The organism is Pseudomonas sp. 2(2015) (assembly GCF_000955865.1).
In the GTDB taxonomy this organism is placed as follows: Bacteria; Pseudomonadota; Gammaproteobacteria; order Pseudomonadales; family Pseudomonadaceae; genus Aquipseudomonas.
In genome coordinates, this window is the sequence record NZ_JYOF01000003.1 from 1,079,175 (window position 1) to 1,133,570 (window position 54,396).

At 64.2% G+C, this 54,396-nt stretch carries 58 protein-coding genes and 1 riboswitch (2 of these 59 running past the window's edge); of the genes, 20 read left to right on the top strand and 38 right to left on the bottom strand.

The window, feature by feature from the left end; genetic code table 11:
- Positions 1 to 339, top strand: partial view of an OmpP1/FadL family transporter gene (locus UB48_RS07850; protein WP_045195518.1) — the 3' portion only. 921 nt of this gene lie to the left of the window's left edge; the window shows 339 of its 1,260 coding nt (coding positions 922-1,260); the start codon falls outside the window, past its left edge; its stop codon occupies positions 337 to 339.
- 42 nt (positions 340 to 381) lie between these two features.
- On the opposite strand, the gene UB48_RS07855 is transcribed toward UB48_RS07850, so the two are convergent.
- On the bottom strand, positions 382 to 1,314 hold the full coding sequence (locus tag UB48_RS07855) for a LysR family transcriptional regulator (protein WP_045195520.1): 933 nt from the start codon (positions 1,312 to 1,314) through the stop codon (positions 382 to 384).
- A 114-nt stretch (positions 1,315 to 1,428) separates the two neighbouring features.
- On the opposite strand from UB48_RS07855, the gene UB48_RS07860 reads away from it, so the two are divergent.
- Positions 1,429 to 1,692 (top strand): DUF2798 domain-containing protein, encoded by a 264-nt coding sequence (locus UB48_RS07860; RefSeq protein ID WP_045195522.1) that lies wholly within the window; start codon positions 1,429 to 1,431, stop codon positions 1,690 to 1,692.
- A gap of 6 nt (positions 1,693 to 1,698) precedes the next feature.
- On the opposite strand, the gene UB48_RS07865 is transcribed toward UB48_RS07860, so the two are convergent.
- The 14 genes from UB48_RS07865 to cobO form a co-directional block, all read right to left on the bottom strand.
- The gene (locus UB48_RS07865; RefSeq protein WP_045195524.1) at positions 1,699 to 2,250 is read right to left on the bottom strand and encodes a glutathione peroxidase; all 552 of its coding nucleotides are present in this window, start codon (positions 2,248 to 2,250) and stop codon (positions 1,699 to 1,701) included.
- A gap of 42 nt (positions 2,251 to 2,292) precedes the next feature.
- On the bottom strand, positions 2,293 to 2,415 hold the full coding sequence (locus tag UB48_RS28165; RefSeq protein WP_256326709.1) for a hypothetical protein: 123 nt from the start codon (positions 2,413 to 2,415) through the stop codon (positions 2,293 to 2,295).
- Positions 2,412 to 3,614: an MFS transporter gene (locus tag UB48_RS07870; RefSeq protein WP_045195526.1), complete on the bottom strand. Its 1,203-nt coding sequence runs from the start codon at positions 3,612 to 3,614 to the stop codon at positions 2,412 to 2,414. The genes UB48_RS28165 and UB48_RS07870 overlap by 4 nt, the downstream gene beginning before the upstream one ends.
- A gap of 62 nt (positions 3,615 to 3,676) precedes the next feature.
- A complete protein-coding gene (locus UB48_RS07875) occupies positions 3,677 to 4,081 on the bottom strand; it encodes a MarR family winged helix-turn-helix transcriptional regulator (protein ID WP_045195528.1) in 405 nt (134 codons plus the stop codon).
- A gap of 50 nt (positions 4,082 to 4,131) precedes the next feature.
- Positions 4,132 to 4,860 (bottom strand): adenosylcobinamide-GDP ribazoletransferase, encoded by a 729-nt coding sequence (locus UB48_RS07880; RefSeq protein ID WP_045195530.1) that lies wholly within the window; start codon positions 4,858 to 4,860, stop codon positions 4,132 to 4,134.
- 1 nt (position 4,861) lies between these two features.
- Positions 4,862 to 5,431 carry an alpha-ribazole phosphatase family protein gene (gene cobC, locus UB48_RS07885; RefSeq protein WP_045195532.1) on the bottom strand — a complete coding sequence of 190 codons (570 nt, stop codon included), beginning with the start codon at positions 5,429 to 5,431 and terminating at the stop codon, positions 4,862 to 4,864.
- A complete protein-coding gene (gene cobT / locus UB48_RS07890) occupies positions 5,428 to 6,483 on the bottom strand; it encodes a nicotinate-nucleotide--dimethylbenzimidazole phosphoribosyltransferase (protein WP_045195534.1) in 1,056 nt (351 codons plus the stop codon). Before cobT ends, cobC begins: the two co-directional genes overlap by 4 nt.
- On the bottom strand, positions 6,480 to 7,001 hold the full coding sequence (gene cobU, locus UB48_RS07895; protein ID WP_045195536.1) for a bifunctional adenosylcobinamide kinase/adenosylcobinamide-phosphate guanylyltransferase: 522 nt from the start codon (positions 6,999 to 7,001) through the stop codon (positions 6,480 to 6,482). The genes cobT and cobU overlap by 4 nt, the downstream gene beginning before the upstream one ends.
- Position 7,002: 1 nt before the next feature.
- Positions 7,003 to 8,457: a cobyric acid synthase gene (locus UB48_RS07900; protein ID WP_045195538.1), complete on the bottom strand. Its 1,455-nt coding sequence runs from the start codon at positions 8,455 to 8,457 to the stop codon at positions 7,003 to 7,005.
- Positions 8,454 to 9,446, bottom strand: a complete 993-nt coding sequence (cobD, locus tag UB48_RS07905) for a threonine-phosphate decarboxylase CobD (protein WP_045195539.1) — start codon at positions 9,444 to 9,446, stop codon at positions 8,454 to 8,456. The genes UB48_RS07900 and cobD overlap by 4 nt, the downstream gene beginning before the upstream one ends.
- The gene (gene cbiB / locus UB48_RS07910) at positions 9,439 to 10,347 is read right to left on the bottom strand and encodes an adenosylcobinamide-phosphate synthase CbiB (RefSeq protein WP_045195541.1); all 909 of its coding nucleotides are present in this window, start codon (positions 10,345 to 10,347) and stop codon (positions 9,439 to 9,441) included. The genes cobD and cbiB overlap by 8 nt, the downstream gene beginning before the upstream one ends.
- Positions 10,347 to 11,000 (bottom strand): 5,6-dimethylbenzimidazole synthase, encoded by a 654-nt coding sequence (gene bluB, locus UB48_RS07915; RefSeq protein ID WP_176794226.1) that lies wholly within the window; start codon positions 10,998 to 11,000, stop codon positions 10,347 to 10,349. Before bluB ends, cbiB begins: the two co-directional genes overlap by 1 nt.
- Positions 10,991 to 12,286 (bottom strand): cobyrinate a,c-diamide synthase, encoded by a 1,296-nt coding sequence (locus UB48_RS07920; RefSeq protein ID WP_045195546.1) that lies wholly within the window; start codon positions 12,284 to 12,286, stop codon positions 10,991 to 10,993. The genes bluB and UB48_RS07920 overlap by 10 nt, the downstream gene beginning before the upstream one ends.
- On the bottom strand, positions 12,283 to 12,894 hold the full coding sequence (gene cobO / locus UB48_RS07925; protein ID WP_010220352.1) for a cob(I)yrinic acid a,c-diamide adenosyltransferase: 612 nt from the start codon (positions 12,892 to 12,894) through the stop codon (positions 12,283 to 12,285). Before cobO ends, UB48_RS07920 begins: the two co-directional genes overlap by 4 nt.
- Before the next feature lie 162 nt (positions 12,895 to 13,056).
- Positions 13,057 to 13,281: riboswitch (cobalamin riboswitch) on the bottom strand.
- A 147-nt stretch (positions 13,282 to 13,428) separates the two neighbouring features.
- Between cobO and UB48_RS07930 the strand changes: the two genes are divergently transcribed.
- Complete coding sequence (locus UB48_RS07930; RefSeq protein WP_045195550.1) at positions 13,429 to 14,007, top strand: hypothetical protein; 579 nt, start codon at positions 13,429 to 13,431, stop codon at positions 14,005 to 14,007.
- A gap of 68 nt (positions 14,008 to 14,075) precedes the next feature.
- Complete coding sequence (locus tag UB48_RS07935; protein WP_045195552.1) at positions 14,076 to 15,392, top strand: sorbosone dehydrogenase family protein; 1,317 nt, start codon at positions 14,076 to 14,078, stop codon at positions 15,390 to 15,392.
- An 11-nt stretch (positions 15,393 to 15,403) separates the two neighbouring features.
- On the opposite strand, the gene UB48_RS07940 is transcribed toward UB48_RS07935, so the two are convergent.
- The 6 genes from UB48_RS07940 to UB48_RS07965 form a co-directional block, all read right to left on the bottom strand.
- A complete protein-coding gene (locus tag UB48_RS07940; RefSeq protein ID WP_045195554.1) occupies positions 15,404 to 16,051 on the bottom strand; it encodes an O-methyltransferase in 648 nt (215 codons plus the stop codon).
- A gap of 17 nt (positions 16,052 to 16,068) precedes the next feature.
- Entirely contained in the window at positions 16,069 to 16,602 is a 534-nt protein-coding gene (locus tag UB48_RS07945) for a C40 family peptidase (protein ID WP_045195556.1), read from the bottom strand.
- 134 nt (positions 16,603 to 16,736) lie between these two features.
- Positions 16,737 to 17,372 (bottom strand): C40 family peptidase, encoded by a 636-nt coding sequence (locus tag UB48_RS07950; RefSeq protein WP_045195558.1) that lies wholly within the window; start codon positions 17,370 to 17,372, stop codon positions 16,737 to 16,739.
- A 115-nt stretch (positions 17,373 to 17,487) separates the two neighbouring features.
- The gene (gene hda / locus UB48_RS07955; RefSeq protein ID WP_010220358.1) at positions 17,488 to 18,192 is read right to left on the bottom strand and encodes a DnaA regulatory inactivator Hda; all 705 of its coding nucleotides are present in this window, start codon (positions 18,190 to 18,192) and stop codon (positions 17,488 to 17,490) included.
- Between the two features lie 157 nt (positions 18,193 to 18,349).
- Complete coding sequence (locus UB48_RS07960) at positions 18,350 to 19,423, bottom strand: AI-2E family transporter (protein ID WP_045195560.1); 1,074 nt, start codon at positions 19,421 to 19,423, stop codon at positions 18,350 to 18,352.
- Positions 19,424 to 19,448: 25 nt separating this feature from the next.
- A complete protein-coding gene (locus UB48_RS07965; RefSeq protein WP_045195562.1) occupies positions 19,449 to 20,498 on the bottom strand; it encodes a DUF2066 domain-containing protein in 1,050 nt (349 codons plus the stop codon).
- A gap of 346 nt (positions 20,499 to 20,844) precedes the next feature.
- On the opposite strand from UB48_RS07965, the gene purM reads away from it, so the two are divergent.
- The 4 genes from purM (at position 20,845) to UB48_RS07985 (ending at position 23,701) form a co-directional block, all read left to right on the top strand.
- Positions 20,845 to 21,903, top strand: coding sequence for a phosphoribosylformylglycinamidine cyclo-ligase (purM, locus tag UB48_RS07970; protein WP_045195563.1), 1,059 nt, complete (start codon positions 20,845 to 20,847; stop codon positions 21,901 to 21,903).
- Positions 21,903 to 22,556 carry a phosphoribosylglycinamide formyltransferase gene (gene purN, locus UB48_RS07975; protein ID WP_045195565.1) on the top strand — a complete coding sequence of 218 codons (654 nt, stop codon included), beginning with the start codon at positions 21,903 to 21,905 and terminating at the stop codon, positions 22,554 to 22,556. Before purM ends, purN begins: the two co-directional genes overlap by 1 nt.
- Positions 22,557 to 22,564: 8 nt before the next feature.
- A complete protein-coding gene (locus tag UB48_RS07980; protein ID WP_045195566.1) occupies positions 22,565 to 23,275 on the top strand; it encodes a DUF3108 domain-containing protein in 711 nt (236 codons plus the stop codon).
- A 243-nt stretch (positions 23,276 to 23,518) separates the two neighbouring features.
- A complete protein-coding gene (locus tag UB48_RS07985) occupies positions 23,519 to 23,701 on the top strand; it encodes a hypothetical protein (protein WP_038993913.1) in 183 nt (60 codons plus the stop codon).
- A 46-nt stretch (positions 23,702 to 23,747) separates the two neighbouring features.
- Here the strand turns inward: UB48_RS07985 and UB48_RS07990 are convergent, their stop codons facing one another.
- The 7 genes from UB48_RS07990 to UB48_RS08020 form a co-directional block, all read right to left on the bottom strand.
- A complete protein-coding gene (locus UB48_RS07990) occupies positions 23,748 to 24,287 on the bottom strand; it encodes a DUF2058 domain-containing protein (RefSeq protein WP_045195569.1) in 540 nt (179 codons plus the stop codon).
- 23 nt (positions 24,288 to 24,310) lie between these two features.
- Complete coding sequence (gene mazG / locus UB48_RS07995; RefSeq protein WP_045195571.1) at positions 24,311 to 25,141, bottom strand: nucleoside triphosphate pyrophosphohydrolase; 831 nt, start codon at positions 25,139 to 25,141, stop codon at positions 24,311 to 24,313.
- Positions 25,142 to 25,242: 101 nt separating this feature from the next.
- Positions 25,243 to 27,483, bottom strand: a complete 2,241-nt coding sequence (gene relA, locus UB48_RS08000; protein WP_045195574.1) for a GTP diphosphokinase — start codon at positions 27,481 to 27,483, stop codon at positions 25,243 to 25,245.
- Between the two features lie 99 nt (positions 27,484 to 27,582).
- Positions 27,583 to 28,941, bottom strand: coding sequence for a 23S rRNA (uracil(1939)-C(5))-methyltransferase RlmD (rlmD, locus tag UB48_RS08005; RefSeq protein WP_045195575.1), 1,359 nt, complete (start codon positions 28,939 to 28,941; stop codon positions 27,583 to 27,585).
- Entirely contained in the window at positions 28,941 to 29,843 is a 903-nt protein-coding gene (gene cysM, locus UB48_RS08010; protein WP_045195576.1) for a cysteine synthase CysM, read from the bottom strand. Before cysM ends, rlmD begins: the two co-directional genes overlap by 1 nt.
- A 187-nt stretch (positions 29,844 to 30,030) precedes the next feature.
- The gene (locus UB48_RS08015) at positions 30,031 to 31,371 is read right to left on the bottom strand and encodes a sensor histidine kinase (RefSeq protein ID WP_177329145.1); all 1,341 of its coding nucleotides are present in this window, start codon (positions 31,369 to 31,371) and stop codon (positions 30,031 to 30,033) included.
- 1 nt (position 31,372) lies between these two features.
- A complete protein-coding gene (locus UB48_RS08020) occupies positions 31,373 to 32,089 on the bottom strand; it encodes a response regulator transcription factor (protein WP_045195578.1) in 717 nt (238 codons plus the stop codon).
- Positions 32,090 to 32,302: 213 nt separating this feature from the next.
- Here UB48_RS08020 and UB48_RS08025 point away from each other — a divergent pair, with 213 nt between their 5' ends.
- The 4 genes from UB48_RS08025 (at position 32,303) to UB48_RS08040 (ending at position 36,992) form a co-directional block, all read left to right on the top strand.
- Positions 32,303 to 35,056 (top strand): response regulator, encoded by a 2,754-nt coding sequence (locus UB48_RS08025; protein ID WP_045195580.1) that lies wholly within the window; start codon positions 32,303 to 32,305, stop codon positions 35,054 to 35,056.
- Positions 35,057 to 35,132: 76 nt separating this feature from the next.
- A complete protein-coding gene (locus UB48_RS08030) occupies positions 35,133 to 36,122 on the top strand; it encodes a 2-hydroxyacid dehydrogenase (RefSeq protein ID WP_045195582.1) in 990 nt (329 codons plus the stop codon).
- A 31-nt stretch (positions 36,123 to 36,153) separates the two neighbouring features.
- Positions 36,154 to 36,591, top strand: a complete 438-nt coding sequence (locus tag UB48_RS08035; protein WP_045195583.1) for a hypothetical protein — start codon at positions 36,154 to 36,156, stop codon at positions 36,589 to 36,591.
- Positions 36,570 to 36,992 (top strand): META domain-containing protein, encoded by a 423-nt coding sequence (locus UB48_RS08040; protein WP_123567106.1) that lies wholly within the window; start codon positions 36,570 to 36,572, stop codon positions 36,990 to 36,992. The genes UB48_RS08035 and UB48_RS08040 overlap by 22 nt, the downstream gene beginning before the upstream one ends.
- Before the next feature lie 88 nt (positions 36,993 to 37,080).
- Here the strand turns inward: UB48_RS08040 and UB48_RS08045 are convergent, their stop codons facing one another.
- Entirely contained in the window at positions 37,081 to 37,545 is a 465-nt protein-coding gene (locus UB48_RS08045) for a TlpA disulfide reductase family protein (RefSeq protein WP_045195587.1), read from the bottom strand.
- A gap of 86 nt (positions 37,546 to 37,631) precedes the next feature.
- On the opposite strand from UB48_RS08045, the gene arsC reads away from it, so the two are divergent.
- Genes arsC through UB48_RS08060 form a run of 3 tightly spaced genes read left to right on the top strand, consistent with a single transcriptional unit; the run spans position 37,632 to position 38,996 of the window.
- On the top strand, positions 37,632 to 37,985 hold the full coding sequence (arsC, locus tag UB48_RS08050) for an arsenate reductase (glutaredoxin) (protein WP_045195588.1): 354 nt from the start codon (positions 37,632 to 37,634) through the stop codon (positions 37,983 to 37,985).
- Positions 37,982 to 38,587 (top strand): NAD(P)H:quinone oxidoreductase, encoded by a 606-nt coding sequence (gene wrbA, locus UB48_RS08055; protein WP_045195589.1) that lies wholly within the window; start codon positions 37,982 to 37,984, stop codon positions 38,585 to 38,587. Before arsC ends, wrbA begins: the two co-directional genes overlap by 4 nt.
- Positions 38,580 to 38,996, top strand: coding sequence for a DUF2069 domain-containing protein (locus tag UB48_RS08060; protein WP_045195592.1), 417 nt, complete (start codon positions 38,580 to 38,582; stop codon positions 38,994 to 38,996). The genes wrbA and UB48_RS08060 overlap by 8 nt, the downstream gene beginning before the upstream one ends.
- A gap of 81 nt (positions 38,997 to 39,077) precedes the next feature.
- Here UB48_RS08060 and UB48_RS08065 read toward each other — a convergent pair whose 3' ends face one another.
- Both UB48_RS08065 and ttcA read right to left on the bottom strand, forming a co-directional pair.
- Positions 39,078 to 39,749, bottom strand: coding sequence for a DNA-3-methyladenine glycosylase I (locus UB48_RS08065; RefSeq protein ID WP_045195594.1), 672 nt, complete (start codon positions 39,747 to 39,749; stop codon positions 39,078 to 39,080).
- A 5-nt stretch (positions 39,750 to 39,754) separates the two neighbouring features.
- On the bottom strand, positions 39,755 to 40,579 hold the full coding sequence (ttcA, locus tag UB48_RS08070; protein WP_038993896.1) for a tRNA 2-thiocytidine(32) synthetase TtcA: 825 nt from the start codon (positions 40,577 to 40,579) through the stop codon (positions 39,755 to 39,757).
- A gap of 267 nt (positions 40,580 to 40,846) precedes the next feature.
- On the opposite strand from ttcA, the gene UB48_RS08075 reads away from it, so the two are divergent.
- On the top strand, positions 40,847 to 41,446 hold the full coding sequence (locus UB48_RS08075; protein WP_045195596.1) for a Yip1 family protein: 600 nt from the start codon (positions 40,847 to 40,849) through the stop codon (positions 41,444 to 41,446).
- Between the two features lie 137 nt (positions 41,447 to 41,583).
- A complete protein-coding gene (locus UB48_RS08080; RefSeq protein ID WP_045195598.1) occupies positions 41,584 to 42,078 on the top strand; it encodes a SprT family zinc-dependent metalloprotease in 495 nt (164 codons plus the stop codon).
- A gap of 123 nt (positions 42,079 to 42,201) precedes the next feature.
- Here UB48_RS08080 and UB48_RS08085 read toward each other — a convergent pair whose 3' ends face one another.
- From UB48_RS08085 to UB48_RS08100, 4 genes are all read right to left on the bottom strand, one after another.
- On the bottom strand, positions 42,202 to 43,524 hold the full coding sequence (locus tag UB48_RS08085; RefSeq protein ID WP_045195599.1) for a dicarboxylate/amino acid:cation symporter: 1,323 nt from the start codon (positions 43,522 to 43,524) through the stop codon (positions 42,202 to 42,204).
- Positions 43,525 to 43,795: 271 nt separating this feature from the next.
- Positions 43,796 to 45,151: an ATP-binding protein gene (locus tag UB48_RS08090; RefSeq protein WP_045195601.1), complete on the bottom strand. Its 1,356-nt coding sequence runs from the start codon at positions 45,149 to 45,151 to the stop codon at positions 43,796 to 43,798.
- Positions 45,148 to 45,825 carry a response regulator gene (locus UB48_RS08095; protein ID WP_045195602.1) on the bottom strand — a complete coding sequence of 226 codons (678 nt, stop codon included), beginning with the start codon at positions 45,823 to 45,825 and terminating at the stop codon, positions 45,148 to 45,150. The genes UB48_RS08090 and UB48_RS08095 overlap by 4 nt, the downstream gene beginning before the upstream one ends.
- Before the next feature lie 114 nt (positions 45,826 to 45,939).
- Positions 45,940 to 46,542, bottom strand: a complete 603-nt coding sequence (locus tag UB48_RS08100) for an outer membrane protein (protein ID WP_045195603.1) — start codon at positions 46,540 to 46,542, stop codon at positions 45,940 to 45,942.
- 142 nt (positions 46,543 to 46,684) lie between these two features.
- On the opposite strand from UB48_RS08100, the gene UB48_RS08105 reads away from it, so the two are divergent.
- Positions 46,685 to 47,482 carry a dienelactone hydrolase family protein gene (locus UB48_RS08105; protein ID WP_045195604.1) on the top strand — a complete coding sequence of 266 codons (798 nt, stop codon included), beginning with the start codon at positions 46,685 to 46,687 and terminating at the stop codon, positions 47,480 to 47,482.
- A gap of 117 nt (positions 47,483 to 47,599) precedes the next feature.
- Complete coding sequence (locus UB48_RS08110; RefSeq protein ID WP_045195606.1) at positions 47,600 to 48,301, top strand: 4'-phosphopantetheinyl transferase; 702 nt, start codon at positions 47,600 to 47,602, stop codon at positions 48,299 to 48,301.
- Between the two features lie 3 nt (positions 48,302 to 48,304).
- Here UB48_RS08110 and fhuF read toward each other — a convergent pair whose 3' ends face one another.
- The 3 genes from fhuF to UB48_RS08125 are packed head-to-tail and all read right to left on the bottom strand — an operon-like array spanning position 48,305 to position 51,173.
- A complete protein-coding gene (gene fhuF / locus UB48_RS08115) occupies positions 48,305 to 48,841 on the bottom strand; it encodes a siderophore-iron reductase FhuF (protein ID WP_052676498.1) in 537 nt (178 codons plus the stop codon).
- A complete protein-coding gene (locus UB48_RS08120) occupies positions 48,838 to 50,454 on the bottom strand; it encodes an ATP-binding protein (RefSeq protein WP_045195608.1) in 1,617 nt (538 codons plus the stop codon). Before UB48_RS08120 ends, fhuF begins: the two co-directional genes overlap by 4 nt.
- On the bottom strand, positions 50,451 to 51,173 hold the full coding sequence (locus UB48_RS08125; RefSeq protein ID WP_045195610.1) for a response regulator transcription factor: 723 nt from the start codon (positions 51,171 to 51,173) through the stop codon (positions 50,451 to 50,453). Before UB48_RS08125 ends, UB48_RS08120 begins: the two co-directional genes overlap by 4 nt.
- Before the next feature lie 768 nt (positions 51,174 to 51,941).
- Between UB48_RS08125 and UB48_RS08130 the strand changes: the two genes are divergently transcribed.
- Positions 51,942 to 54,396 carry the 5' portion of a ribonucleoside-diphosphate reductase subunit alpha gene (locus UB48_RS08130; RefSeq protein WP_045195612.1) on the top strand. 434 nt of this gene lie beyond the right edge of the window, so the window shows 2,455 of its 2,889 coding nt (coding positions 1-2,455); its start codon is at positions 51,942 to 51,944; its stop codon lies off the right edge, out of view.

The following is a 54,396-nucleotide window of genomic DNA, read 5'->3' on the forward strand; positions in this document are numbered from 1 at the left end:
ATCAGCGAAGAGCAGAACTGGCACGACACCTGGGCCCACGCCATCGGCGCGTCCTACAAGCTGAACAAGGAGTGGGTACTGCGTACCGGCTTCACCGTCGACCAGTCGCCGACCAACAACCACGACCGTTCGCCACGCATCCCGACTGGCGATCGCAAGATCTTCAGCCTGGGCGCCGGCTACAGCCCAACCGACGACATGACCATCGACGTGGCGTACTCCTACCTGTGGGAAGAAGACACCAAGGTCAACCTGGCCAGCCCGACCAAGGGTTCGTACAACGCCAAGTACGAAAACAGCGCTCACGGTATTGGCGCGTCGCTGACCTATCGCTTCTGATAACAGCGCCGCAACGAAAAACCGCCGTCATCGGCGGTTTTTTTATGCCTGAGCAATCGGCCAGGCGTGCCCGACTTCCAGCTGGAGGTACTCCATGAACGCCCGCACCTTGGGGCTCAAGGCGAAACGGTCGGCCACGCACAGGTAGACATCCATCGGTTCGGTCTGGGCGTAGGCCCGTGCCGGCTGCGAATACTCGAACAACGCCACCAGCTGGCCGCGCTCGAGCAAAGGGCGGGCGACGAACTCGGCCAGGCGAGCGATACCACCATCGCGCACCGCCATCTGCGTCAGTACGTCGATGTCATCGCTGATCAGCACCTTGTCGAACTCGGCATCAAAACGCAGCCCCTCGCGGATAAAGCCCCAGCGCAAAAAGCGCCCGTCCACCGGGTAGCGGAACACCAGGCAGCGGTGCTCCTTGAGCTGCTCGGGCGATTGTGGCCAACCGGCCGCCGCCAGATAGCCCGGGGAAGCGCAACAAATGAACGGCACCCGGGCAATGTGCCGGGCCAGCAGGCCGTCTTCGAGTTGTGGCTGGATGCGGATACTGACATCAACGCCTTCCTGGGCGTGGTTGACCCGCCGATCATTCGTAACCAATTCAATTGAAAGCTGCGGGTAGCGTGCACTGAAGGCCGGAATCAGCGGCGCCAGTACATGGCGGCCAAAGGCCGACGACGAAGCGATGCACAAGCGCCCCTTGGGCTCGCAGTCCGGGGCGGTGACCGCCTGCTGGGCCTGCTCGAGGTCGCGCTCGATGTGCTTGACCTTGTCGTAATACAGGCTGCCACTGGGCGTCAGCACCATACTGCGCGTGGTACGCGCCAGCAGGCGCACCTGCAGGTGGGCTTCCAGGCGGGCGATATTCTGGCTCACCGCGGCGGCGCTCAAGCCCAGGCTGCGAGCGCCACCGGCGATGCTGCCGGCCTCGACCACCTTGATGAAACTCTTGATCGAACCGAGCAGGTTCATGACGGCATCCAGGCATTCGTAAGATCTTCTTTATAAAGACCTAAGTCCAGCTCGTCTACCGCAGCCCGACACCGCCTTGCTAGGCTGCCCCCTCACCCACCAGAAGGAGTCAGCATGACCTTCCAGACCAGCGCCCGCCCCCGGCGCAAACTCGGCGTTCGCGCCACCCCCTACGTGTTTGCCTTCTACATGTCGGCAATCATGGCCCTGTTGATGTGCTTCGTGATTACCGCCGCCAACGCAGGCATCAACGAGCAGTACCTGGGCAACGTGCTCAAAGCCTATCAACTGGCCATGCCAGTAGCCTTTGCCTGTGTGCTGGTGGTGCGCCCGATCGTGCTCAAGCTGGTGGCCTGGACCGTGCATCCGAGCCACTGACGCAGCTCAGGGCTGGGAAGCAATGGCCTTTTCGATCGCCGCCTTGAACGCCGGGTCATCCGGCTTGGTCAGGCTGGTGAAACTGGCCACTACCTTGCCCTGGCGATCAACCACGTACTTGTAGAAATTCCACTTCGGCGCACTGCTCTGCGCGGCCAGTTCCTTGAACAGCGGCGTGGCATCGTCGCCACGCACGGGCCGGGCCTGGGTCATAGTGAAGGTCACGCCATAGTTGGCGTAGCAGACCTTGGCGGTTTTCTGGGCATCGGCGTCTTCCTGCTTGAAGTCGTTGGACGGCACCCCGAGCATTTCCAGGCCCTGTTCGTGGTACTCCTTGTAGACGCTTTCAAGTCCCTCGAACTGCGGGGCAAAGCCGCAATAGCTGGCGGTATTGACCACCACCAGCGGCTTGCCTGCAAAACGCTGGCACAGGTCGATCTGCTCCTTGCCGCGCAGCTCCGGCAACGAGCCCTTGAGCAGCGCCGGGCAATCGGCGGCCAGGGCATTGGCCGCAGCGGCCAAGGTCAACAACGGAACCAACATCCAGCGTGCGCGCATCGTCTCTCTCCCTCGAACGTTCCCGAAGTATTCAGAGTACTCCTAGCACACGCCCATGCCCAACTGCATCAACGCCAGGCCGCCCTCATGCCAGCCCCACCAGGCCAGCGCCAGCAGCAATAGCGCGGCGAGGCCGAGCACGCTGCCAATGGCGACCCGCTTCATGCTGCCTGCGCCTGCAAGCGCGCCACCGGGCGTTCGCGTACCGGCCAGTTCAGCGCTGCGGCGAGCAGGCTGAGGAGGATGGAAATCTGCCAGACCAAATCGTAGTTGCCGGTGCGGTCATACACCACCCCGCCCAGCCAGCCGCCCAGAAATGCCCCCAACTGGTGGAACAGGAAGACGATACCGCCGAGCATCGACAAATTGCGCACACCAAACAGGGTGGCCACGGTGCCGTTGGTCAAGGGTACGGTCGACAGCCACAGCAGGCCCATGGCAATGCCGAACAGGTAGGCGCTGAACTGGCTGATTGGCGCCCACAGGAACAACACGATGACCACCGCGCGCAGCAGGTACAGCGCGGTCAGCAGCCGCGGCTTGGACATGCGCCCGCCCAGCCAGCCGGCGGTGTAGGTGCCGACGATATTGAACAGCCCGACCAGCGCCAGCACTGTGGTGCCGATGGTCGCCGGCAGGTGCTGGTCGACCAGGTAGGCCGGCAGGTGCACGCCGATGAACACCACCTGGAAGCCACAGACGAAAAAGCCCAGGGCCAGCAGCCAGAAACCGGAGTGCGAGCAGGCTTCGCGCAGGGCCTGGCCGAGGGTCTGGTCATTGCCCTGGCTGGGCAGCGGACGATCACGCAGCAGCCCTACCAGCGGCACGATAAAGGCCACCAGCAAACCCAGCACCAGCAAGGCCGCCGACCAGCCCAGCCAGCCGATCAGGCCGAGCGTACCCGGCAGCATGGCGAACTGGCCGAAGGAGCCGGCGGCGCTGGCAATGCCCATGGCCATGCTGCGTTTTTCTGGCGGCACGGCACGGCCAACCACGCCAAGGATCACCGAAAACGAGGTGCCCGACAGGCCGATACCGATCAACAAACCGGCACTCAGCGACAGGGTCAGGGCCGAGTCGGACATGCCCATCAGCACAAGGCCGGCGGCATACAGAATACCGCCGACCATCACCACCTTGGCAGCACCGAGGCGATCGGCCAGGGCTCCGGCAAACGGCTGGGCCAGGCCCCAGATCAGGTTCTGCAAGGCGATGGCGAAGGCAAACACGCCACGGCCCCAGCCAAAGTCGGCGCTCATCGGCGCCAGGAACAGGCCAAAGCCGTGCCGCACGCCCAGCGACAAGGCCAGGATCAGCGCCGCGCCAAGCAGAATCCACCCACTGGTTCGCCATACTGATGTCATTTTTGTTGTCTCCAGTGCCGCAAGGTTATGCGGGTATATACCCGCTTATACTCGTAAAAAGCTCAAGCCAACAGCTCCAGCAGGCGCACCAGTTCGTCACGCTGACCTTCGCCGAGGGTCTCGATCAAGCCGCTTTGCGCTTGCTCCCAGGCCGGCTCCGCCGCTTGCAGGCGTGCCCGGCCCTGCTCGGTCAGCAACACGATACGGTTGCGCAGGTCCTGCCCTTCGGCCAGGGCCACCAGGCCCTCGGCTTCCAGTACCCGCAGGTTGCGCCCCAAGGTGCTGCGGTCCAGGCCCATGGCCTCGGCCAGGGTGGAAATACTCGGTTGATCCAGGCGGCGTAAATGACGCAACAGGGAAAACTGCGCGACATTGATCCCGAAGCCTTCGAGGGCCTCGTCGTAGTGCCGGCTCACCCCACGGGCAGCGCGACGCAGGTGGGTGCAGATGCATTCGCTGGTCAACATAATGCGTGTATATACCCGCTTTTTGGCAACTGCAAGCTTTTATTCGCCGCTCACAGCACCAAAGCGATCAATACCGCCAGCTCCAGCAGCTCGAGCAGGGCCCCGGCGGTATCACCGGTGGTGCCACCCAGACGGCGCACCATCACGTGGCGCAGCCAGGCGAAGACGATGGCGGCAACCAGCAGCACCCACAGGCCCTTGAACCCTGCCAGCAGCACACAGGCCAACGCACTGACGAGCATCACCAGCTGGCCCGCCCGACGCGGCAAATGATCGGCAAGCGCCTGGCCGAGCCCGCCGCTGCGCACATAGGGCGTGCACAGGAACAAGCCCAGTAACCCCGCGCGGCCGATCAGCGGTGCGAGCACCAGCAGTAGCCCGTCACCGCGCTCGATCAACGCCAGTAAGGCGCAGAACTTGAGCAACAGCACCAGTACCAGGGTGACCACGGCAATCGGCCCGCTGCGCGGGTCTTTCATGATCAGCAAGGTACGTTCGCGGTCGCCGAAACCGCCGAGCCAGGCATCGGCGCTGTCGGCCAGGCCGTCCAGGTGCAAGGCGCCGCTGAGCAGCACCCAGGCGCTGAGCAGCAAGGCGGCGTGCAACAGCACCGGGCTACCGGCCAGCAGCGCGTTCAACCCCCAGAGCACCACCCCGAACAACAGCCCTACCAGCGGGTAAAACAGCAATGAGCGGCCCATTTGTTCCGGCGCCGGCATGCCCGGCAGGCGCACCGGCAAGCTGCTGAGAAACTGCAGGGCGATCCAGAACCCCAGCATCTCAGCACACCTCGCGCAGGCTGCCGTCGGCCAGCAGTTCCAGGCGGCACAAGGCGCCATGGACCACTTCGACCTGCAGCAGCTGTTCACGCGGCAGGCCACGGGCGCGGGCCAGCAACAGGCGCATGACACCGCCGTGGGTGACCAGCAGCAAGTGCTGGCCGGCATGGGCCTGATGCAAGGCGCTGATGGCCTGCAACACCCGTACGGAGAAATCCGCCACCGGCTCGCCACCTGGCGGTGTGTAGGCATAAGGGTCAGCCCAGAACCGGCCGAGCTCGGCTTCATGGGTGAGCATCAGCGCTGCCGCGCTGCGCCCTTCCCACTCACCGAAATGCAGCTCTTGCAGCCCCGGCGCCAGCTGCAGCGGCAGGTTCAACTGCGCGCCCAGCTCCTGGGCAAAGCGTGCACAGCGCTGCAATGGCGAGCTGACCAATGCATCCCAAGGGCCGGCATCACTCACCGCCGCGCGCATCTGCGCCCAGCCCTTGTCAGTCAGGGCATCGTCGAGGCTACCGCGCAGGCCGCCGCCCAGTTCGGTTTCTCCGTGGCGCAGCAGGTCGATGATCATGCCGGGCGGTCCGCTACCGCAGCTTCGGCGAAGGTCGCCATCTGCCCGTGCAGGTCACAGGCCAGGCGCAACAGCGGCACCGCCAGTGCCGCACCACTGCCCTCGCCCAGGCGCAGGCCCAGCTCCAGCAGCGGCTCGGCGTCGAGTTCGGCGAGCACCCGGCGATGACCGGGCTCGGCGCCGCGATGACCGAACAGCAGCCAGTCGCGGCAACCCGGATTGATACGCGTCGCCACCAGCGCGGCAACGGTGCAGATAAACCCATCCACCAGCACCGCAACACCAGCCTGGGCGCAACCCAGGTAGGCGCCGACCAGCGCGGCGATCTCGAAACCGCCAAAACACAACAGCCGCTGCAGCGGGTCGTCGCCAAGATTGGCATGCTGCAGCAAGGCGCGCTGGATGACCTCGGCCTTGTGCCGCACACCGGCGGCGTCCAGGCCGGTACCCGGACCACTGAGCTCGCTGGCCGGGCAGCCGAGCACGGCGCAGGCCAGGGCGCTGGCGGCGGTGGTGTTGCCGATACCCATCTCGCCGCCGATAAACAACCGGGCGCCGCTGGCGGCTGCGCGCAGGGCACTCTCGCGCCCGCCTTGCAGAGCCTGCAGGCCTTGTTCGTAGGTCATCGCCGGTACCTGGGCGAAGTTGGCCGTGCCCGGGCCGACGCGCAGGTGGCGCACGCCCGGCAGCTCCAGGGCCAGGTCGATGGTACCCAGGTCGATCACTTCCAGTTGAGCATTCAGCTGCCGCGCCAGCACGCTGATCGCAGCGCCGCCGCTGACGAAATTGAGCAGCATCTGCCCGGTCACCGCCTGCGGGTAAGCCGAGACGCCTTCGGCGACCACACCGTGATCGCCGGCAAAAATCGCGATCCACACCTGCTCGACGCTCGGCTTGAGCTGGCCTTGCAAGCCGGCCAGTTGCACTGCCAGCTGCTCCAGGCGACCCAGCGAGCCTGCCGGCTTGGTCAGTTGCTGTTGCCGCGCCAGGGCCTGTTCGCGAACAATCGGGTCGACAGCTCGACAGGCTTCACGCCACCAGGTTTGACTCATAGTGCAGGTCCTTTCAGGGTAAGCGGCAAGCCGGCGACAGTCAGCACCACGCGCTGGCAGCGCTCGGCAATGGCCTGGTGCAGCGCGCCTGCTTCATCGACATAACGGCGGGTCAGCTCGCCCATGGGCACCACGCCCAGGCCGGTTTCGTTGCTGACCAGAATGATTTCGCCCGGCAACGCTGCCAGGCACTCGAGCAGCGCCGTGCGTTCGGCCGCCAGGCGCTCAGGGTTGTCGAGCATCAGCAGGTTGGTCAGCCACAGGGTCAGGCAATCGACCAGCAGGCAGCGCTCGGCACTGGCAGTGGCACGCAGCACCCGCGCCAACTCCAGCGGCTCTTCGATCAATGCCCACTCGGCCGGACGCCGCTCGCGGTGCAACTGCACCCGTGCATTCATCTCGCCGTCGAGCGGTTCGCTGGTGGCGATGTAGGTGACCGCCAGGCCGCTCTGCACCGCCAGTTGTTCGGCCAGGCGGCTCTTGCCCGAACGGGCGCCGCCAAGGATCAGGTTGAGCATTTCAGTTCTGTCCGCAGAGTTGGCGCAGGCGCGCGGTGTCCAGGTGCTGCTCGACCAGGTCGGCCAGGCGCTCGATGTCGCGTTCGCGCAGGGCGTGGTAGTCGATCTGCTCGACCTCCTGCAGCCCGGCCCAGCGCAACAGCGCGGCGCAGCAATGCGGCGCCTCGAACAGGCCATGCAGGTAGGTGGCGAGGATCTGCCCGTCGGCACTGATGGCGCCATCGGCGCGGCCGCCGTCGAGCAACACCGCCGGGCGCTCCAGCGCCGGCCCCTGGGTTACCCCGGCATGAATCTCGTAGCCGCTGATGGCCGCCTGCTCCAGCTGCAGGGTGCCGGCGACATTGCGCAACTGCTTTTCGGCTTCGAGCACGGTGACAAAATCCAGCAGACCGAGGCCATCGCTGGCTCCTGCTGGGCCTTCCAGGCCCAAGGGGTCTTCCACCCGCTGGCCGAGCATCTGCAGCCCGCCGCAAATGCCCAGGACCTTGCCGCCGTAACGCAGGTGGCGACTGATCGCCTGGTCCCAACCACGCTCACGCAATTGCGCCAGGTCGCCGCGCACGCTCTTGGAGCCGGGCAAAATGATCAGGTCAGCGGGCGGAATCGGCTGACCGGGGCCGATAAACTGCAGATCGACCTGCGGGTGCAGGCGCAGCGGGTCGAAATCGGTGTGGTTGCTGATGCGCGGCAGCACCGGCACGATCACCTTGAGCTGGCGCCCGGCCTTGAGGCCCTGGCGCTGGTCGATACCGTCTTCGGCTTCCAGGTGCAGGTCCAGCACATAGGGCAGCACGCCCAGCACTGGCTTGCCGGTACGTTCTTCAAGCCAGTCCAGGCCCGGCTGGAGCAAGGCGATATCGCCACGAAAACGGTTGATGACAAAGCCTTTGACCCGCGCCTGTTCGCTCGTCGAGAGCAACTCCAGGGTACCGACCAGATGCGCAAAAACGCCGCCACGGTTGATGTCGGCAATCAGGATCACCGGGCAGTCGACTGCCTCGGCAAAGCCCATGTTGGCAATGTCGCCGGCACGCAGGTTGATTTCAGCCGGCGAGCCGGCGCCTTCGACCATCACCACCGGATAGGCCGCGCTCAGGCGCTGGTGCGAAGCCAGCACGGCCTGCATGGCGATGGCCTTGTAGTCGTGATAGGCCACGGCGTTCATGCTGGTGACCGCGCGGCCATGGACGATCACCTGGGCGCCGGTGTCGCTGTTGGGCTTGAGAAGCACCGGGTTCATGTCGGTGTGGGGCGCCAGGCCCGCGGCCTGCGCCTGCACCGCCTGGGCGCGGCCGATCTCGCCGCCCTCGGCGGTCACGGCACTGTTGAGCGCCATGTTCTGCGGCTTGAACGGCACCACGGCAATGCCCTGGCGCAACAGCCAGCGGCACAGCGCGGTCACCAGGGTGCTTTTGCCGGCATCGGAGGTGGTGCCCTGCACCATCAGGGTGGTCATGCTTGTTCCTTGCGGTAATCGCTGAAAGCCTGGGCCAGGCGCTGAAAGTCCGGTTCACTGGCCGGCAGGCCGAAACGCAGGCTCGGCGGCTGGCTGAACAGGCGCAGGAGGATGCCGCGCCGGGCCATGAATTCATGCAGGCGCGGCGCCTGCTCGGTGACCAGGTACTGGAACAGATCGCAGCTGCCGCTGGGGGCGAAACCTGCCGCACTGAGCACCTCGGCCAGGCGCTGGCTGGCAGCGGCGCAGCGGATGATCTGCTGCTGGTGGGCGGCGCCGTCGAGCAGGCAGGCCTGGCCGAGGATCCGCGTCGGACCGCTGATGGTCCAGGGCCCGAGCTGTTCGGCGAGCAGTTGCAACAACTGGCGCTCGGCCAGAACAAAGCCCAGGCGTACGCCGGCCAAGCCGAAGAACTTGCCGAACGAGCGCAGCACGATCAACCCGCTGCGCTCGGCATGGGCGCCAATGCTGTGTTGCGGGGTGTTGTCCATGAACGCTTCATCAACCAGCAGCCAGCCGCCACGGCGGGCCAGGCGACCATGCCATTCCAGCAGTTGCTCGGCAGCAATCAGCTGCCCGGTGGGGTTGTTGGGGTTGACCACCACCAGCACGTCGAGGCTGTCGAGGTAGTAATCGACCTGGTCCAGCGGCAACTCGCGCACCCGGTGCCCAGCGCGGCGCCAGCCTTCGGCGTGTTCGGCGTAGCACGGCGACAGCACCCCGACCGTGCCGGGGCGACGCAGGCGTGGCAAAGCCTGGATCGCCGCCTGGGAGCCGGCCACTGGCAGCAATTGCTCGACCTGGTAGTACTCACGGGCCGCCTGCTCGAGGCCATCTTCAGTTTCGGGCAAACGTGCCCAGGCCCGCAGCGGGATCTCGGGGATGGAATAAGACCAGGGGGCAATGCCGCTGGACAGGTCCAGCCAGTCTTCGCGGGCGATGCCGTATTGCTGCACTGCGCGTTGCAGGCGACCACCGTGTTCAAGCATAGAATTCAGCCCCCAGGCACAACAGCAGCAACCACAACCACACGCCCTGGCAAACCAGGCGCCAACCGCGTTCGATGGCGTCGGCATCGGCCTGCGGGCCTTCGCCCAGTTGCGGGCGCTCGTGCAGCTCGCCGTGATACACCGCCGGCCCGCCCAGCTCGACGCCCAGGGCTCCGGCCCCGGCCGCCATCACCGGCCCGGCATTGGGGCTGTCCCACAACGGCGCCTGGCGCCGCCAGCAGCTCAGGGCCAGGCGGGTCTTGCCCAGCAGCGCGTAAGTCAGCGCCACCAAGCGTGCCGGAATATAGTTGAGCACATCGTCGATCTTCGCCGCAGCCCAGCCAAAACGCTCGAAGCGTTCATTACGATAGCCCCACATGGCGTCGAGGGTGTTGCTCAGGCGATAGAGCACCACCCCCGGTACGCCGGCAACGACAAACCAGAACAGCGCGGCGAACACCGCATCGCTGCCGTTCTCCAGCACCGACTCGGTGGCGGCGCGGGCCACGGCGGTTTCGTCCAGCTCGCGGGTTTCGCGGCTGACCAGATAACCGACGCGCTGGCGGGCTTTTTCCAGGTCGCCCTGGCGCAGGGCTTCGGCCACCGGCGTTACGTGCTCGCCAAGGCTGCGCAGGCCGAGGGCGCAGTACAGCGCCAAAACTTCAATCAGCCAGCCAATGTACGGCAGCCAGGACAACAGCATGGCGATGAAGGTCAGCGGCACCACCGCCAGGAACCAGGCGCTGACGCCGTGGCTGCGCCAGCCTCGGCCGCCGGCATTCAAGCGCTGTTCCAGGCGCCCGGCCAGGCGCCCGAAGGCTACCAGCGGATGCCGGCGCTTGGGCTCGCCCAGCAGCGCATCCAGCGCCACCCCGGCCACTGTCAGCAACGCCACGCTCATCAAGACTCCCCCCACTGGTTTTCAAACAGCATGTCGTGCAGCGGCCGCGCTGTGGTCCAGCCTTCAAGCACCAGCATCGGCGCCGGGTAAAATTCGTGAACCGGGCCCAGGCAGAGGATTGCCAACGGCTTGGCACCGGCCGGCATGCCGAGCAACTCGGCCAGGGCCCGGGGCTCGAACAGCGACACCCAGCCCATGCCCAGACCTTCGGCGCGGGCCGCCAGCCACAAGTTCTGGATCGCACAGGACAACGACGCCAGGTCCATCTCCGGCAAGGTCCGGCGGCCGAAAATGTGCGCTTCGCGCCCATCCATCAGCGCCGCCACCAGCAGCTCGGCGCAGTCGTTGATGCCTTCGACCTTGAGTTTCATGAAGTCATCGGAGCGCTCACCGAGCGCCTGCGCTGTACGCAGGCGCTCCTCTTCCACCAGGGCCTGGATCCGCTGGCGCAGTTCGCGCTGGGTGATACGGATGAAACGCCAGGGCTGCATCAGCCCGACGCTGGGCGCCTGGTGCGCGGCCTCAAGCAGGCGCGCGAGCAACTCGGGGGCGACTTCGCCGCCACTGAAGTGACGCATGTCGCGACGCTCGCCGATGGCGCGGTAGACCGCCGCACGTTCGGCCTCGGTAAAAGCATGTTCAGTCATGGACACAGCAGCGCCGCCGACGCCTGGGGGTTGGAAGCAAAATAGAAATGCACGTAGGAGGCGGTCAAGCGCCCCTGGCGGTACACCGCCTCGGCACCACGACCACCGTTGGGGCTCTGGCCGCGGGCAACCGGCTCAAGCTCGGTATGGGTCAGCGAATGATGATAGGTGTGCCCGCGCAAGGTGCCTTCAGGCAGTTCTACGGCCTGCAGGGCCAAGGCGGCCAGGCGCTTTTGCATCACTGCCTCGCCTGCCAGCAGGCCGAGCAGTTCGGCACGCTCGCCGGCAACATCGGTGAGCGCATCAAGCAGGTAGAGCATGCCGCCGCATTCGGCGAGCAACGGCTTGCCGGCGTGGTGATGGGCGCGGATAGCCTCGAGCATCGGTGTGTTGGCCGCCAGCGCCTGGTGATGCAATTCGGGGTAACCGCCAGGCAGATACAAGCTGTCGGCTGGCGGCAAGCTTGTGTCATGCAGCGGCGAGAAAAACGCCAGCTGCGCGCCCATGGCCCGCAGCAGATCGAGGTTGGCGCCATAGGTAAAGGCAAAGGCTTCGTCGCGGGCAACGGCAATACGCACACCTTGCAGCAACGGCTCGATGGCAAACTCGGTCGGCGCGGCAAAGCGCACCGCTGGCGGCAACGCCGCATCGCAACTGGCGCCCAGGGCCGCTGCGGCAGCATCCAGCCGCGCATCAAGGTCGTTCAGTTCACTGGCTTGCACCAGCCCCAGGTGACGGCTCGGCAATTCGATGCCGGTTTCTCGCGACAGCCCACCGTACCAGCGCAACCCCTCGGTCAGGCTGCCTTCAAGCAACTGGGCATGGCGCAGGGTACCGACACGGTTGGCCAACACCCCGGCAAACGGCAGGTCCGGCTGATAGCGCGCCAGGCCCAGGGCCAGGGCGCCGAAGGTCTGGGCCATGGCGGTGCCATCGATCACCGCCAGCACCGGCACGCCAAAATGCCGGGCCAGGTCGGCGCTCGATGGCGTGCCGTCGAACAGGCCCATGACCCCTTCGATGAGGATCAGGTCGGCCTCGCCCGCCGCCTCCCACAATAGCCGGCGGCTTTCCTGCTCGCCGACCATCCACAGGTCGAGCTGATACACCGGCGCACCACTGGCGCGCTCGAGGATCATCGGGTCAAGAAAGTCCGGGCCGCACTTGAATACGCGAACCTTGCGCCCCTGGTTGCGATGCAGGCGCGCCAGTGCGGCGGTCACCGTGGTCTTGCCCTGGCCGGAGGCCGGTGCGGCGATCAATACCGCCGGGCAATGGCGCGCATCACTCATAGTTCGACGCCCTTCTGGGCGCGGATGCCGGCCTGGAAGGCGTGCTTGATCATGCCCATTTCGGTGACGGTGTCGGCCAGTTCGATCATTTCATCCTTGGCCGCGCGACCGGTGACGATCACGTGCTGCATCGGCGGGCGCGCCTGCAGGTCGCTGAGCACCTGGTCGAGGTCGAGGTAGCCGTGCTTGAGGGCGATGTTCAGTTCATCAAGCACCACGAAGGCGATCGACGGGTCCTGGAGCATCTGCCGCGACACTGCCCAGGCAGCTTCGGCGGCAGCGATGTCGCGCTGGCGGTCCTGGGTTTCCCAGGTAAAGCCCTCGCCCATCACGTGGTAGCGCACCTGCTCGGGAAAGCGCCGGAAAAACAGCTCTTCGCCAGTGCTGTTGCGGCCCTTGATGAACTGCACCACGCCGCACTGCATGCCGTGGCCCATGGCCCGGGCGAGCATGCCGAAGGCCGAACTGCTCTTGCCCTTGCCGTTGCCGGTAAGTACCAGCAGCAAGCCGCATTCGTTGGGCGAGTTGGCGATGCGCTCGTCGATCACGGCCTTTTTGCGCTGCATGCGCGCCAGGTGGCGTTCGTCGCGCTCGGTGGATTCAGTCATGAGGTTCTCCGCAAACCACTGTCGGCCGATCTGCAACGAACGCAGCAGCCGACGGCTGCTCAGCGTATCGAAGGAACGGGCGTGACAGATGAATGGATATGGCAGACGGAAAACGCGCAGGGCTGCGGCACAGGCCGGAGGAACCGCGCATCACCCTCCGTGATGCCGTTGGCTGTTACAGGCCGGTCTCCGGGCTTGTGAGCGGGGCCATCGACACCCGGGGCTACGCGCCTTCCCGGGCATGAATGCCCAGTGGCCCTGCACAGCCTTGACTCACCTACCGTTGCGGGGGCAGCGCCGGATTCGCGCGTTTTACGCGCCCACCGGCTTCCCTGTTTCACCCTGCCAGGCCATCGCCTGCAGAGCACCTGAAACAAGTCGCGAAGGTTAGAGGGTTGCACCCGGAGCGTCAATGAAAGGCGCTGCACTGGCCTGGATCAATGGCGCCTTTGTCATCTTGTGCAACACTGACTTCAGTGATATCAAATAGCCATACCTCGGCTGTACTCGATCACAACTATAAGGGAGAGCAGCATGCAAGGCCTGATCATCAATAATGCGCGCCTGGAGTTCCTGCGCCCGGCCCTGGAACGCTGGGTCGATTGCATCGACCGCTTCAACCAGACCCTCGGTGACGGTGAGGCGCCCTATTGGCACGGCGCCCAGGCCAACCTCGGGCTGCTCTCGGCCGCCGCCTGGCAGGCCGAGCTGGTGACCCTGCAGCAGCACCAGAGCAAGAAGCAGCGCGATGACGGCGATCGCGAAGGCCGCTGCGACCTGTACATCGCCAACCGCGAAGAGGCTGCCTACCTGCAGGCCAGCCAGCGCTGGCCACGCATCGCCAAGCTCGACCTGAATAACGCCCTGGGCGAAACCGTCCAGGCTGCTCGGCAAATTGCCGCGCCCAGCCAGCTTAAAGTCGCTGCGCTGTTCGCCAGCCCCTGGAAAGCCGGCCAGCACGCCAGCCCCGAAGAGCTGCAGGACCTGGTCGACGACCTGCAAAAGCATAACGCCTGCGCCATCGCCTGGTACTTTCCCTACGCCTACCGCAAGCTGCACAACGAAGCCGGCCAGTATCACCCCGGCATCGCCCTGTTGCTCAAGCAGGCCTGACCCGGGGAACCTCCCACCCCTGGCGTGCCTCTACTGGCAATAGCGGCCATCATTGCGAGGGAAACGACATGGGTATCAAGCCGATTGCACTGCTGCTGGCAGTGACTGCGGGGTTAAGCGGCTGCGGCGAGAACGCCCGCCTTGAGGTCAGCGACGGGGTCGGCCCGTCGCCGCAATTGCCCGAACCGAACAAGACCCTGATCCCCACCGTCAACATCGCCCCCGCCATTGGCTGGCCCCAGGGCATGACGCCCAAGGCCGCGCCCGGCACCCAGGTGGCGGCCTTCGCCGCAGGCCTGGACCACCCGCGCTGGCTCTATGCCCTGCCCAACGGCGACATCCTGGTGGCCGAAACCAATGCCCCGCCCAAACCCGATGACGGCAAGGGTATTCGCGGCTGGGTGATGGGCAAGGTCATGGACCGCGCTGGCGCCGGCGTGCCCAGCGCCAACCGCATCAGCCTGCTGCGCGACAGCGACCACGACGGCGTGGCGGAAACCCGCACGACCTTTATCGAGAACCTCAATTCACCGTTCGGCATGGCCCTGGTCGGCAATGACTTCTACGTCGCCGACACCGATCGCCTGCTGCGCTTTCACTATGAACCCGGCGCGACTTCGATCAAGGGCCCGGGTACTGCCGTGGCCGAACTACCGGGCGGCACGCTGAACCATCACTGGACCAAGAACGTGATCGCCAGCCGTGACGGCAAGAAGCTCTACGTCACCGTCGGCTCCAATAGCAATGTCGGCGAGAACGGCATGGACCAGGAAAAAGGCCGCGCGGCGATCTGGGAAGTCGACCCGGCCAGCGGCCAGACGCGGATCTTCGCCTCGGGCCTGCGCAACCCCAACGGCCTGGCCTGGGAGCCGCACACCGGACAGCTGTGGACCGCAGTCAACGAGCGTGACGAGATCGGCAGCGACCTGGTGCCCGACTACATTACCTCGGTCAAGGATGGCGGCTTCTATGGCTGGCCCTACAGCTATTACGGCCAGCACATCGATCAGCGGGTCAACCCGTCTGATCCGAACCTGGTGGCCAGCGCCATTGCCCCGGACTATGCGGTGGGGCCGCACACGGCGTCGCTGGGCCTGACCTTCGCCGAAGCAGGGGTGCTGCCGGCACCGTTCGAGCAAGGCGCGTTCATTGGCCAGCATGGCTCGTGGAACCGCAAGCCGCACAGTGGCTACAAGGTGATCTTCGTACCCTTCAGCACTGCCGGCAAACCTGCGGGCAAGCCGATCGACGTGCTCAGCGGGTTTCTCAATGATGAAGGCAAGGCCATGGGCCGGCCGGTCGGGGTGATCAACGATCAGCGCGGCGGGCTGCTGGTAGCCGATGATGTCGGGAACACGATCTGGCGGGTGAGCAAGGCCCGGTAAGCCGGGGGAGCTCAGCGTTTGCGGCAGAGGGTCAGGCCATCGCCAATCGGCAGCATCGACAGGTCCACCCGTGGGTCGTCCTTGAGCGTGCGGTTCAAGGCCTGAATGGCGCGGGTGTCTTCGCTGTGCGGGTTTTGCTCAAGCACCCGCCCGCTCCACAAGGTGTTGTCGAACAGTACCAGCCCGCCCACTCGCAGCAGTCGCAGGGCCTCTTCCAGATAGTGCGGGTAGTTGGCCTTGTCGGCATCGATGAAGATCAGGTCGTAGCGCGCTGATGGCAGTGTCGCCAGGGTCTGCAACGCCGGTGCCAGGCGTAGCTCGATGCGCTCGGCGACTCCAGCCTCCTGCCAGTAGCGCCAGGCCACGGCGTTGTAGCTGCCCTCAAGGTCGCAACAAAGCAACTGCCCATGCTCCATGGCCTGAGCCATGCACAAAGCGCTGTAGCCGGTGAAAGTACCCACCTCGATCACCCGCTCGGCACCGATCAGGCGCACCAGCAGCGCCAGCAACTGGCCTTGCTCCGGTGCCACCTGCCAGCGTGCTTCGGCCAAGGCCTGGGTTTCTTCACGCAAACGGGCGAGCAACGGCGTCTCGCGCAGCGACACGCTTTGCAGGTAGTGGTAGAGGGGGTCGTCGAGGTAGAGCGTCTGGGCGGTCATCGTCTACCTCGCACAGGTCAGGGGTTGCGCGCCAGGTGCGCTGGCTGCAGCACCCGCTTGGCGTTCAGGTAGGTCTTTTGCCAATAGCTGCTGGACAGGTAGTCCAGGCGCACCGTTCCGCCGGTGGCCGGGGCATGGACGAAGCGCCCTTCGCCGACATAGATACCGGCATGGCTGACCTGCGAGCCACCATTGGTGGCAAAGAACACCAGGTCGCCGGACTGCAGGTCGTTGCGCTCGATGCTCGGTGCGCGGATGCCGATCATCTCCCGGGTCGAACGCGGCAACGAGATGCCCGCAGCATCACGATAGACGTAGCCAATCAGGCCGCTGCAGTCGAAACCCGAATCCGGGGTGTTGCCGCCCCAACGGTACGGCGTGCCGACCAGGCCGAGGGCGCGGAACAGCACGTCTTCGGCAACCGGGGAGAAATACACTTGCGGGGCCATGACTGCCGGCTCGACCACTTTACGCGGGGCCGGGGCATGACTTGAGCAGGCACCGAGCAGTGCTGCGAGGGAAAGTAGAGCGAAGCGCGCCATCATCGCCATGGTCAGAACATCCTGTCTGAAGCCGCTTCGGCCAAGAGCCGAAAAGAGTTGAGAATTTAGATTAGACGCTTTCTGTAAACACGCACGGCGACGAGCTTTTCAGCTACGTCGCCGTGGTCAAACCTGTCGAAGGATCAGTTGCGCGAGAGCGTGGTCGCGGCCGGAGCCATGGCCAGTGCACGCTTGGCTTCGATGAAGGTCTTGCTCCAGTAGCGATCACCGAGCTTGTCGATGCGCACGCCACCGCTGCGGCGGCTGCTGGAGTGGATGAACTGATCGTCGCCGAGGTAGATACCGGCGTGGCTGACGCGGCCGCGACCATTGGTGCTGAAGAACAGCAGGTCGCCTGGCTTGAGGTTGTTGCGAGCAACCAGCGGGGCCTTGACGTTGATCATTTCGCGGGTAGAGCGCGGCAGGTTGAGGCCGGCTTCTTCGCGGAACAGGTAGCCGATGAAGCCGCTGCAATCAAAGCCGGTGTTCTCGGAGGTACCACCGAAACGGTAGCGGGTACCGATCAGCGACATGCCGCGCTCGAGAATGTTGTCGGCCAGGGCTGGCAGCTGGTAAGGCTTGCTGCTGGAGAAATCTTGCAGCTCTTCTTCGGTGGCCAGCTCTTCCTCGAACGTCGCCTGGACGGAGGACTTGGTCGAAACCTGAGCGGAAACCGGTTGCTGCTGAACCTGCTGCTGCGATACGGGACCGGTGGTCGCGCAGCCAAAAAGCAGGGTCACGAGTGCGAGGGGCACGAGGGGTGCGAAGCGATTTAGCATGGGCACGACCGTGTCTGGAATTTAAAGAAGTCGAGACTATGCCTTCTATCGCATCGATTTGCAAATTCAATCGAAAAAAATGTGACTTTTATGTGCCGAGGCTCTAGCCCCTGCCTTACCAGCCCAAAGTTTCTTTCAAGAACGGGATGGTGAGCTTGCGTTGAGCCTGCAAAGAGGCCTGGTCGAGGCGCTCGAGCAGGTCGAACAGTGCGCTCATGCTGCGGGTACCACGGGTGAGGATGAAGTGCCCGACCTCGTCGGTCAGGTGCAGGCCGCGGCGCGAAGCACGCAATTGCAGGGCGCGCAGCTTGTCTTCGTCCGACAGCGCACGCATCTGGAAGATCAGCGCCAGGGTCAGGCGCGACTTGAGGTCGGCGAGCTTGATCGGCAGTTCGCGGGGCGAGCTGGAGGCAGCCAGCAACAGGCGCCGACCACTGTCGCGCAGGCGATTGAAGAGGTGGAACATGGCCTCTTCCCACTCCGGCTTGCCGGCAATGACATGCAGGTCGTCGAGGCAGACCAGTTCATACTGTTCGAGGTTGTCGAGCAATTCGACGCCACGATCGAGCAATTGCGCCAGGGGCAGGTACACCGCCGGTTCACCCAGTTGCTCGAAGCGCAGGCAGGCGGCCTGCAGCAGGTGGGTGCGGCCCACGCCCTGTTTGCCCCACAGGTAGATCAGGCTTTCGGTCCAGCCGGCGTCGGCTTCGCAGAGTCGCTCGACGTAGCCCAAAGCGGCGGCGTTGGCACCCGGATAGTAGTTGATGAAGGTGGCGTCATCACGCAGACGCACACCCAGGGGCAACTGGATCGGTTTCATGCTGGCTGGGCAGTTCCGGGGAACCGCAAGGGGCCTTTTGTGAAAAGTCTGCAAAGTTTATACCCGTGGAGCCCCTCGCACAATCGGCGCAGACCACAAGTAAAATCAAAGGCTTGCATTAGCGGGTAAAGGCCAATGCAAGCCAGGTGCTATCAAGCTAGAGATCCGGGTCGATTTCGCCCGCGTAGATATCCGACTCTTTATACAGGTCATGCACATGGCGCAGCAGCACCATGATCACTGCCGCCACCGGCAAGGCCAGCAACACCCCGGTAAAACCGAACATCTCGCCACCGGCCAGGATCGCGAAGATCACCGCCACCGGGTGCAGGCCAATGCGATCGCCCACCAGCAGCGGTGTCAGCACCATGCCTTCGAGCGCCTGGCCGACCATGAATACGGCTGCGATGCCGAGCAAAGGATAAGGGTCGCCACCAAACTGGAACAGCCCGGCAATCATCGCCGCACCGATACCAATAATGAAGCCCATGTACGGCACGATCGCCGCCAGGCCCGCCAGCAGGCCGATCAGCAAGCCCAGCTCCAGGCCCACCAGCATCAGCCCCGAGGCATAGATGATACCCAGGGCCAGCATCACCAGCAGCTGGCCACGGACGAAGGCGCCCAGCACTTCGTGACACTCACCAGCCAGGGCCACCACCCGTTCCTCGCGCTGGCGCGGCAGCAGGCTGCGGATCTTGGCCATCATCAGGTCCCAGTCGCGCAGCAGGTAGAAGCTCACCACCGGGATCAGCACCAGGTTGGCCAGCCAGCCAATCAGGGCCAGGCCCGAAGCAGTGGCCTGGGACAGGATGACCCCGACGATGTCGGTGGTCTGGCCCATGTGCTCGCTGATGGCGGCCTTGATCTTGTCGAACTTCCAGAAGCCGTCGGCCAGGCCCAGGCGCGTCTGCACCCAGGGCAGGGCCTGGTGCTGCAGCCAGTCGAGCATCTGCGGCGCCAGCTCATACAGGCGCACCAGCTGTTTGGCCAGCATCGGCACCAATACCAGCAGCAACAAGGTCAGCAGCAGGGTGAACAGGGCAAACACCACCACCACACCCCAGGTGCGCGACAGGCCGGCGCGCTCCAGACGGTCGACCAGCGGATCGGCCAGGTAGGCCAGCAAAATGCCGACCAGAAACGGCGAAAGAATCGGGTGCAGCCAATACAGCAAGGCCGCGCACAGCAGCGCCCCACCTACCCATACCCAGCGACGTGTATCAGTCATGAACGGCTCCCGGCCAGGTCAGGGTTTACCAACGAAAACGCAGCCCGTTGAAGGGTTGCGGGGCGGCGGCCTGGGTTGCCCCGGGGTTGGCCGGATCGACGGCTGCAGGTGCCGCGGGCGCATCGGCCGGCAGCTCCTGCAACTTGGCCAGGCCCAGTTGCGCGCGCAACTGATCGCTGTTGCCGGTGACCTGATAGGTCAGGGTATCGCCCTGCACCACCTTGAGCCGCGCGCCGTAAGGCTCGAGCACCCGGCCCAGTTCGGCATAACGTTCCAGGGTCATGCCCTGGACCTGCACCTGCATTTCGCTGCTGGCCCCTGGACGGGCGACGAAACGCGGCGCCAGGCGGTTGCTGACGGCGAGCATCACGGCATCGGCCAGGGCCGCCTGATCAGCGCCCTCGGCAGTGCCCTGCTCGCGCTGCTCGCCCAGCCACAGGCGCCACTTGCCCTGCCATTTGCCATCGGCTTCGCTGGCGTGCACCGCCAGCAAGGCATCGGCGCCGTAGCGCTCGGAAGCCTCGCGCAGCGGCGCCGGGTCGGTGCCTTCAAGATTCTTGCCGGTTGCCACCAGTTGCTCCTGCAGATCGGCCAGCGGCAAGCGCAGCGGCAGGCCGCGGTGCTGGGCGGCGCGACGCAGCGGTTCGGCGCTGCCCTGGCCGTCGCCGACCAGGTTCGAACCTTCGACGCTGTCGTTCAACCACCAGCCGAGGATCGCTGGCCGGTTATTGCCCCACAGGGCCAGGCCCGCCTGACGCAAGGCGCGCTCGGTGCTGCCCGGGTCGAAGTCGACCAGCACGGTTTCCGGCGGGCCGGCCTCGAAGCCGAACTGGCTGATGATTTGTTGCGGGTCTTTGCGCAGCGCAGCCAGGCCCGGGCTTTGCACAGCCTTGACGTCGCCGGTCAGGCGCAACACCAGGGTTTCGAGGGCTTTTTCGGTGGCCTGGGTACGGGCTTCGGCGCCCTGGCCGGTGACCGGTTCGCGGACCTGATAAAGGCCGGAGAGGGTTTCGGCCTGAGCCGAGAGGCCGAACAGGGCCAGACAGCCGGCGGCCAGGTAATTACGCAAACGCATGGAGGATTCCTGTCCAGGTAATAAAGAAGCGTGGGCGACAAAAACGGACGCAGCTCAGACCGCAGCACCCGGTAAAACATTCAACCGCTGGCGGCAAATTGCGCCCATCGCCTTTGCTATACCTTATACAGCCTGCGCCGTGGCAACCAGTCGCGCACTGTTAAAGCGTATTTTTCGCAACATTTAAGGCCCTGCCCGTCGGCCTGAGGATGGCCGCTACCGGGCAACCCTGATAAAATCGCGCGCCTTCGCAGACCGGCGACGGTCAGGCAGCCGGATTCCCTCCGCCTTGCCTGGCAGGTCACGGTCGATTCCCCTGAATCCCTCCCCCCTAAAGGCCTGGATCATGAGCAAGCAACCCTCCCTGAGCTACAAGGACGCCGGTGTAGACATCGACGCCGGTGAAGCATTGGTCGAACGCATCAAAGGCGTTGCCAAGCGCACGGCGCGCCCGGAAGTCATGGGCGGCCTGGGCGGTTTTGGCGCCCTCTGCGAGATCCCGGCCGGCTACAAGCAGCCGGTTCTGGTCTCCGGCACCGACGGCGTCGGCACCAAGCTGCGCCTGGCACTGAACCTGAACAAGCACGACAGCATCGGCCAGGACCTGGTCGCCATGTGCGTCAACGACCTGGTGGTCTGTGGTGCCGAACCGCTGTTCTTCCTCGACTACTACGCCACCGGCAAACTCAATGTCGACGTTGCCGCTACCGTGGTCACCGGTATCGGCGCTGGCTGCGAACTGGCTGGTTGCTCCCTGGTCGGCGGTGAAACCGCTGAAATGCCAGGCATGTACGAAGGCGAAGACTACGACCTGGCCGGCTTCTGCGTTGGCGTGGTAGAAAAAGCCGAAATCATCGACGGCTCCAAGGTTGCCACTGGCGACGCGCTGATCGCCCTGCCATCGTCCGGCCCGCACTCCAACGGCTACTCGCTGATCCGCAAGATCATCGAAGTTTCCGGTGCCGACATCGAAACCGTCCAGCTCGACGGCAAGCCGCTGACCGAACTGCTGATGGCCCCGACGCGCATCTACGTAAAGCCGCTGCTCAAGCTGATCAAGGACACCGGCGCGGTCAAGGCCATGGCCCACATCACCGGTGGCGGCCTGCTCGACAACATCCCGCGCGTCCTGCCAAAAGGCGCCCAGGCTGTGGTTGACGTGGCCAGCTGGAATCGCCCGGCGGTGTTCGACTGGCTGCAACAGCAAGGCAACGTCGACGAGCACGAAATGCACCGCGTATTGAACTGCGGCGTCGGCATGGTCATCTGCGTCGCCCAGGACCAGGTCGACATCGCCCTGAAGGTCCTGCGTGAAGCCGGCGAGCAGCCATGGGTCATCGGCCAGATCGGCATCGCCGCCGAAGGCGCTGCCCAGGTTGAGCTGAAGAACGTCAAGGCACACTGATGCCGAGCAAGACCTGTGATGTCGTGGTGCTGTTGTCCGGCACCGGCAGCAACCTGCAAGCATTGATCGACAGCACCCGCACCGGCGACAGCCCGGTGCGGATCTGCGCGGTCATCTCCAACCGCGCCGACGCCTATGGCTTGCAGCGCGCCAAAGACGCCGGTATCGCCACCGCCGTGCTCGACCACAAGGCCTTCGACGGCCGCGAGGCATTCGACGCGGCACTGGTCGAACTGATCGATGGCTACCGCCCGCAACTGGTGGTGCTGGCCGGTTTCATGCGCATCCTCAGTGCCGGCTTTGTCCGTCACTACCAGGGCCGCCTGCTGAACATTCACCCTTCCCTACTGCCCAAGTACAAGGGCCTGCACACTCATCAACGAGCGCTGGAAGCCGGCGATGCCGAGCATGGCTGCAGCGTGCACTTCGTCACCGAGGAACTCGATGGCGGACCGCTGGTCGTACAGGCAGTGATACCGGTAGAGTTGGATGACACGCCAGAATGTCTGGCACAGCGGGTTCACAGCCAGGAACACCTGATCTATCCGCTGGCGGTGCGCTGGTTTGCCGAGGGCCGTTTGCGCCTGGGCGAGCACGGTGCTCTACTGGATGGCCAGCCTCTGGCGGCCAGCGGCCACTTGATTCGACCCTAGGAGAAATTATGCGTCGTGCCCTGCTCTTCGCTCTCGCCGTGCTCGCGCTGCCGTTGCAGGCAGCCGATCTGAAGCCATTCTCGGCCAGCTACACCGCCGACTGGAAGCAACTGCCCATGAGTGGCACTGCCGAGCGCAGCCTGGAAAAGAACGCCAACGGTACCTGGAACCTTAATTTCAAGGCGTCGATGATGATCGCCAGCCTGATTGAGCAAAGTACCCTGAAGCTGGACAAGGACACCCTGCTGCCCCAGACCTACCACTTCGAACGTGGCGGCCTGGGCAAGGCCAAGAAGGTCGATCTGGATTTCGACTGGAGCAGCAAGAAGATCACCGGCACCGACCGCGGCGACGCGATCAACCTGCCGCTCAACCGCGGTGTGCTCGACAAGTCCACCTATCAACTGGCCCTGCAGCATGACGTGGCAGCTGGCAAGAAGAGCGTGAGCTACCAGGTGGTCGATGGCGACGAGATCGACACCTACGACTTCCGCGTCCTGGGCAGCGAGAAAGTCACCACCAAGACCGGCCAGGTCGATGCCATCAAGGTCGAGCGCGTGCGCGACCCGAGCCAGAGCAAGCGCATCACCGAGCTGTGGTTCGCCAAGGACTGGGATTACCTGCTGGTGCAACTGCGCCAGGTCGAGACCGACGGCAAGGAGTACGTGATCGTCCTGCAGGACGGCACGGTCGACGGCAAGACAGTCAAGGGCAACTGATTGCCTGACTGCTGGTAACACCCGAAACCCCGCCACGTGCGGGGTTTCTTTTTACACCCTTGGCAGGAGCGGGCTTACCCCGCGATCGCAGGCTACCAGTCACATCGCATCGCGGGGCAAGCCCGCCCCCCACAGGGACATGAAAGATGTTTCATGCGCCGTTTATTTACTTAGCCTGCTAACAAACTCTATAAAAGAGACCTGCGACACGGTGCCGCAGTTAACTGAAAGTGGAGTTTGCAGATGACTGTCAAAGTAACTGAGCGCGACGAAAGCAAAATGTCTCACGAAGGCCTGGCTGCAGGCGTGCGCATCTGGGATGTGCATCAGCAGGGTGAGCTGGTCGGCATGTTCCACAACGAGCATGAGGCCCACAGCTACCGCATCGAGCTGGAATACCTCGAGAACAGACGGCAACAGCAATAACCCCCTCCAGAAAAAACAAACCCCGCCGAAGCGGGGTTTGTCGTCTTTACCACATCAGATCGTCAGGGATCACGTAGGCCGCGTACGGATCGTCGGCATCCGGCTCTTCAACCTGGGTGTTGAGCAGGACAATGCGCTGCGGGTCGCGCTCCTGGATCTTCAGCGCCGCTTCACGGGGGATCACTTCGTAACCACCGCCATGGGCCACGATGGCCAGCGAACCGCTGCTCAGCTTGCTGCGCATCAGGGCGTTGACCGACAGACGCTTGACCTTCTTGTCGTCGACGAAGTTGTAGTAGTCCTCGGTGGTCAGCTTGGGCAGGCGCGAGACTTCGATCAATTGCTTGACCTGGGCGGCGCGGGCCTTCTGCTCGGCCTTCTCCTGCTGCTGGCGGTTGAGCTCCTGGTCGCGCTTGGCTTTTTCCGCCATGGCTTCCTTGGCCAGCCGCTGCTGGGTATCGTCGACCTCGACCTGGCCTTTGTGCTCCAGGCGCTTTTGTTTCTTCTGATCTTTACTGACCTGCTTGACCTGTTTCTGGTTGACCAGACCGGCCTTGAGCAATTGGTCGCGAAGGGAAAGGCTCATCGTTCACTCACTTATGCAACAGCTCAGCCGCAGCTGGGCAGGTTCTTTTCCTGACGTTTGGCTTCGCCCCAGAGCGCATCCATGTCTTCGAGGGTGCAATCTTCAATCGGACGGCCTATGTCGCGCAATGCCTGTTCGATAAAACGGAAACGTCGCTCAAACTTTTTGTTCGCCCCGCGCAGGGCGTTTTCCGGGTCGACCTTCAGGTGCCGGGCCAGGTTGACCGCCGCGAACAGCAAATCGCCAAGCTCGTCGGCCAGGGCCACGCTGTCGTCGTCGGCCATGGCCTGCAGCACTTCGTCGAGTTCTTCGCGAACCTTGTCGAGCACCGGCAAGGCGTGTGGCCAGTCGAAACCGACCTGGGCGGCACGCTTTTGCAGTTTGGCCGCCCGCGACAAGGCCGGCAACGCGGCCGGCACGTCGTCGAGCAACGACAACTGCTCGGGCTCGCCCTTCTCGGCGCGCTCCTGGGCCTTGATCTGTTCCCAGCGCTGCTTGACCTGGGCTTCGTCGAGCTTGGGTGTGTCGAGGGCAGCGTAGAGTTCACCGCTTGGGAATACGTGCGGATGGCGGCGGATCAGCTTGCGGGTGATGCTGTCGACCACGCCATCGAACTCGAAACGGCCTTCTTCGCGTGCCAGCTGGCTGTAGTAGACCACCTGGAACAGCAGGTCACCGAGTTCGCCCTGCAAGTGCTCGAAGTCGCTGCGCTCGATGGCGTCGGCCACTTCGTAGGCTTCTTCGAGGGTGTAGGGGACGATGGTCGCGTAGGTCTGCTTGAGGTCCCACGGGCAGCCATGCTGCGGGTCGCGCAGGCGGGCCATGAGGTGGAGCAGGTCGTCTAGGGTGTGCATCAAAGGGCTCTCTCAGGTCTGGCCTCATCGCTGGCAAGCCAGCTCCCACAGGATCGGAGCAACCTGTTTCCTGTGGGAGCCGGCTTGCCGGCGATAGGGCCTCAAGGCGTACGGTTACGCCGCGTCTCGATGATGTTCGGCAGTTGCGAAATCCGCCCCAGCAGGCGCCCGAGGGCATCCAGGCCAGGAATCTCGATGGTCAGCGACATCAGTGCGGTGTTGTCTTCCTTGTTCGAGCGGGTGTTGACCGCCAGCACGTTGATCCGCTCGTTGAGCAGGACCTGGGAAACGTCACGCAGCAAGCCCGGACGGTCGTAGGCACGGATGATGATATCCACCGGGTAGGTCTGTACCGGCACCGGCCCCCAGCTGACCTGGATGATCCGCTCCGGCTCGCGCCCGGCCAGTTGCAGCACCGAGGCGCAGTCCTGACGGTGGATGGTCACGCCACGGCCCTGGGTGATGTAGCCAACAATCGCATCGCCCGGCAGCGGCTGGCAGCAACCGGCCATTTGCGTGAGCAGGTTGCCGACGCCCTGGATCTGGATGTCGCCACGCTTGCCCGGCTTGTAGCCGGTGGCCTTGCGCGGCACCAGCTCGACATGATCGCTGCGCTCGGGCTCGACCAGTTGCTGCGCGGCGTTGACCAGGTGCGCCAGGCGCAGGTCCCCGGCGCCCAGCGAAGCGAACATGTCCTCGGCGGTACGCAGGTTGGCTTTTTCCGCCAGGCGTTCGAAGTCGACCTGCGGCAGGCCCAGGCGGTTGAGTTCGCGCTCGAGCAGGGTCTTGCCGGCGGCGACGTTCTGGTCGCGGGCCTGCAGCTTGAACCAGTGGACGATCTTCGCCCGCGCCCGCGAGGTGGTGACGTAGCCCAGGTTCGAGTTCAGCCAGTCGCGGCTGGGGTTGCCGTGCTTGCTGGTGATGATCTCGACCTGCTCGCCGGTCTGCAGGCTGTAGTTGAGCGGCACGATGCGGCCGTTGATCTTCGCCCCGCGGCAGTTGTGGCCGATCTCGGTGTGCACCCGGTAGGCAAAGTCCAGCGGCGTGGCGCCCTTGGGCAGGTCGATGGCGTGGCCATCGGGGGTGAATACGTAGACCCGGTCCGGTTCGATATCAACGCGCAGCTGTTCGGCCAGGCCACCGATGTCGCCCAGCTCCTCATGCCATTCCAGCACCTGGCGCAACCAGGAGATTTTCTCCTCGTAGTGGTTGGAGCTGGGTTTGACATCGGTGCCCTTGTAGCGCCAGTGCGCGCAGACGCCGAGCTCGGCCTCTTCGTGCATGGCATGGGTGCGGATCTGCACCTCGAGGACCTTGCCCTCAGGGCCGATCACCGCGGTGTGCAACGAGCGGTAGCCGTTTTCCTTGGGGTTGGCGATGTAGTCGTCGAACTCTTTGGGAATGTGCCGCCAGAGGGTGTGGACGATACCCAGCGCGGTGTAACAGTCGCGCATTTCCGGGACCAGCACGCGCACTGCGCGCACGTCGTAGATCTGGCTGAATTCCAGGCCCTTGCGCTGCATTTTGCGCCAGATCGAATAGATGTGCTTGGCCCGGCCGCTGATGTCGGCGTTGACGCCGGTGGCCAGCAGTTCGTTCTGCAGCTGGTTCATCACGTCGCTGATGAAGCGCTCGCGGTCCAGCCGGCGCTCGTGCAACAGCTTGGCGATCTGCTTGTACTGATCGGGTTCGAGGTAGCGGAAGGACAGGTCTTCCAGCTCCCACTTGATATGACCGATGCCCAGTCGGTGGGCCAGCGGTGCGTAGATATCGAAGACTTCGCGGGCGACGCGATTGCGTTTCTCGTCGTCGGCGCCCTTGACCGCGCGAATCGCGCAGGTCCGCTCGGCCAGCTTGATCAACGCCACGCGCACGTCGTCGACCATTGCCACGAGCATCTTGCGCAGGTTCTCGACCTGCGCCTGCGAGCCCAGCACCAGCGACTGGCGCGGGCTGAGACTGGCACTGATGGCAGCCATGCGCAGCACGCCGTCGATCAGTTTGGAGACCACCGGGCCAAAACGCTGGCCGACTTCAGCCAGGGTCACCTTGCCTTCGCGCACGGCGCGGTAGATGACCGCGGCGACCAGCGAGTCCTGGTCGAGCTTGAGGTCGGCCAGGATTTCAGCGATTTCCAGGCCGGCCTGGAAACTCGACGTACCATCGGCCCAGGAATGCTTGGCCGGGTTGCCCTTTTTTTCGATGTCCTGGGCGAACTCGCAAGCGGCCTTGAGGGCCTCCCGGTCCAGCGCCAGGTCGACGCTCACCACATGATCCAGCCATGCTTCGAGATTGATACTGCCGTCGGTGTTGACCGGCTGGTGCACTCTCACCTGTACCATCTTTGTTTACCTTTCCCTACAGCGCATTCGCGATGCGCTTGAAATCACTGGTGCTGCCCCTGCCGGACCCAAGGTGCAGCGCCGAACGCGTCAGCCTGGCTAACCCGCTTCGAATAACGCCATGGCTTCGACATGCGCCGTCTGAGGAAACATGTCGAGAATCCCGGCACTTTTTAACCGGTAACCCTGCCTGACCAGTTCAACGGTGTCGCGGGCCAGGGTCGCCGGATTGCACGATACATAAACAAGACGTTTCGCGCCGAGGTCTGCGATTTTTCGCACAACCTCAAATGCACCATCACGCGGTGGGTCCAAGAGTACCGCAGAAAAGCCTCCTGCGGCCCAGCCCGACGCCGCCAAAGGCTGCGATAAATCGGCCTGAAAAAACTGCGTGTTATGCAAATTGTTGCTACGGGCATTGGCGGCGGCCCGCTCGACCATCGCCTGCACCCCCTCCACCGCCACCACTTCCTTGGCCTGCCGGGCCAGCGGCAAGGCAAAGTTGCCCAGGCCGCAGAACAGGTCGAGCACGCGCTCATCGGCCTGCGGCGCCAACCAGGCCAGGGCCTGCTCGATCATCGCGGTGTTGACCTGGGCGTTGACCTGGACGAAATCGCCCGGCCGGTACGCAAGCTCCAGGTTCCACGGTTCAAGGCGGAAACCGAGGCTCTGACCGGCGTCCAGCGGCAAAGGTTCACCCTCGCCTTGCAGCCACAGCTGCGCACCGGCCTCGGCGCAGAACGCCTGCAGGCGCGCCAGGTCGCCCTCAGCCAAGGGCCCGGTGTGGCGCAACAGCAGCGCCAGCGCGGTACCGCTGAACAGTTCGACGTGACCCACCACTTGCGGCTTGCTCAGGCTGCGCAACAGCGTTGGCAGGTGACGCATGATCGACTGCAAGGGTTGTACCAGCACCGGGCAGTCGTCGATGGCGACGATGTCCTGGCTGGCTTCGGCGCGAAAACCGACTTCAAGCTGTTTTGCCTTGTTGTCCCAACGCACCGCAACCCGCGCCCGGCGCCGGTAGCCGAATTCCGGACCGCTCAGCGGCGCGGCCCAATGCTCGGGCTGCACGCCGGCAACCCGCTGCAACTGCTCGGCCAGCAGGCGTTGCTTGAGCGCCAGTTGCTCGGCATGGGGCAGGTGCTGCAGGTTGCAGCCGCCACAGCGGTCGAAGTGCTTGCACGGGGCCTCGCGGCGCGCCGGGCTGGCACTGAACACCCGCTCAAGGCGCGCCTCGACCACCTTGCCGTGGGTGTTGAGCACCCGCGCTTCGACCTCTTCCTCGGCCAGCGCGCCACTGACGAACCAGGTACGACCGTCGAGAAAGGCGATGCCCCGGCCGTCACCGGCCAGGCGCTCGATGCTCAGGCGCTGCTTTTTGCCGGTGGGGATCTGTGGCGCGCGGGTGCCACCGGCCGGCTGAAAGCGCAGGCCGCTGTTACGTTTGTTCTTGGACATCAGTTCACTGAATCGAAAATGCCGGTCGACAGGTAACGGTCGCCACGGTCGCAAATGATCGCCACCATCACGGCGTTTTCCAGCTCGCGGGACAGGCGCAGCATGGCTGCCACTGCACCACCGGAGGACACGCCACAAAAAATGCCCTCTTCCCGGGCCAGGCGGCGGGTGGTTTCTTCGGCTTCGCTCTGGGCCATGTCGACCACGCGGTCAACGCGCTCGGACTGGTAGATCTTCGGCAGGTATTCCTGCGGCCAGCGGCGGATGCCGGGGATGGCCGAGCCTTCCATCGGCTGCAGGCCGACGATCTGCACCGCCGGGTTCTGCTCCTTGAGGTAGCGCGAGCAGCCCATGATGGTGCCGGTGGTGCCCATGGAGCTGACGAAGTGGGTAATGCTGCCCTGGGTCTGGCGCCAGATTTCCGGGCCGGTGCTCACGTAGTGGGCTTCAGGGTTGTCGCCATTGCCGAACTGGTCGAGCACCAGGCCACGGCCTTCGGCCTGCAGGCGGTCGGCCAGGTCGCGGGCGCCTTCCATGCCCTCTTCCTTGCTGACCAGGATCAGCTCGGCGCCATAGGCGGTCATCGCCGCCTTGCGCTCGGCGCTGGAATTGTCGGGCATGATCAGGATCATCTTGTAACCCTTGATCGCCGCCGCCATGGCCAGAGCGATGCCGGTGTTGCCCGAGGTCGCTTCGATCAGGGTATCGCCCGGCTTGATCTGCCCACGCAGCTCGGCGCGGGTGATCATCGACAGCGCCGGCCGGTCCTTGACCGAGCCTGCCGGGTTGTTGCCTTCAAGCTTGAGCAGGAGGGTATTGCTGGTTTCGCCGGCAATGCGCTGCAGGCGGACCAGAGGCGTGTTGCCGACGCAATCGGCGATGGTTGGGTACTGCAAGGTCATGGCGTATTCGCAATCCAGACTGCGGGGGCGCCTATCATACCGGCAAACGGGATTTGCCCATATCACGCAATGTGTTGGGGTTATAGCTGCGAGCTATAAGCAATAAATCTCCGGCAGTGGACATGCACTCACCTGAAACCTGTGGGAGCCGGCCTTGCCGGCGATGGGCCGCGAAGCGGACCCGCGATCACACTGCTGGCAGCTGCATGCTCAGGCGCAGGCCCTGCCCGGTATTCTGCGCCCACAAGCGCCCGCCCTGACGGACGATGGCGTTACGGGCAATGCTCAGGCCCAGCCCGAAGCCGCCATCACCGGGCCGCGATCCGTCCAGGCGGGTAAAAGGCGCGAAAATGCGCTCCAGCTCGCGTTCCGCCACGCCGCCACCCTGGTCTTCCAGCCAGATCAGCCAGTCATCGCCCTGGCGCCGACCATCCAGGCGGATCACACCACCGGCCGACGAATGCCGGATGGCATTGCGCAGAATGTTCTCCAGCGCCTGGGCCAGGCTGTTGAGGTTGCCCTGCACCCAGCATGAGGCATCCAGCGCACAATGTAGTTGCGCAGCCGGCCAGGCACTCTCGTAGCAGGCATCCTCGGCGAGCATTTCCCACAGCGCCTGGACCTGGATCGGCTCTTTGCTCAAGGGCGCCCGCTCAGTGTCGAGCCAGGCCAGTTGCAAGGCATCTTCGACCAGATGCTGCATGCAGTCGATTTCGCGCCCCAGGCGTACGCGTAGCTGATTGGCATCCGCCTCGCTGTCGCAGGCCACGCGCAAGCGGCTCAAGGGCGTGCGCAGCTCGTGGGAAAGGTCGCGCAACAGCTGCTGTTGCAAGGCCACCGTGCCCTGCAGACGTTCGGCCATGTCATCGAAGGCACGGCCCAGTTCGCCCAGCTCGTCCTGGCGGCTGGTGGTGCTGCTGGCGACCCGGGCCGAGAGCTGGTCGGCACGCCAGGCATTGGCCTGCTCGCGCAACTGGATCAGCGGCACAACCAGCATGCGGTAGAGGCCGACGCATAGCAGCAAGGTAAACAGCCCGGGGATGATGCCGTTGGTCACCACTCGCCACAGCACCCGGTACTGCCCCGGCGCCAGGCGCTGCGGCAGCTCCATGACCAAGGTGCCCAAATGTGGCTGTTGCGGGAACGGCAGGCGCATCCACGGCATGCCGATCGCGCGCGGGCTTACTGGCCAGTCGATGCCGCGCAGAAAGGTCAGGCGCCGGCTTTCAGCCTCGTTGAGCGGCGTGCTGCTCAATGACTGCAGGTTCGGGCCGATCACCCCGACCCAGCCGCTTTCCTTTTCACCCACCGCCGCCAGCCAGGCGTCGATACCGGCCTGCCCGCCTTGCAGCCAGGCCTGCTCGGCATCGCTGGCATAACCCTGCAGGATGCTTTTGGCCTGTTCGGAAAGGAAGGCGTTCTGGGTGTCCATGTGCCGGCCCCAGGTCCAGCTCAGGCCGATCATCAGCAGGCAGAAGCCCACCAGCAGGATCGCCAGTTTCCAGAACACGGAATGACGATTGGGCACCTCAATGCACCTCGACGCTACTGAGCACGTAGCCCTTGCCCCACACCGTGCGCACCTCGCGCTCCAGGTAGCCGATGGCCTTGAGCTTGCGGCGGATCTGGCTGACGTGCATGTCCAGGCTGCGATCGTGGCGTGCATAGCCGCGCTGCAACACCTGCTGATAAAGGAAGGCCTTGCTCAGCACCTCTTCATCGCTGCGCTGCAGGGTGTCGAGCAGGCGATACTCGCTGAGGGTCAGCCCCGCCCACTGCTGGCCATAACAGACATCGCTGGCCTCTTCGTCGAAGCGCAGTTCACCGGCCAGCATCGCAGCCGGTTGCTGGTGGCGCCGCTCCAGCGCTACCCGGCGCAGGATCGCTTCGATGCGAACCTGCAGCTCGACCATACTGAAGGGCTTGGGCAGGTAGTCATCGGCGCCACGCTTGAAACCGCTGATGCGGTCGGCCTCGGCGCCCAGCGCCGACATCAGGATCACCGGCGTCGAGCTGCTTTTGCGCAACTGCGCCAGTACATCCAGGCCGTTGAGGCCGGGCAGCAGGATATCCATCAGCACCACATCAAAGCGGCTGCTCTGCGCGACCTGCAGGCCCTCCTTGCCATTCTGGCACCAGGTGACCTTGAAGCCGCCGCGTTGCAGCTCTTCGCGCAGGTAGGCACCCAGGACCGGATCGTCCTCGATGGCAAGGATGTTGGAGGTGCTAATAGATACAGGAGTCATTGGCCGATGCTAGCAATTCTCAATCACGCGATTATTCGGCATTCCCCGTGCACAGGCAACCGCAGCTCGACCAAAGCCCCGGTTATCCTTGGCAATCGACAAAAGCAGATACAAATGAGTGCATTACGCGAGTAGGCGCGGTACTTTTCCGACTTGGTCCGTCAGCAGGAGCTGGCGGAGGCTTACAGCGCTTACCGGGCACAGGAGAGTGGCGTGCTGAATAGATTGGGGATCAGAAGCCGCGTGCTGTTGCTCGCCTTGTTGCCAGCCGGCCTGATGGCGCTGGTGCTGGGCGGCTACTTCACCTGGTTGCAGCAGAGCGAGCTGCAGACCCAACTGCTGCAACGCGGCAAGATGATTGCCGAGCAACTGGCCCCGCTGGTGGCGCCGGCCCTGGCGCGGCACGACCCGGCGCAGCTGGAGCGCATTGCCGCCCAGGCCCTGGAGCAGTCCGATGTGCGTGCCGTGGCTTTTCTCGGCCCCGACCGCAACGCCCTGGCCCACGCCGGCCCGAGCATGCTCAACCAGGCACCCACCGGTGGCGGCACGCAGTTGCTGCAGCGCACCGGCAATGACGCCACCCGTTACTTGCTGCCGGTGTTCGGCCGCCACCGCGACCTGGCCGGCGAGCTGATTCCCGGCGAAGCCGATCGCCTGCTCGGCTGGGTGGAAATCGAGCTGTCCCACGACGGCACCCTGCTGCGCGGCTACCGCAGCCTGTTTACCAGCCTGCTGCTGATTTTCCTCGGCCTGGCCGCCACCGCCCTGCTGGCCCTGCGCATGAGCCGCACGATCAACGGCCCGATCGGCCAGATCAAATACGCAGTCACCCAGTTGAAAGACGGCAACCTCGAAGAACGCTTGCCGGCAATGGGCAGTTACGAGCTTGATGAACTGGCTGCGGGGATCAACCGTATGGCCGAAACCCTGCACAACGCCCACGAAGAGCTGCAGCACAGCATCGACCAGGCCACCGAAGACGTGCGCCAGAACCTGGAAACCATCGAGATCCAGAACATCGAGCTGGACATGGCGCGCAAGGAGGCCCTGGAGGCCAGCCGGATCAAGTCCGAGTTCCTCGCCAACATGAGCCATGAAATCCGTACGCCGCTGAACGGCATTCTCGGTTTCACCCATTTACTGCAAAAAAGCGAACTGACCCCGCGCCAGCTCGACTACCTGGGCACCATCGAAAAGTCCGCCGGCAGCCTCTTGGGCATCATCAACGAGATCCTCGATTTCTCCAAGATCGAGGCCGGCAAGCTGGTGCTCGACAGCATTCCGTTCAACCTGCGCGACCTGATCCAGGACACCCTGACCATCCTCGCCCCGGCGGCCCACGCCAAACAGCTGGAGCTGGTCAGCCTGGTGTACCGCGATACACCGCTGTCGCTGGTTGGCGACCCGCTGCGGCTCAAGCAGATCCTTACCAACCTGGTCAGCAACGCCATCAAGTTCACCCGCGAGGGCACCATCGTCGCCCGGGCCATGCTCGAGGACGAGCGCGAAGACAGCGTGCAGTTGCGCATCAGCGTTCAGGACACCGGCATCGGCTTGTCCAGCCAGGATGTGCGGGCACTGTTCCAGGCCTTCAGCCAGGCCGACAACTCGCTGTCGCGCCAACCCGGTGGCACAGGCCTGGGCCTGGTGATTTCCAAGCGCCTGATCGAACAGATGGGCGGTGAGATCGGCGTCGACAGTACGCCCGGCGAAGGCTCGCAGTTCTGGATCAGCCTGAGCCTGCCCAAGGCCCGCGACGACGCCGAAGACCTGCCAACGCAACCGCTGGTGGGCCGCCGCGTAGCAATTGTCGACAGCCACGAGCTGGCGCGCCAGGCCCTGGAGCATCAACTGGAAGACTGTGGCCTGAGCGTCAGCCTGTACACCACGGTCGAACAACTGCTGCACGCGGTCGAAGCCGCCAGCCTGGCCGGGCAACCCTTCGAGCTGGCAGTGCTTGGGGTCAACCTCGACAGCCTCTCGCCGGAGCGCCTCGGTCAGTACATCCAGCAACTGGAGAACCTTGCCTGCCAGGCCCTGGTGCTGTGCCCGACCACCGAACAGGCGCTGTACCACCCTTACCTGCCCAATGCTCACGGCCAGTTGCAGGCCAAGCCTGCCTGCACGCGCAAATTGCGCCGGGCCCTGGTCGAGATGGTCCAGCCGCGGCGCCCGGGCAGCGAGAGCAAGCCGGTGTCCGACCAGCCGTTGCCGAAGGTGCTGTGCGTCGACGACAACCCGGCCAACCTGCTGCTGGTGCAAACCCTGCTCGAAGACCTGGGTGCCGAAGTGCTGGCGGTCGACAGCGGCTATGCGGCGGTTCAGGCGGTGCAGGACGAGCGCTTCGACCTGGTGCTGATGGACGTACAGATGCCCGGCATGGACGGGCGCGAATGCACCGAGCAGATCCGCCAGTGGGAAACCAGCCAGAGCGGCCCGGCGCTGCCAATCGTGGCGCTGACCGCCCACGCCATGGCCAACGAAAAACGCGCCCTGCTGCACAGCGGCATGGACGACTACCTGACCAAACCGATCAGCGAGCGCCAACTGGCCCAGGTGGTGCTCAAATGGACCGGCATGGCCCTCGGTGCGCCGCGCCCGGAACGCCCGCTGGAGCGCACGCCGGACAGCAGCGAACTGAAGGTGCTCGACCCCGAGGAAGGCCTGCGCCTGGCTGCCGGCAAGCCGGACCTGGCCGCCGACATGCTGGCGATGCTGCTGGCGTCGCTGGAGTCCGACCGCGAAGCGATTCGTGTCGCCCGCGAGGCAGCCGACCGCAATGGCATGATCGAGCGCGTGCACCGGCTCAATGGCGCCTCGCGCTACTGTGGCGTACCGCAACTGCGCGCCGCCTGCCAACGCAGTGAAACCTTGCTCAAGCAGGATGACCCACAGGCGCCGCAAGCGCTGGACGAACTGGACCGGGCCATCACCCGGCTGACTGCCCAGGCGCGCATGAGCGCCTGAACCCTGGCTGACCTGGGGCAAGGCCCGATCCTTGCCCCTTGGTTAAACTTTCAGGCAAAGCCTTCAGGAACATCCCATGCGCGTATTGTTTTTCAGCAGCCAGACCTACGACCAGGACAGCTTCACCAGCGTGGCACCGGCGCCAGAGATTGAGCTGCACTTTCAACCGGCGCGCCTTACCGAAGACACCGCGCCGCTGGCGGCCGGCCACGAAGTGGTCTGCGCCTTCATCAATGACGACCTAGGCGCTGCGGTACTGGAGCGCCTGGCGGCCGCTGGCACGCGCCTGATCGCCCTGCGCTCGGCCGGCTACAACCACGTCGACCTGGCCGCCGCCAAACGCCTGGGCCTGGCCGTGGTACGGGTGCCGGCCTACTCGCCACATGCCGTGGCCGAGCATGCGGTGGCGCTGATCCTGGCGCTCAACCGGCGCCTGCACCGGGCCTACAACCGCACCCGCGAAGGCGACTTCACCTTGCACGGCCTGACCGGCTTCGACCTGCACGGCAAGACCGTCGGCGTGGTCGGTACCGGGCAGATCGGCGCGGCCTTTGCGCGGATCATGGCCGGTTTCGGTTGCCAGTTGCTGGCCTACGACCCCTACCCCAACCCCGACCTGCTGGCGCTCGGTGCGCGCTACCTGAGCCTGCCGCAGCTGCTGCGCCAGGCCCAGGTCATCAGCCTGCACTGCCCGCTGACCGACGACACCCGCCACTTGATCAACGCCCAGAGCCTGGCCGACCTGCAACCCGGGGCCATGCTGATCAATACCGGCCGCGGCGCCCTGGTCGACACGCCGGCGCTGATCGAGGCGCTGAAAAGCGGCCAGCTCGGCTACCTGGGCCTGGATGTCTATGAAGAGGAAGCCCAGCTGTTCTTCGAAGACCGCTCCGACCTGCCCTTGCAGGACGACGTGCTGGCGCGGCTGCTGACCTTCCCCAATGTGATCGTCACCGCCCACCAGGCCTTCCTCACCCGTGAAGCGCTGGCGGCCATCGCCGCCACCACCCTGGACAACATAAGCCGCTGGGCGGCAGGCAATCCGCAGAACTTGGTCGAGGGTTGATGCTAGGATACGCGGCAGATTTGGAGGACCCATGGTCGAACACGATTTCCGCTACACCCTGTTTAACCCGCAACACACCCTGATCGAGTGCCGCGCCCTGGTGCCAGGCCGCTATCAAGTGACCGGCAACGGCGGCTCGATCCAGAAGAACGACGTTCTGCTGGTGACCCTCAAGGGCAGCAAGGACTTGTCCATGCGCCTGACCGTGGAGTCGGTGCGCCACTTGATCAACCCGACCGGCCAATGGGTCGCGGTAGCCAGCGGCCCGGTGTTCGGCGAACTGGCGATCCACACCTGGGAGGTCAACTGCGACAGCTGCCAGGCCGCCCTGAGCTTCGAATTCGCGGTCGACGCCAAACTGGGTAAAAAAGCCCAGCAACCGGCCGCCAGCGCACGCATCGCCGAGCTTGGCTGGATCAGCCGCGGCGACAAACACCTGTGCCCGAAATGCAAGGAGACGGCCCAGTGAAAACGCTGTTGCTCTCAGCCCTGATCGGCACCGCCCTGCTGGGTTGCGCCGCCGAGCCGATGAAGCTGGAACAGGAACGCAGCTACCTGCTGGAGTGGATTGGCGAGCGTCCGCTGATGGACTACAGCCACCTGACCCTGACCCTGGCTGCCGACGGCCGCGCCTATGGCAACGGCGGCTGCAACCACTGGTTCGCGCCGTACCAGCTGGACGGCGACAAGCTGAGCTTCGGCAAGGTCGGCAGTACCCGCAAACTGTGTGCGCCGGCGCTGATGGAGCAGGAAAAACGCTTCCTGCAGGCGCTGGAAACCGTGCAGCGCTGGGATATCTCGCCGATCGAGCAAGTGCGCTTCTGGCCCGCCGAGGGCAAGCCGCTGCGTTTCTGGCCTGAGGAGGGGTGACTTAAGCGGCAAGCTACAAGCTTCAAGCCGCAAGTAAGAGCAGACTGTACGCGCTCTGGCTCTATCTTGCAGCTTGCAGCTTGAGCCGTCAGGCGCCTTTCAGCGCCTTGATCTTCTGGTTCAGGCCCTCAAGCGTCTGCTCCCCCATCAACTGCTCCCTTACCTTGCCCTTGTCATCGATGATGTAGGTCACCGGCAAGGCTTCGCTGCGCGGCAATTGGTAACGCTCGGCCGGGTCGCTGGCCAGTACGGTGAAGCCGATACCCAGGGCTTCGCTGGCCTTTTTCAGGTCTTCACCCTGCAGGCCGTCGAAGTTCACCCCCACTACCTGCACGCCCTGCCCCTGCCATTGCTTGGCCGCGGCGTTGAGTTCGGGAATTTCGATACGGCACGGGCCGCACCATTCCGCCCAGTAGTTGAGCACCAGCCAGTGCCCTTCAATCTGCTCGGCTTTCACTGCCTGGCCGTGCTGGTCCAGGCCGTAATCTGCACCGCAACCGCCAAGCAACAGGCTCGCGGTGATGGCCAGTGCTGCTGCCAAACGCCTTGTCATGGGTCAATCCTTCTCGAAGATTCAAGCAAAATGCGAAGTCGCTGCGGTTAGAATAGCCGCCACACCCTGCTGGATGCGACCCGAACATGACTGACCTGACCCTCTATCACAATCCGCGCTGCTCCAAATCCCGTGGCGCCCTGGAGCTGCTCGAAGCCCGCGGCCTGGCCCCGACCGTGGTGCGCTACCTGGAAACCCCGCCAACGGCCGGCGAGCTCAAGGCCCTGCTCGGCAAGCTTGGCATCAGTGCCCGCCAGCTGCTGCGCAGCGGCGAAGACGAATACAAGACGCTCAACCTGGCCGATGCCAGCCTCAGCGAGGCGCAGTTGATCGAGGCCATGGTCCAGCACCCGAAGCTGATCGAGCGGCCGATCCTGATCGCCGGTGACAAAGCCGTGATCGGCCGGCCACCGGAGAAGGTGCTGGAGATCCTGCCGTGAGCGCACCGTATATCCTGATCCTGTTCTACAGTCGCCATGGTTCGACCAGCGAGATGGCCCGGCAGATTGCCCGCGGCGTCGAGATGGCCGGCCTTGAAGCACGTATCCGCACGGTACCGGCGATTTCCACCGAGTGCGAAGCCGTCGCCCCGGACATCCCCGACACCGGCGCCCTGTATGCCAGCCTCGACGACCTGCGCCACTGCTCGGGCCTGGCCCTGGGCAGCCCGACACGCTTTGGCAACATGGCCGCACCGCTCAAGTACTTCATCGACGGCACCAGCAGCCTGTGGCTGAGCGGCGGCCTGGTCGGCAAGCCAGCGGCGGCGTTCACCTCCACCGCCAGCCTGCACGGCGGCCAGGAATCGACCCTGCTGTCGATGCTATTGCCGCTGATGCACCACGGCATGCTGATCATGGGCCTGCCCTACAGCGAGTCGGCATTGCTGGAAACCCGTGGCGGCGGTACGCCCTATGGCGCCAGCCACCATGCTGGCGCCGACGGCAAGCGCGATCTGGATGCCGACGAAATCGCCCTGTGTCGCGCCCTGGGCCAGCGCCTGGCGACTACCGCCAAACTGCTGGAGAACGGCCGTGGCTAAAAAGCCCAAGGTATTGCCGTCGCTCGAATGGCTGGCGCCGCGCCTGCGCCTGACCCGGGCGCTGAGCCTGGCGAGCTTTTTCGGCCTGGTCGCCCTGCTGACCCTGAACAACCTGCTGTTCGCCGACCTGCACGGTGCGCGGGTCGGGGTGATCCTGGCGATCGAGCTGGTGCCGCTGGCCCTGCTGCTGCCGGGCATGCTGCTGGGTAACGCCCGCGCTCATGCCTGGACCTGCTTTGTGGTCAATCTGTACTTCATCAAGGGCGTGCTCGCCGCCTTCGACCCGGCCCGGGCGCTGTTCGGCTGGCTGGAAGTGGCGATCAGCCTGGCGCTGTTCGTCAGTGCCTTGCTGTATGTGCGCTGGCGCTTTCAGTATGAGCGGCGGTTGGCCGGGGAAGGTTCGAACTAAGAGTTGAATCCATCGCTGGCAAGCCAGCTCCCACAGGGTTTTGCGGGAGTTGGCTTGCCAGCGATGGCGGCACCAGCGATTTCAGTGATTGACGGTGTGCGCCAGCATCACCGACAGCTGGCACAGCGACCGCCCGCTCTGCGCATGCCACTGGTTGAAGGCTTCCTGCACCAGGGCCAGGTCGCGCTGGCTGGTCGGCGGCTTGTCGATGATGTCCTGGGCAATCAGCGCCGCGGCCATGTCATTGGTGGGGATGAAGGTGTCCTTGCCGCACATGCGCAAGAAACGCGGCGCCGACAGCCCGCCCAGCTGGTTGCCATGCTTGGCCAGGTACTTCCACAGACCGACGATGTCGGTCACCGGCCAGTCGGCAATGAACGCGCCAAAGCTGCCGTGCTGCTTCTCGATGTCGAGGATCATCTGCGCATTGCGCGGCACGCTCTTGAGCTTGCCTAGGTGGCGGATGATGCGCGTGTCCTGCATCAGCCGCTCCAGGTGCTCGGCACCCATCAGCACGACCTTTTGCGGGTCGAAGCCGAAAAACACCTGCTCGAAGGCCGGCCACTTGGCGTCCACCAGGCTGTGCTTCAAGCCGGCGCGAAACACCCGCAGGGCCAGGGTCGACAGGTAGCGGTCGGCGCCGATCTCACGCAACTGCCCGGGGCTTTTCGCCTGGGGCAGGTGCGCTTCGAGGGCGGCGGCCGAGCCGAAGCGGTTCAGGCAATACTCATGCAGCCATTGGTAATCGCGCATGGCCGTCAGATGTTCAGCACGTCGACAAAGCGCGGGGTGGCGGTTTCGTCGATCTTCAGGCTGGTGAAGTCGAACAGGTTGCGGTCAGCCAGCTGCGACGGCACCACGTTCTGCAGGCCACGGAAGATGTTCTCGGTACGCCCCGGGGTCTTGCGCTCCCACTCCACCAGCATGTCCTTGACCACCTGGCGCTGCAGGTTTTCCTGGGAGCCGCAGAGGTTGCACGGGATGATCGGGAATTCCTTCATGTCCGAGTAGGCCTGGATGTCCTTCTCGCTGCAGTAGGCCAGCGGGCGGATTACCACGTTGCGCCCGTCGTCGGCACGCAGCTTGGGCGGCATGGCCTTGAGGGTGCCGTTGAAGAACATGTTGAGGAAGAAGGTCTCGACGATGTCGTCGCGGTGATGCCCCAGGGCCATCTTGGTCGCGCCGATTTCGTCGGCGAAGGTGTACAGGGTGCCACGGCGCAGGCGCGAGCACAGCGAGCAGGTGGTCTTGCCCTCCGGGATCAGTTCCTTGACCACCGAGTAGGTGTCTTTCTCGACGATGTGGTACTCGACACCGAGCGCCTCGAGGTAGGCCGGCAGCACGTGCTCGGGAAAGCCCGGCTGCTTCTGGTCCATGTTCACCGCGACGATGTCGAACTTGATCGGCGCCACTTTCTGCAGGTGCAGCAGAACATCGAGCATGGTGTAGCTGTCTTTGCCGCCGGACAGGCAGACCATGACCTTGTCACCGTCTTCGATCATGTTGAAATCAGTGATGGCTTCGCCGGCGAGACGACGCAGGCGTTTTTGCAGTTTGTTCTGGTTGACCGAAAGGGTGCCCATAGCGCTTGGAATCCGCGAGGTGTGACAAAAGCCGAGCATTTTACCCTTAAACCGCCAGTGGGCGTAGGCCAATCCGATAAAGACTGCATCGTGCTTAAGCACGGCCCTGACAGCGCGATTTGCTCTAAAAAGCCGGCTTTATGCGGCGAACGCCTTCCTATACTGCGACATAAGGCCACACAAAGGTGACCTCCAACCTCTGGCCCAGACTTGGGGCCGCAAGCGCTCCGCTGGGGGGCGATGGCAACAACGAAAGGAGTGACCGGCATGATCCATCACGTTGTTGGGCTATTTACCCATCCCGATCAGGAATGGAAAGAAATACGCGGTGAAGAAGAAAGCATCAGCCACATGTACCTGACCCACACGCTGATCCTCGCCGCGATCCCGGCGGTTTCGGCGTTTATCGGCACCACCCAGGTCGGCTGGGTCATCGGCGATCGCGCACCGGTCATGCTGACCCAGGAAAGCGCGCTGTGGATGACCATCATGTCCTACCTGGCCATGCTCGGCGGCGTGGCGGTGATGGGCGCGTTCATCCACTGGATGGCCCGCACCTACGATGCCAACCCAAGCCTGGCGCGCTGCATCGCCTTTGCCACCTACACCGCGACGCCCCTGTTCGTCGGCGGCCTGGCGGCGCTGTACCCGCACCTGTGGCTGGGCATGATCGTCGGCACCGCAGCGGTGTGCTACACGGTGTACCTGCTGTATGTCGGCTTGCCGACCTTCATGAACATTCCTTCCGATGAGGGCTTTCTGTTCTCGAGTTCGGTACTGGCGGTAGGGCTGGTGGTGCTGGTCGCCATCATGGCCTTCACCGTGATTGTCTGGGGACTGGGCGTGGGGCCCGTCTACACCAGCTAGAGCGAACCATTAGAAACAGCAACATAGGCGCAACACCCTCAGGCCGCCGCAAGGCGGCCTGATACTGTGCGCTGACAGGTGGCTCGGCAGCGCCGCCGCGGTTGCGGCATAATTGTCGGCCAGGAGTGTTCCCCGATATGCCCGAACTGCTCAAATCCCGCGTCGAAACCTGTTACCAGCAAGCCGAAACCTTTTTCAAACGGCCCTTCCCGCGCCCCGAAGTCAGCTTCAAGCTGCGCGGCCAGAAGGCCGGCGTCGCGCACCTGCACGAGAACCTGCTGCGCTTCAACCTGCAGCTGTACCGCGAAAACAGCGAAGACTTCCTCAAGCAGACCGTACCCCACGAGGTCGCCCACCTGGTGGCCCACCAACTGTTTGGCGAGCGTATTCAGCCCCATGGCGAGGAATGGCAGCTGATCATGCGCGGCGTGTACGAGCTGCCGCCACACCGCTGCCACAACTACGCGGTCAAGCGCCGCACGGTCACCCGCTACATCTACCGCTGCCCGTGCGCTGGCAGCGACTTCCCGTTCTCGGCGCAACGCCACAGCCTGGTGCGTCAGGGGCGGCGCTACCTGTGCCGGCGCTGTCGCCATACCCTGGTGTATAGCGGCGAGACCCGGGTGGAATAAAGCATCGCGGGGCAAGCCCACTCCCACCCCATCTGCAGGAGCGGGCTTGCCCCGCGATGAAGCCCCCGCAGACACAAAAAAGCCCATCCGAAGATGGGCTTTTTGCGTTACGCAGCCTGCCGGTTAGCGAGCAGGGCCTTCAGCTACACCGAGGTCATCCATCGGGCGAGTGTCGGTCAGCGGCGAGCCGCCGGACGCCAGCTCGGCGTGCAGCTTGTCTTCGTCCAGTTCCTTGACCCACTTGGCCACGACCACGGTGGCCACAGCGTTGCCGATCAGGTTGGTCAGGGCGCGGGCTTCGGACATGAAGCGGTCGATGCCAAGGATCAGCGCCAGGCCGGCAACCGGCAGGTGGCCAACGGCCGACAGGGTTGCGGCGAGGACGATGAAGCCACTACCGGTAACGCCGGCAGCACCTTTGGAAGCCACCAGCAGCACCAGCAGCAGGGTGATCTGGTGGGTGATGTCCATGGTGGTGTCGGTGGCCTGGGCGATGAACACCGCGGCCATGGTCAGGTAGATCGAGGTGCCGTCGAGGTTGAACGAGTAGCCGGTCGGGATCACCAGGCCAACCACGGATTTCTTCGCGCCCAGACGCTCCATCTTGGTCAGCATGCGTGGCAGCGCCGACTCCGAGGAGGAGGTACCGAGGACGATCATCAGCTCTTCACGGATGTAGCGGATCAGCTTGAGGATGCTGAAACCGTGGGCGCGGGCGATACCGCCGAGCACCACCAGGATGAACAGCACGCAGGTGACGTAGAAGCAGATCATCAGCTGGCCCAGTTGCACCAGCGAACCGACGCCGTACTGGCCGATGGTGAAGGCCATGGCACCGAAGGCACCGACCGGCGCCAGCTTCATGATCATGTTGATGATGTTGAACATGACATGGGCGAAGCGGTCGATCAGGTCCAGCAGCGGCTTGCCGTAGGCACCCAGGCGATGCAGGGCAAAACCGAAGATCACCGAGAACATCAGCACTTGCAGGATGTCGCCGTTGGCGAAGGCGCCGACCACGGTGTTGGGGATGATGTTGAGCAGGAAACCGACGGTGGTCTGCTGCGCGCCGGCGGCGGCGTAAGCGGCCACGCTGCTGGCGTTGAGGGTGCTGACATCGATGTGCATGCCGGCGCCAGGCTTGACCACGTTGACCACCACCAGGCCGATGATCAGGGCGATGGTCGAGACGATTTCGAAGTAGAGCAGCGCGTAGCCACCGGTCTTGCCGACCGATTTCATGTTCTGCATGCCGGCGATGCCGCTGACCACGGTACAGAAGATGATCGGGGCGATGACCATTTTGATCAGTTTGACGAACCCGTCACCCAGTGGCTTCAGGGCCACGCCGGTTTCAGGGTAGTAATGGCCCAGCAGGATACCGATGGTGATCGCTACTAACACCTGGATATACAGCGATTTGTACAGTGGCTGACGCGTCGTCATGGCTAATTCCTCAAGGGTACCGGCTCATCCTTCCCAGGATGCGGGGTACCTAAAGCGCGAACCCTCCTGCACTGGAGGGATTTGTTGTGTCGAGCTGCCTGGCAGAACTCTGATGAGTCCATAGCAAGCCCGATGCCAAAATGCGCTTTAACGGTGCAAGCCCCGGTTTTACGGGGCTGCGATGCACAAAGAGGTTGCAGGTCGAGGGGCTGGGGTTGGCGGATTTCCGCACGCCATGCAAAGGTTTGTGACAATGATGGCGGTAATCCGCCTAGGTATTTCGCTCCAGCTCAAAACGGATGCGAAAGGCCGCACCGCCCAGCGGCGAGTCATCGAGGGTCAGGGTGGCGTCGTAGCTTTCGATGATGTCCTTGACCACCGCCAGGCCAATGCCCTGCCCCGGGTTCTGCCGGTCGAGGCGCTCGCCACGCTGGAGGATGCGTTCGCGCTGGTCGGGCGGCACGCCTGGGCCGTCGTCCTCGATGCACAGCACCACCTGTGCCTCATTGGCCTGCAGGCTGATGCGAACCTGGCCCAGGCACAGGCGGTAGGCGTTCTCCAGCAGGTTGCCGAGCAGCTCGAGCAAGGCGCCCTGCTCCATAGGCACCATGGCGTTGGCCGGCACGTCCACGCTGATGTGCACATGTTTGTCGCGGTAGACCTTGGCCAGAGTGCTGCACAGGCTGTCGAGCAATGGTCGCAACTGCACCTGGTGGCGCACCAGGCCGCTCTTGCGCAGGCTGGCGCGCTGCAACTGGTAGTCGATCTGCTGGCTCATGCGCTCGATCTGGCTTTGCAGCACCCGCGCCTGCTCACGGTCTTCGCGGCGCTGGGCCATGCTCTCACTGACGCCCTGGAGCACGGTCAACGGGGTTTTCAGGCTGTGGGCCAGGTCGCCGAGCGAATCCCGATAACGCCGGCGCTGCTCGCGTTCGCTGCGCAGCAGGCGGTTGAGCGAATCGGTCAGGCGCAGCAACTCCCGCGGGTGCTCACCGCTCAGGCCTTCGCGGGCACCGGATTCGACATCATCAAGCTCGCGGCTCATCTGCCGCAGCGAACGCAGGCCCCAGGTCAGGCCGGCCCAGAGCAGCACCAGCAACGCCAGCAACGCCGCGCCAAAGCCCAGGTAGAGTTTTTCGCGCAGGCCGTCGAGGGTGTGCTGGTATTCACGCACCGGTTGCAGGGCGACGATGCTGAAGGCGGCGGTCTTGCCGCCAAGCAGCTTGACCTCGACGTCGTAGACGAAGAACTCCTCGCCGTTGTCCTGGCGAATCCGCGCAAATTCGTTGCCGCGCCCGTCGTAACGCGGGGTGTAGTTGATGTTCTCGTCCGCCGTGGCCCGTGAGCGCCACACCAGGTTGCCCTGACGGTCGTAGATGTAGCCGAGCAGGCGGCTGTCGGGCAGGTTGAATTTCTCGTCGGGCAGCAGCACCGGCATCTGCAGGTTGCCGCCCTCGATGCGCGCAGCGGAAATCAAGGTGGTGACGTCCGACGCCAGGCGCTGCTCGATCGACTCCTGCAAGGCCAGGCTGAAAGCCTTCTGCAAGGCCGGCAGCAAGCCGAGCATGAACAGCAGCGCCAGCACCGCAGCCGCCAGCATCAAGCGCAGTCGTAACGAACGGATCATCGGCAACGCTCGGTGAACAGATAACCCAGGCCGCGCACGGTATCGATCGGCTTGAAGCCGTTGCTGCCCTCAAGCTTGCGCCGCAGGCGGCCGACCAGCACCTCTATGACATTCGGGTCGCGCTCGTCATCGTCCGGGTACAGCTGCTCCATCAGGCGGTCCTTGGCCACCACCTGCTGGTGATGACGCATCAGGTACTCGAGGATGCGGTATTCATAGGCGGTCAGCGCCAGGGGTTGTTCGTCGAGGGTGGCCTGCTTGCGATTGAGGTCGAGCACCAGGGGACCGGCGGCAATGGTCGACTGGGTAAAGCCGCTGGAGCGGCGCAGCAAGGCGTTGAGACGGGCTTCGAGTTCTTCGAACTGAAAGGGTTTGACCACATAGTCGTCGGCGCCGGCGGCCAGGCCTTCGACCTTGTCCTGCCAGTTGCCACGGGCGGTGAGGATCAGGATCGGGAAACTCTTGCCCTGGGAACGCAATTGGCGGATCAGGTCGAGCCCGCTCATGCCCGGCAGGCCCAGGTCGATCACCGCCAGGTCATGGTTGAACTGCTCGGCCTGGTACAGGGCCTCCTCGGCATCGGCCACCGCTTCGACCACATGCCCGCTTTCCGTCAAGCGGCTGTACAAGTGATGACGCAAGAGTGCCTCATCCTCGACCACCAGCAGTTTCATACGCTCCTCCAGACCCGTGCCGGCCTTCATTGGCCAGTCAATTTTGTAGACGAATGCAGAATAACAGCGAACCGGCCGTGCGCATGCAGGCCGGTTCGGACATCGCCAGGCGACTTAGAACGCGTAGTTGGCCGACAGGTAGGTCTGGGCGCTGCTGTTCAGGCGCAGGCTGCCGACTTTCGGACCGTCATGTTCGGACAACTCGGTGCTGGCGTTGCTGCGCAGGTAACGGTAGCCCAGTTCCACCGAGGCATTGTCGCTGACTTGCTGCAGCACGCCGGCTTGCAGGCCGATGGCGTAACCGGTGTCGGTATCGCGGCTGTAGCCGGAGGATTCCATGCTCATCTTGGTCAGGCCGGCGCTGGCGCCACCGAACAGCTTGGTGGTGTTGCCCAGCGGGTAGAACATGTCGTAGCTGCCCAGGAGGTTTTCCTGGCGTACTTTCAGGCCGCTGTGATCGTTGGAGACGTTGTCGTAGGTCAGGTAGTAGCGGCCCTGGTCGTTCATCTGGCCGACGCGGATGCCGTAGGTGCTGTCCTTGCTGATGATGCCGTCGGTGTTCAGGTGATCAGTGTTGCGGGTCAACAGGCCGGACTTTTTCATCTTGTCGCTGGTCTGACCATAAGTGACGCCGGCGAAGGTGGTGTCAGCGGCCTGGGCGGCGGCGCTGGCGCCAAGGAAAGCAACGGTGAGCAGCAGGGTGTTGAGCTTTTTCATCGTGTGGTACTCCAGGTGATGCACTGTGTTGGTGTGGAAGCTAGAGTAAGCAAGCCCTCCTGAACCGCCGCTGAACCCTGGCTGAACCTCGGCTGAACAGCTGCACTGAGAGCAAAACCGACTGCAATCAAGGAGTACGACCATGCGTTGTCTGCTCGCTCTGGCCCTGATCGGTGCCGCCAGCCTGGCCCAGGCGGCGGTGCAAACCCGTGAGATTCCCTACCAGGATGCCGATGGCAAGCGCCTGGTCGGCTATTACGCCTACGACGACGCCGCCGAGGGCAAACGCCCGGGCGTGGTGGTGGTGCATGAGTGGTGGGGGCTCAACGACTATGCCAAGCGCCGCGCCCGCGACCTTGCCGGGCTTGGCTACAGCGCCCTGGCCATCGACATGTATGGCGACGGCAAGCACACCGAGCACCCGGCCGATGCCCAGGCGTTCATGGCTGCCGCGCTGAAAGACCCGAGCGCGGCAGCCGAGCGCTTCGATGCCGGGGTTGAACTGCTCAAGCTTCAGCCACAGACCGATAAAGAGCAGATCGCCGCCATCGGCTACTGTTTCGGCGGCAAGGTGGTGCTCGACGCCGCGCGCCGTGGTGAAGCGCTGGCCGGGGTGGCCAGCTTCCATGGTGCGCTGGTCACCAACACGCCGGCGACAGCGGGCAGCGTCAAGGCCAAAGTGCTGGTAGAGCATGGCGCCAGCGACAGCATGGTGACCGCGGAGCAGGTGGAGAAATTCAAGGAAGAAATGCACGCAGCCGGGGCGACCTATGAGTTCGTCAGCATTCCCGGGGCCAAGCACGGCTTTACCAACCCCGATGCCGACCGCCTCAGCCATGGCGAGCATGGCGGGCCGGATATTGGCTACAACAAGGCGGCGGATGAAAGCTCGTGGGCGGACTTGCAGGCGTTCTTCAAGAAGATCTTCACTAAAGGTTGACCCCCGGTAGGAGCGGGCTTGCCCCGCGATAGCGGTGTAACAGACACGCCGCTAGCGCGGGGCAAGCCCGCTCCTACACCGTGACACGTTGGCAGCAGCCACGGCACAATACCGGCCATGAACCGACTGCCCTCCTGCTGCGCCCCGCTCCTGCACCACTGGCCCCTGCCGCGTCCGGTCCCCGGCGCGATCCTGGTCAGTTGCCCGTTCGACCCCGCCCTGCTTGCCAGCGACGACTTCGCTCGCGCCGGTATCGAGCAAACCGCCAGCCTGCAACGCTCGGTGGCCAAGCGCCAGGCCGAGTACCTGGCCGGCCGGGTGTGTGCCCGCGCCGCCTTGATGCAGCTCGATGGCCGCGACTATGTCCCCGGCACCGATGAAGACCGCGCGCCGATCTGGCCGGCCGGCATCTGCGGCTCGATCACCCACGGCAAAGGCTGGGCCGCCGCCGTAGTGGCGCGCAGCAGCGATTGCCAGGGCCTGGGCCTGGACCAGGAATGCCTGCTCAGCGACGAGCGCGCCGAACGCCTGGCCCGGGAGATTCTCACTGACGCCGAACTGCAGCGTATGGACCCCAGCCAGGTAGGCCTGACCGTGACCCTGACCTTCTCGCTGAAAGAAAGCCTGTTCAAGGCGCTCTACCCGATCGTCAAGCAGCGCTTCTATTTCGAGCATGCCGAAGTGCTGGAGTGGTCCGCAGACGGCCATGCGCGCCTGCGCCTGCTGACCGACCTGTCGGCGCACTGGCACCACGGCCGGGAGCTTGAGGGGCAGTTCTGCCTGCAGGATGACCAGCTGTTGAGCCTGGTCAGCGTCTGAGTTTCAGGGCAGCAACGGGCAATGCTCGCAATGCCCGACCCAGTCGACCTTGTAACTCAGGCAGCAGGTGCGGCGCCGACGCCGTCCTCGAGCATCCTGGCTGACGGCGGCATACAAAGGGCTGCCGGGCGTTGACAGCAGCACCTGCAAGCCTGAGCTGTCGCCACTGCCTTGCAGCAGTTGATCCAGGCAATCACCGGCATTGCCCCACAACACCGCCGTTGCCAGCGCGCCCCGCTCGGCCAGGCGCGCAACCAGCGGTTGCAGATGCTCAGCCAGCAGGTCCTGGCAGGGGGCGCCGTCGGCGATCAGCGCAAGCGGCAAGCCGCGCTCATCCAGCAGCAGCGATGTCTGGCTGAAAGCCGCCAGGCTTGCACCCTCGCACAACGTCCGCCAGAGCAGCGCGAAATAGTACTTGGACCACTGCGAGACCAGCACCGGCCGCTGCGCTGGCATCAGTTCGGGGCCATACAATGCCAGCAGCAAGGCATCGAAGCGGGTTTCGTCGAGCAACGCCTGCAGGGTGATCGGCGAACTCATGCGCCGTCCTGGTTGCGCGGCCAGTTGAGGCTGAAGCAGGCGCCGCCCAAGCGCTCGCTGCGCCCCACAGACGCCCGCCCGCCATGCCAGTAAATGATCCGCCGCACGATCGACAAGCCCAGGCCATGCCCGCCAGAGGCACGCGTGCGGCTGTCGTCGAGGCGGGTAAAGGGGGTGAAGATGCGCTCCCAGACGCTTTCCGGCACGCCGGGGCCATCGTCCTCGACATCGATCCGGCACCGTTGCAGGCCCAGCTGATAGCTGAGGCTGACCTGTGATTCGGCGTGGCGCATGGCATTGCTGACCAGGTTCTGTAGCGCCCGGTGCAGGTAGCGCGGCTCGGCCTCGACCCACGGCCCCTGCCCGTCCGGCCCCTTTTCGCCGCCCTGGCAGGGACCGCGCAGCACCCGCACCTCGCGGCGCAGCGGCGCCAGCTCGGCGATCACCTGGTCGAGCAAGGCATCCAGGTCGACGCGCTGGAAATGCAGGGCCGGCGCGCCCTGCTCCAGGCGCGCGTAGGTGAGCATCTCATCGACCAGCTTGTCGAGGTCCTGGATATCGCCGTCCATGCCAGTCAGGTACTTGTCCCGGGCCTGGTCATTACTGGCGCTGGCGATCATCTCCAGGCCAAAGCGCAAGCGCGCAACCGGCGTGCGCAGCTCGTGAGACACCGCCCGCACCAGCTCGCGCTGGATGGTCAGCGAGCGCTGCAGGTGTTCGGCCATGCCATTGAACGCTGCGGCCAGGCGCCCGACCGAGTCGGCGTCGTCGGCCGCCACGCGGGTTTCCAGGCTGCCCTGGGCGATCAGCGTTGCCGCGGCCTCAAGCCCCGACAGGCGCCGCTCCAGCTGGCGCACCAACAGGTAGACGATCAGGCCGATCAGGCACAGGCCCAGCACCGCAATCAGTACCAGCAACTGCGGCGGATAGGGGTTCATCTGGTACAGCGGGCCGATTTCCAGTACCCAGGGCGTTCCGACCAGGCCGGCGAACACGCGGATCGAGTCACCGTCCTTGCCCAGGGCCATCACCGTGTCGCCTTCATCGATGCGCCGGCGCTGGTCTTCGTCCATGTCGGTCTGGTTGACCCGCTGCAGGCGCAGGTCGAAGCCAAAACCCTTGCTCTGCTTGAGGGCGGCCAGGCGCTGGGGCTGCTCGGCCACCGGGTAGCGCACCAGTTCATCGGCGAGCAGATAAATAGTGGCGCGGGCCAGTTGCTCGCTGATCTGCTGCACCTCACCGACCAGCAGCAAATCCTGATCACCGACCTGGCGCAGCACCTTGGCCGCGTGCGGGCCGGTCTTCTCGACCAGTACCTGCCCACGCTGCAAGCCGCTGCGCTGGCTACCGTCCAGCGCAGTACTGCTCAGCGCCTGCAACTCCAGGGGAATCCCCAGCAGGCGCTCCCAGATCAACAGCGCGCGCTTGCGCTCGACAGCATCCAGCGGCGCCAGGTTGTCAGCCATCAGGGTAAAGGTGCCGTGGGCCAGGCGTTCGCGGTACTGGCCGGCGCGCACCTCGTTGAGCAGGTGCAGGCTGAGCACGCCAAGCACCGCCACCAGCACCAGGGCGGCAAGCATGCCGCCATAGATGCGCAAAAAGATCGAGTTCATGGCACCTGGCCCATAGCTTGGGCCGCTTCACGAACGAACAGGTAGCCTTTGCTGCGGATGGTCTTGATCATCCGTGGATGCTCCGGGTCGTCGCCTATTTTCGGGCGGATGCGCGAAATACGCACATCAATGGAGCGGTCCTGGCCGTCATAGCCGACGCCGCGCAGGGAGGTGAAGATCTCCTCGCGCGACAAGGTGCGCCCGGCGTTGCTTACCAGCAGCCATAAAAGGTCGAACTCGGCGCTGGTCAGTTCGATGCCGCTGTCGTACAGCCAGGCCTCGCGCAAGGTGTTATCGACCCGCAACGGGCCGAACTGCAAAGCTTGCGGTACTTGCGGCTCGGCCGCAGCCTCGCTGCGCCGCAGCAGGGCGTTGATGCGTGCCAGCAGCAAGCGCGGGCGCACCGGCTTGCACACGTAGTCGTCGGCGCCCAGGTCCAGGCCCTGGACCTGGTCGAGGTCGTCGCTGCGCGCGGTGAGCATCAGGATCGGCCCGGGGTACTGCTTGCGCACCTTGCGGCAGATACTCAGGCCGTCCTCGCCAGGCAGCATCAGGTCGAGGATCACCAGGTCGGGCTGCTCGGCGATGATTCGCGCCGCCGCCCGGGCGCCATCGCCCTCCACGTCTACGACAAAGCCATTGGCCTGCAGGTATTCACGGGTCAGGTCAGCCAGCCGCTGGTCATCCTCGACGATCAATACCCGACTGCTCTGCTCCACGGCTCACCTCAACAGCTTGTTGTTATAAAGAGTGCCCAGATCACCAAAAGGCAACATTGGCCCCGGATACTACGTCGGGTACCGGCGCCTGCCAACCGCCGTTACCCGCAGTAAAAAACCAGTGGGCAAGGCGCTCGGACAAGCCGATTTTTTGTGATAGGGTTCGCGCCCGCAAAATCCGCCTGCGACCCTTTGCCCCGCGAAAAAATCGGTGACGGGCGGTCATTGCGCGCTAAGACGCGGCCTACAAGGGGTTGAGTGAAATCACTCACAAAATACGCACAAGTTATCCACAGACCGCGACCTTGCATTACCCCCAAGACCGCATTATCTTGTATCCCAAGCGAAACAAAACACTACATCTTGGGGTTTCCTGAAAATCCCAAGCACAAGTCAAGCAGAGAACTCAAGCCCTCAACGGCTAGATTTTTTGCTGGAACTTTAGAAGAGATCAGCAGCCAAACCGCTCCTGCGCAGGCTTCCGTTGCAAACCCTTGGAGGGTGTTGTTTCGGGTACGGGTGTTGCAAGCCATCGGCACACCCGACAGCAACAGTTTTGAGTCGTAGATTCAAGACCTTTGACTTCGGCCAGGGAGCGGCAAGCATTTGCCCTAATTCCTGAACTGTCCCGAAGTGAGTATGCCCGACCTGTGCGGCATGCCGGAACGCTCGTTCCTGCGCGCCCTCAAGGTCGGTTGTTGGGCTTTCGGACGGAACGGTTGGCGCTCACAAAGCGCCTAAACATACTTAGAGAACGTGGAGACACCCATGCAAACCGACACAACTCGCGAGAACCCGCAGGCTTTGGCGCCGCAGGCCGCTGATTCGAACCAGGATCTGGCTGCCACCGCTCCGGGCCAACTGCGCGTGATCAAGCGTAACGGCACTGTCGTCGCCTACACCGATGACAAGATCACCGTGGCCATCACCAAAGCGTTCCTCGCAGTTGAAGGCGGCACCGCCGCCGCCTCGTCGCGCATCCACGACACCGTTGCCCGCCTGACCGAACAAGTCACCGCGACCTTCAAGCGTCGCATGCCTTCGGGCGGCACCATCCACATCGAAGAAATCCAGGACCAGGTCGAACTGGCCCTGATGCGTGCCGGCGAACAGAAAGTCGCCCGTGACTACGTGATCTACCGCGACCAGCGTGCCAAGGAGCGTGCCACCCGTGGCCACGCCGAAGACGCCGGCGTGCAGCCGCACCCAAGCATCCGCATCACCCGCGCCGACGGCAGCCTGGCGCCACTGGACATGAACCGCCTGAACACCATCATCAGCGAAGCCTGCGAAGGCCTGGCCGAAGTCGATGGCGACCTGATCCAGCGCGAAACCCTGAAGAACCTCTACGACGGCGTGGCCCTCACCGACGTCAACACCGCCCTGGTGATGACCGCCCGTACCCTGGTCGAGCGCGAGCCGAACTACTCGTTCGTGACCGCCCGCCTGCTGATGGACACCCTGCGCGCCGAAGGCCTGGGCTTCCTCGAAGTCGCCGAGAGCGCCACCCACCACGAAATGGCCGAGCTGTACGCCAAGGCCCTGCCTGCCTACATCGCCAAGGGTGTCGAGTTCGAACTGCTCAACCCTGCCCTGGCCGACTTCGACCTGGAAAAACTGGGCAAGGCGATCAACCACGAGCGCGACCAGCAGTTCACCTACCTGGGCCTGCAGACCCTGTACGACCGCTACTTCATCCACAAGGATGGCGTACGCTTCGAGCTGCCTCAGGTGTTCTTCATGCGCGTGGCCATGGGCCTGGCACTGGAAGAGAAAGACAAAGAAGCCCGTGCCATCGAGTTCTACAACCTGTTGTCGTCCTTCGACTACATGGCCTCGACCCCGACCCTGTTCAACGCCGGTACCCTGCGCCCGCAGCTGTCGAGCTGCTACCTGACCACCGTGCCGGACGACCTGTCGGGCATCTACCACGCGATCCACGACAACGCCATGCTGTCGAAATTCGCCGGTGGCCTGGGCAACGACTGGACCCCTGTGCGTGCACTGGGCTCCTACATCAAGGGCACCAACGGTAAATCCCAGGGCGTCGTGCCGTTCCTGAAAGTGGTCAACGACACCGCCGTCGCCGTTAACCAGGGTGGCAAGCGCAAGGGCGCTGTCTGTGCCTACCTGGAAACCTGGCACCTGGACATCGAAGAATTCATCGAGCTGCGCAAGAACACCGGTGATGACCGTCGTCGTACCCACGACATGAACACCGCCAACTGGATCCCTGACCTGTTCATGAAGCGCGTCTTCGATGACGGCAAGTGGACCCTGTTCTCGCCATCGGAAGTGCCAGACCTGCACGACCTGACCGGCAAGGCCTTCGAAGAGCGCTACGAGTACTACGAAGCCCTGACCGAGTACAACAAGATCAAGGTGTTCAAGACCATCCAGGCCAAAGACCTGTGGCGCAAGATGCTCTCGATGCTGTTCGAGACCGGCCACCCATGGCTGACCTTCAAGGACCCGTGCAACCTGCGTTCGCCGCAGCAGCACGTGGGCGTGGTGCACAGCTCGAACCTGTGCACCGAGATCACCCTGAACACCAACAAGGACGAGATCGCGGTCTGCAACCTGGGCTCGATCAACCTGCCGAACCACATTGTCGATGGCAAGCTGGACACCACCAAGCTGCAGCGCACCGTCAACACCGCCGTGCGCATGCTCGACAACGTGATCGACATCAACTACTACTCGGTGCCGCAAGCGCGTAACTCGAACTTCAAGCACCGTCCGGTCGGCCTGGGCATCATGGGCTTCCAGGACGCGCTGTACCTGCAGCACATCCCTTACGGCTCCGACGCTGCCGTCGAGTTCGCCGACAAGTCGATGGAAGCGGTCAGCTACTTCGCCATCCAGGCGTCCTGCGACCTGGCCGACGAGCGTGGCGCCTACGAGACCTTCCAGGGCTCGCTGTGGTCCAAAGGCATCCTGCCGCTGGATTCGCAACAGATCCTGATCGAAGCCCGTGGCCAGAAGTACATCGACGTCGACCTGAACGAAACCCTGGACTGGGCGCCGGTGCGTGCCCGCGTACAAAAAGGTATTCGTAACTCGAACATCATGGCCATCGCGCCGACCGCGACCATCGCCAACATCACCGGCGTATCGCAGTCCATCGAGCCGACCTACCAGAACCTGTACGTGAAATCGAACCTCTCGGGCGAATTCACCGTGATCAACCCGTACCTGGTTCGCGACCTCAAGGCCCGCGGCC

What these genes read in the sequence shown, in the direction of transcription:
- UB48_RS07855 (WP_045195520.1), bottom strand. Translation starts at nt 1,314, where the DNA reads ATGAACCTGCTCGGTTCGATCAAGAGTTTCATCAAGGTGGTCGAGGCC.
- UB48_RS07860 (WP_045195522.1), top strand. Translation starts at nt 1,429, where the DNA reads ATGACCTTCCAGACCAGCGCCCGCCCCCGGCGCAAACTCGGCGTTCGC.
- UB48_RS07865 (WP_045195524.1), bottom strand. Translation starts at nt 2,250, where the DNA reads ATGCGCGCACGCTGGATGTTGGTTCCGTTGTTGACCTTGGCCGCTGCG.
- UB48_RS28165 (WP_256326709.1), bottom strand. Translation starts at nt 2,415, where the DNA reads ATGAAGCGGGTCGCCATTGGCAGCGTGCTCGGCCTCGCCGCGCTATTG.
- UB48_RS07870 (WP_045195526.1), bottom strand. Translation starts at nt 3,614, where the DNA reads ATGACATCAGTATGGCGAACCAGTGGGTGGATTCTGCTTGGCGCGGCG.
- UB48_RS07875 (WP_045195528.1), bottom strand. Translation starts at nt 4,081, where the DNA reads ATGTTGACCAGCGAATGCATCTGCACCCACCTGCGTCGCGCTGCCCGT.
- UB48_RS07880 (WP_045195530.1), bottom strand. Translation starts at nt 4,860, where the DNA reads ATGCTGGGGTTCTGGATCGCCCTGCAGTTTCTCAGCAGCTTGCCGGTG.
- cobC (WP_045195532.1), bottom strand. Translation starts at nt 5,431, where the DNA reads ATGATCATCGACCTGCTGCGCCACGGAGAAACCGAACTGGGCGGCGGC.
- cobT (WP_045195534.1), bottom strand. Translation starts at nt 6,483, where the DNA reads ATGAGTCAAACCTGGTGGCGTGAAGCCTGTCGAGCTGTCGACCCGATT.
- cobU (WP_045195536.1), bottom strand. Translation starts at nt 7,001, where the DNA reads ATGCTCAACCTGATCCTTGGCGGCGCCCGTTCGGGCAAGAGCCGCCTG.
- UB48_RS07900 (WP_045195538.1), bottom strand. Translation starts at nt 8,457, where the DNA reads ATGACCACCCTGATGGTGCAGGGCACCACCTCCGATGCCGGCAAAAGC.
- cobD (WP_045195539.1), bottom strand. Translation starts at nt 9,446, where the DNA reads ATGCTTGAACACGGTGGTCGCCTGCAACGCGCAGTGCAGCAATACGGC.
- cbiB (WP_045195541.1), bottom strand. Translation starts at nt 10,347, where the DNA reads ATGAGCGTGGCGTTGCTGACAGTGGCCGGGGTGGCGCTGGATGCGCTG.
- UB48_RS07920 (WP_045195546.1), bottom strand. Translation starts at nt 12,286, where the DNA reads ATGAGTGATGCGCGCCATTGCCCGGCGGTATTGATCGCCGCACCGGCC.
- cobO (WP_010220352.1), bottom strand. Translation starts at nt 12,894, where the DNA reads ATGACTGAATCCACCGAGCGCGACGAACGCCACCTGGCGCGCATGCAG.
- UB48_RS07930 (WP_045195550.1), top strand. Translation starts at nt 13,429, where the DNA reads ATGCAAGGCCTGATCATCAATAATGCGCGCCTGGAGTTCCTGCGCCCG.
- UB48_RS07935 (WP_045195552.1), top strand. Translation starts at nt 14,076, where the DNA reads ATGGGTATCAAGCCGATTGCACTGCTGCTGGCAGTGACTGCGGGGTTA.
- UB48_RS07940 (WP_045195554.1), bottom strand. Translation starts at nt 16,051, where the DNA reads ATGACCGCCCAGACGCTCTACCTCGACGACCCCCTCTACCACTACCTG.
- UB48_RS07945 (WP_045195556.1), bottom strand. Translation starts at nt 16,602, where the DNA reads ATGGCGATGATGGCGCGCTTCGCTCTACTTTCCCTCGCAGCACTGCTC.
- UB48_RS07950 (WP_045195558.1), bottom strand. Translation starts at nt 17,372, where the DNA reads ATGCTAAATCGCTTCGCACCCCTCGTGCCCCTCGCACTCGTGACCCTG.
- hda (WP_010220358.1), bottom strand. Translation starts at nt 18,192, where the DNA reads ATGAAACCGATCCAGTTGCCCCTGGGTGTGCGTCTGCGTGATGACGCC.
- UB48_RS07960 (WP_045195560.1), bottom strand. Translation starts at nt 19,423, where the DNA reads ATGACTGATACACGTCGCTGGGTATGGGTAGGTGGGGCGCTGCTGTGC.
- UB48_RS07965 (WP_045195562.1), bottom strand. Translation starts at nt 20,498, where the DNA reads ATGCGTTTGCGTAATTACCTGGCCGCCGGCTGTCTGGCCCTGTTCGGC.
- purM (WP_045195563.1), top strand. Translation starts at nt 20,845, where the DNA reads ATGAGCAAGCAACCCTCCCTGAGCTACAAGGACGCCGGTGTAGACATC.
- purN (WP_045195565.1), top strand. Translation starts at nt 21,903, where the DNA reads ATGCCGAGCAAGACCTGTGATGTCGTGGTGCTGTTGTCCGGCACCGGC.
- UB48_RS07980 (WP_045195566.1), top strand. Translation starts at nt 22,565, where the DNA reads ATGCGTCGTGCCCTGCTCTTCGCTCTCGCCGTGCTCGCGCTGCCGTTG.
- UB48_RS07985 (WP_038993913.1), top strand. Translation starts at nt 23,519, where the DNA reads ATGACTGTCAAAGTAACTGAGCGCGACGAAAGCAAAATGTCTCACGAA.
- UB48_RS07990 (WP_045195569.1), bottom strand. Translation starts at nt 24,287, where the DNA reads ATGAGCCTTTCCCTTCGCGACCAATTGCTCAAGGCCGGTCTGGTCAAC.
- mazG (WP_045195571.1), bottom strand. Translation starts at nt 25,141, where the DNA reads ATGCACACCCTAGACGACCTGCTCCACCTCATGGCCCGCCTGCGCGAC.
- relA (WP_045195574.1), bottom strand. Translation starts at nt 27,483, where the DNA reads ATGGTACAGGTGAGAGTGCACCAGCCGGTCAACACCGACGGCAGTATC.
- rlmD (WP_045195575.1), bottom strand. Translation starts at nt 28,941, where the DNA reads ATGTCCAAGAACAAACGTAACAGCGGCCTGCGCTTTCAGCCGGCCGGT.
- cysM (WP_045195576.1), bottom strand. Translation starts at nt 29,843, where the DNA reads ATGACCTTGCAGTACCCAACCATCGCCGATTGCGTCGGCAACACGCCT.
- UB48_RS08020 (WP_045195578.1), bottom strand. Translation starts at nt 32,089, where the DNA reads ATGACTCCTGTATCTATTAGCACCTCCAACATCCTTGCCATCGAGGAC.
- UB48_RS08030 (WP_045195582.1), top strand. Translation starts at nt 35,133, where the DNA reads ATGCGCGTATTGTTTTTCAGCAGCCAGACCTACGACCAGGACAGCTTC.
- UB48_RS08035 (WP_045195583.1), top strand. Translation starts at nt 36,154, where the DNA reads ATGGTCGAACACGATTTCCGCTACACCCTGTTTAACCCGCAACACACC.
- UB48_RS08040 (WP_123567106.1), top strand. Translation starts at nt 36,570, where the DNA reads ATGCAAGGAGACGGCCCAGTGAAAACGCTGTTGCTCTCAGCCCTGATC.
- UB48_RS08045 (WP_045195587.1), bottom strand. Translation starts at nt 37,545, where the DNA reads ATGACAAGGCGTTTGGCAGCAGCACTGGCCATCACCGCGAGCCTGTTG.
- arsC (WP_045195588.1), top strand. Translation starts at nt 37,632, where the DNA reads ATGACTGACCTGACCCTCTATCACAATCCGCGCTGCTCCAAATCCCGT.
- UB48_RS08065 (WP_045195594.1), bottom strand. Translation starts at nt 39,749, where the DNA reads ATGCGCGATTACCAATGGCTGCATGAGTATTGCCTGAACCGCTTCGGC.
- ttcA (WP_038993896.1), bottom strand. Translation starts at nt 40,579, where the DNA reads ATGGGCACCCTTTCGGTCAACCAGAACAAACTGCAAAAACGCCTGCGT.
- UB48_RS08075 (WP_045195596.1), top strand. Translation starts at nt 40,847, where the DNA reads ATGATCCATCACGTTGTTGGGCTATTTACCCATCCCGATCAGGAATGG.
- UB48_RS08080 (WP_045195598.1), top strand. Translation starts at nt 41,584, where the DNA reads ATGCCCGAACTGCTCAAATCCCGCGTCGAAACCTGTTACCAGCAAGCC.
- UB48_RS08085 (WP_045195599.1), bottom strand. Translation starts at nt 43,524, where the DNA reads ATGACGACGCGTCAGCCACTGTACAAATCGCTGTATATCCAGGTGTTA.
- UB48_RS08090 (WP_045195601.1), bottom strand. Translation starts at nt 45,151, where the DNA reads ATGATCCGTTCGTTACGACTGCGCTTGATGCTGGCGGCTGCGGTGCTG.
- UB48_RS08095 (WP_045195602.1), bottom strand. Translation starts at nt 45,825, where the DNA reads ATGAAACTGCTGGTGGTCGAGGATGAGGCACTCTTGCGTCATCACTTG.
- UB48_RS08100 (WP_045195603.1), bottom strand. Translation starts at nt 46,542, where the DNA reads ATGAAAAAGCTCAACACCCTGCTGCTCACCGTTGCTTTCCTTGGCGCC.
- UB48_RS08105 (WP_045195604.1), top strand. Translation starts at nt 46,685, where the DNA reads ATGCGTTGTCTGCTCGCTCTGGCCCTGATCGGTGCCGCCAGCCTGGCC.
- UB48_RS08110 (WP_045195606.1), top strand. Translation starts at nt 47,600, where the DNA reads ATGAACCGACTGCCCTCCTGCTGCGCCCCGCTCCTGCACCACTGGCCC.
- fhuF (WP_052676498.1), bottom strand. Translation starts at nt 48,841, where the DNA reads ATGAGTTCGCCGATCACCCTGCAGGCGTTGCTCGACGAAACCCGCTTC.
- UB48_RS08120 (WP_045195608.1), bottom strand. Translation starts at nt 50,454, where the DNA reads ATGAACTCGATCTTTTTGCGCATCTATGGCGGCATGCTTGCCGCCCTG.